9 protein-coding genes and 1 pseudogene (2 of these 10 running past the window's edge) are annotated in these 57,671 nt (G+C 52.9%); 9 read left to right on the top strand and 1 reads right to left on the bottom strand.

Features of this window, described 5'->3' with window-relative positions; translation table 11 throughout:
• Window positions 1-195: the 5' portion of an antiterminator LoaP gene (gene loaP, locus HPY31_RS23820; protein WP_172142727.1), read on the bottom strand. The gene continues 336 nt to the left of window position 1, outside the view; only the first 195 of its 531 coding nucleotides appear in the window; the start codon lies at window positions 193-195; the stop codon falls past the left edge of the window.
• A 236-nt stretch (window positions 196-431) separates the two neighbouring features.
• Here loaP and HPY31_RS23815 point away from each other — a divergent pair, with 236 nt between their 5' ends.
• From HPY31_RS23815 to HPY31_RS23775, 9 genes and pseudogenes are all read left to right on the top strand, one after another.
• Window positions 432-1,205: a 4'-phosphopantetheinyl transferase family protein gene (locus tag HPY31_RS23815; RefSeq protein ID WP_172142726.1), complete on the top strand. Its 774-nt coding sequence runs from the start codon at window positions 432-434 to the stop codon at window positions 1,203-1,205.
• Window positions 1,206-1,308: 103 nt separating this feature from the next.
• Window positions 1,309-2,001 carry an MBL fold metallo-hydrolase gene (locus HPY31_RS23810; protein ID WP_172142725.1) on the top strand — a complete coding sequence of 231 codons (693 nt, stop codon included), beginning with the start codon at window positions 1,309-1,311 and terminating at the stop codon, window positions 1,999-2,001.
• Between the two features lie 14 nt (window positions 2,002-2,015).
• Window positions 2,016-5,309 carry an ACP S-malonyltransferase gene (gene fabD / locus HPY31_RS23805; RefSeq protein ID WP_172142724.1) on the top strand — a complete coding sequence of 1,098 codons (3,294 nt, stop codon included), beginning with the start codon at window positions 2,016-2,018 and terminating at the stop codon, window positions 5,307-5,309.
• Window positions 5,310-5,326: 17 nt separating this feature from the next.
• Complete coding sequence (locus HPY31_RS23800; RefSeq protein ID WP_172142723.1) at window positions 5,327-9,886, top strand: type I polyketide synthase; 4,560 nt, start codon at window positions 5,327-5,329, stop codon at window positions 9,884-9,886.
• 49 nt (window positions 9,887-9,935) lie between these two features.
• Window positions 9,936-19,643: pseudogene (locus tag HPY31_RS23795) on the top strand (SDR family NAD(P)-dependent oxidoreductase); the annotation flags it as partial.
• 70 nt (window positions 19,644-19,713) lie between these two features.
• Window positions 19,714-27,621, top strand: coding sequence for an SDR family NAD(P)-dependent oxidoreductase (locus HPY31_RS23790; RefSeq protein ID WP_172142721.1), 7,908 nt, complete (start codon window positions 19,714-19,716; stop codon window positions 27,619-27,621).
• Between the two features lie 8 nt (window positions 27,622-27,629).
• Complete coding sequence (locus HPY31_RS23785) at window positions 27,630-43,367, top strand: SDR family NAD(P)-dependent oxidoreductase (protein WP_172142720.1); 15,738 nt, start codon at window positions 27,630-27,632, stop codon at window positions 43,365-43,367.
• 24 nt (window positions 43,368-43,391) lie between these two features.
• Entirely contained in the window at window positions 43,392-48,917 is a 5,526-nt protein-coding gene (locus tag HPY31_RS23780) for an SDR family NAD(P)-dependent oxidoreductase (RefSeq protein ID WP_172142719.1), read from the top strand.
• Between the two features lie 18 nt (window positions 48,918-48,935).
• A protein-coding gene (locus HPY31_RS23775) for an SDR family NAD(P)-dependent oxidoreductase (protein WP_172142718.1) crosses the window boundary here: on the top strand, window positions 48,936-57,671 show its 5' portion. Its footprint extends 4,674 nt past the window's final position; 8,736 of the gene's 13,410 nt are visible here — the first part of the coding sequence; the start codon lies at window positions 48,936-48,938; its stop codon lies off the right edge, out of view.

Genomic DNA, 57,671 nt, shown 5'->3' with positions numbered 1-57,671 from the left:
GTCCATATTCGTTTGGATGAGTAGATAACCCGGAAACATAATTTTTAAAGGGTGGGTAATAAGACCCTGTTTTCGTTCAGGAAGCCTTCTTTTCGGTACAACGGCCCTTAATTGGCGAGAAGAGAATTTATCTGAAAGAAATTTGGCGACTCGTTCTTCGTATCCGGTCTCTACATAAAGGGCATACCAATTCATCAATTCCCTCCTCAACAGTGCGACATAATTCTAGTAAAATTTACAGTATTCGACTTTTGTGGTACAATTAGATTATAATTCACTAAACTACCTTTGTACATAGTCCCAAACGGCACGAACTAATCGTTGTTGCGGCACGTTAGTTTGCTTTGGATTCAGAATATTTGGATGCGTTTTTTGCTGCTATATAGCCGCGAAATGCCTCGTCATGTCCATTTTTGGGTGGTGGTCATCTTTTGCAATGGCGTTCGTTCGAGAAAGGCATCGTGTTGAATAGGCCCGATCTAACCATGAACGCTGGGCTAAGCTTCGTTCATATTGGCGAGGATAAGGAACCTGGGATAGATCCGCTTATATTCGACCTCGACGAAATGGAAGAATGTCAAAAATTGGCATTTCATGTCGGGAAAAGGAATTATTTGTTAGGCAGAATAGCTGCCAAACGAGCGGCTTCGACAATGATGAGCCGGTCTGATTTAACAAAGATAAATATTAGCCGGGGAGTCTTCGGACAGCCAGTTCTTCATACCGGCAGCCCGGATAAATTAGCGGTCAGCATTTCTCACTGCCAATGCATGGGAGCTGCTATTGTTTTCCCAGAAGGGAGCCCAATGGGAATCGATGTGGAAGCCATCAATCCGTCAAGAAACGAAACGATGGCCAGTCAAATGACAGTGGCGGAGATGAAGAGCGGCGCAGCTGTTATTAGCAACAAAGAATTTTTATTAACGTTGTTGTGGTCCAGCAAAGAGGCGCTGTCAAAGGTGCTTCGTACGGGACTTACCATCCCGTTCGAATTGCTAGAGATCGAAACGATTCAGACTTACGACGGGTTTTATGTGAGTACGTTTACGCATTTTCCGCAGTACAGCACCAAAACATACCTGACTTGCGGCTACGTCTGGTCAATCGTAGCCCCTCGCAAAAGCGAGTGGCATTTAGATCCCTTGGAAATGCACAATCATTTTCTGGCATTCGATTGCGGCTGCCGTAAACAAAGTGCAACTTAAAAGAAAAACCGTGTTGATAGAAAAAATGATGCTTCGGAAGGATGAGCTCCACTTAGTGGGGCTTTTTGTTTTGGGTTTTGCTCCGAAGGGAGAGTTAGCTGCAATGAGCGAATCCTATCAGATCCATACCATTTCTACGAGCTATCTCAATGAATTGTCTAATTACAATTATGTAATCGTCGATAAAGCGACAAAGCTGGCTGCTCTTGTAGATCCTTCTTGGGAACTCGATCGAATTTTGACGGTGATCGAGGGGCTGGACGTTAAGCTACATGCCATTTTGTTAACGCATTCCCATTTTGATCACGTGAATCTTGTGGAATTGCTAAGTGTACGGTATGCGCCCAATGTGTACATATCAGCGAAGGAAGCGCGGTATTACGCCTTTTCTGCGCCCAATTTACATACGTTTAACGATCTAGATACCATTTCGCTGGGAAACACCACGATTACCTGTATGCTTACGCCGGGCCATACTGCCGGAAGCGCCTGTTATCTATTATCCGGTTGTTTGATAACAGGAGATACGTTATTTATCGAAGGCTGCGGCAGATGCGATACAACCGGCGGAAATCCGGATGATATGTTCGATAGCTTGCAAAAAATACGAGACACCGTGCCGATCTACGCTAGAGTCTATCCTGGACATTCATACGGGAAAGAGCCTGGATATCCGCTTTGGTATTTATTGGAGAACAACATCTATTTTCACCTTGTGAATCGCGCGCAATTCATTTCGTTCCGAATGCGTCATGCTCAAGGCTATCGCTCGGATGCGAGAGAGAGACGAAAGTAAAACGGAGGGGACAAATGGAGAAAAAAGTCGTGTTTATGTTCTCGGGTCAAGGCTCCCAACATTATCACATGGGTGAGACGCTCCTGACTGAGGGAGATGTATTCGAAAAATGGATGACCCGGCTGGATCAAATTGCAGAACCGTTAGTTGGCCGATCCATCATGCAGCTGCTCTATGACCCTGGACATTCGAAAGCAGAATCTTTCGATAGAACGCTTTTTACTCATCCGGCTCTTTTTATGGTGCAGTACGCCTTGGCACAAGAGATGATTCATCACGGGATCTTTCCTGATTATGTATTGGGCAGCAGTCTCGGGGAATTTGTTGCGGCCGCTGTCTCCAAAATTATAGATCCGGAGCAGGCCCTCATTGCTCTCATCAAACAGGCTCAAATCTTTGAGATGAGTTGTGAAAGCGGGGGGATGCTTGCTGTATTGGATGATCCCCGCACCTTTTGGGACAACCCGCTCTTATATAACAACACTGAGCTGGCAGGAGTTAACTACGATGGGCATTTCGTGATCGCTGGCCGTAATGTGGGCTTGGACGGCATTCATACGCATTTGAGGGATAAGGGCATTGCTTCCGTTCGGCTTCCTGTCTCCTACGCGTTTCATTCGAGGGAAATTGATCCAGCCGAAAACGCGTTTATGAGTCATCTTCGTACCTTATCGTTTCAGAAACCGGCCGTTCCTTTTTTGTCCGGCATGACTGGAGAATTGGTTGAAGCTTTGAGGCACGAATACTTCTGGGATGTGGTCAGGCAGCCGATGAGGTTTCGGGAAGCAGTAACTGCTATGGAGCGGGAACAGCCCGCCGTTTATTTGGATTTGAGCCCTTCAGGGGTGCTCGCAAATTTCACGAAACGTCTCTTTAAGGACGATTCAAGCTCTGAAAGCACCGGGCTTCTGACGGTATATGGTTTTGACTTTGAGAAAATGAATGAGCTCAAGCGAACGATCGCACGACCAAATGACTCGATTACGGGAGGGAAAGACGAAACCATGATCGCATATCTTTTTCCAGGACAAGGCTCGCAGCACGTTGGCATGGGGGAGGGACTTTTTGATGAATTTCCGGATATGACTGCAAAGGCGGATGCCATTCTTGGTTATTCGGTAAAGGAGCTATGCCTGAACGATCCGAAGCATCAGCTGAGCAACACCGCTTTTACCCAACCGCTTTTATATACCGTCAATGCTCTGATGTATATGAAGAAAAGAAAGGAAACAGGCAGACGTCCCGACTTTGTAGCCGGTCATAGCTTGGGCGAGTATAACGCCCTGTTTGCGGCAGAGGTTTTCGATTTCGAAACCGGACTGCGTCTCGTGAAGAAGCGGGGCGAGCTGATGGCCCTGGCTACAGGCGGAGGAATGGCGGCAGTAATCGGCATGCAAGCGCAAGCGGTTGAAGACATGATTCGCCGGAATGGACACTTGGAAATCGACGTTGCCAATTATAATTCGCCTGTGCAAACCGTCTTGTCGGGGCGTAAAGACCATATAATGGAGGCGCAGCGCATTTTTGAACAGGCAGGGGCAGGGATGTACATTCCGCTTAATGTCAGTGGCGCATTCCATTCCCGGTATATGAATGAAGCGAAGAAAGAATTCGAGCAATTTCTAAATAACTTTATCTTCAGGGAGCCTGTTATCCCTGTCATCGCAAACGTGTCTGCCCGTCCGTATCGGTTAAATGAAATCAAACGCAACTTGACTGAGCAAATCACAAGCTCCGTCAATTGGACGGACACCATTCGCTATTTAATGGGAAAAGAGGTAGAGCTGTTCGAGGAGGTTGGGCCGAAGGATGTGCTTACAAAACTGACGGAGAAGATTCGACAGTCGAGCTCTCCGTTATTCGTAGAGGAAGAAACGACGGAGGAGTCGAGCACAAACGAACAAATGGACGACCTGCCGATCGTTGACAGGGAATCGCTCTCCATGCCCAGCGTCCGGAAGACGATCACGGCAGCTTCGCTTGGCAGCCCGGCGTTCAAGGAAAGGTACGGTCTGAAATATGCCTATGTTTTGGGCGCGATGTACAAGGGGATTTCCTCGGCTGAAATGGTTGTAAAAGCCGGAAAGGCCGGCATGCTCTGTTTCTTTGGCTCCGGAGGACTAAAGATTACGCAAATCGAGGAAGCGATTCGGGACATTCAGCGTCAATTGCGCGGCAGCGAGCCCTATGGAATGAATTTTCTTCACCATCCGGATAACCAGGCTCTCGAGGAAGCGGTTGCCGATCTTTACTTGAAGTACGGCATAACCGTAATAGAGGCTTCCTCCTTCATTACGATGACTCCCGCGCTCATTAAATATCGGGCGAAGGGACTGACAAGAAGAGCGGACGGAACGGTGGAGGTTCGAAACAAAATTATCGCCAAGGTTTCTAGACCCGAGGTCGCATCCAACTTCCTAAGGCCGGCACCGGAGCGGATCATTGAGAAACTTGTTCAAGAAGGTAAAATCACGCAGGAAGAAGGCCGCTTGCTGCAAATGGTGCCAGTTGCCGACGATCTGTGCGTCGAAGCGGATTCGGGTGGACATACCGATCAAGGCAGCGCGTATGTGCTCATGCCGACATTGATCAGGCTGCGTGACGATATGGTACGCGAACATGGTTATACGAGCGAGATTTCCGTAGGTGCTGCTGGAGGGATCGGAACTCCTGAGGCTGCGGCTGCCGCGATATTGCTAGGTGCGGATTTCCTTGTGACCGGTTCGATTAACCAATGCACGGTGGAGGCTGCGACTAGTGATGCCGCTAAAGACCTTCTGCAGCAGGCGAATGTGCAGGATACCGATTATGCGCCGGCGGGCGATATGTTTGAAATCGGCGCCAAGATACAGGTTTTAAAGAAGGGCCTGTTTTTCCCTGCAAGAGCGAATAAATTGTATGATCTGTACCGGCATTTCAACGCCTTGGAAGAAATAGACGAGCCGACAAGGGAGCGTCTTCAGGATAAGTTTTTCCATCGCTCCTTTGAAGAAATCTATCAGGAAGTTATCGCATACAAATCTCCTGCCGAAATTGAGAAAGCGGAGCGTAATCCGAAGCATAAAATGGCCCTTATATTCAAGTGGTATTTCTCCTATTCGACGCGGTTGGCGATGACGGGCAGCAAGGAACATAAGGTAGATTACCAGATTCATTGCGGTCCTGCGCTCGGAGCATTCAACCAATGGGTGCTGGGCACGGAGCTGGAGCATTGGAGAAACCGTCATATCGATCAGATTGGAGAGATGCTGCTGAATGAAACGGCAGCCCTGTTGAACCACCGAATTTCCGAATTAGTTGGCAATTGACTGAGAAGGAGAACGTTATGGTTGATATAGCAATCATCGGAATGTCCTGCAGACTACCTGGGGCGCGGAATTATCATGAATACTGGTCCAATCTGATCGAGGGCCGTTCATCCATCCGGGAAATTCCCAAGGAGCGGTGGGACTGGCGAGATTATTGGGGAGATCCGAAAGTTGAATATACGAAGACCAACAGCAAATGGGGCGGCTTTATTGACGATGTAGACGCTTTTGATGCCGCGTTCTTCGGCATATCGGCCAGAGAGGCGGAGGTGATGGACCCGCAGCAGCGGATGATGCTTGAGCTTTCCTGGTCGTGTCTTGAAGATGCCGGGATCGTCCCGTCAGCGTTATCGGGCAGCAAGACAGGGGTCTATATCGGCGTGTTCAACTTGGATTACAAGGAACTGCAGGAGAGGCCCTCTAGCCTTATTGAAGCACATTATTCGACGGGAACCGCAGCAGCTGTTATCGCGAATCGAATCTCCCATTTTATGAATCTGAGAGGGCCCAGCGTTTCGGTGGATACCTCATGTTCAAGTTCGCTGCAAGCGATTCATTTAGCGGTCCAATCGCTGCAGACAGGTGAATGCAGCATGGCTTTGGCGGGTGGCGTCAGTCTGATCCTGACTCCGACCCGCCATATTTCATTTTCCAGAACAGGCATGCTGTCACCTACGGGCTCCTGTAAAACGTTTGATGATAATGCGGATGGCTATGTCCGCAGTGAAGGCGCCGGTCTTATTTTACTGAAGCCCTTGGCACTGGCGGAAAAAGACGGCGATTTAATCCATGGCGTCATTAAAGGAAGCGCTGTGAATCATGTCGGTAAGACACATACCTTAACTTATCCGAATCCACAGGCGCAGGCTGAAGTCATCGAGGAGGCGTTCCGCAAAGCGGGTCTAACACCGGATCAGGTGAATTATATGGAGGCACACGGCACAGGAACACCTAAAGGCGATCCGATTGAGTTTCAGGGCCTTACGCTTGCGTTTCAAAAACTTGAAGCAGAGATGGATAAGCCGCTTAGTCATCGTTATTGCGGCATCGGTTCAGCCAAAACAAATATCGGACATGCCGAATCCGCAGCAGGCATCGCGGGCGTCATTAAAGTGCTGCTTTCCATGAAGCACCGAACACTCCCCGGATTACAAAATTTCAAAACGTTGAACCATCGGGTTGAATTAACCGAGACTCCTTTCTATATGGTGGACCGGCCGCGGGAATGGGAGCCGCTTCTGGATCATAATCAACAGCCGCTTCCGAGAAGAGCCGGCGTAAGCTCGTTTGGCTTCGGAGGGACGAATGGGCATGTGCTGATTGAGGAAGCGCCGCAGAGGCCGTCTCACAAGATGGCGCAGCATGGATTGCCGTACCATCTATTTTGTTTTTCCGCAAAGTCTGAAAAATCGCTTCTTTTATCCCTAGAGACGTTCGTTGCATGGTTGGACAGCGAAGGAAGCGAGTGTGAAGCCGCGGACCTTAGTGCAGCCTTGCTACTGCACAAGCAGCATTTTGGCATTCGTACCGCTATCGCGGCTCAAAGTGTGGAGGAGCTTAAAGGTCGTTTAAAGGAGCTGTTGTCCGACCGGAAAGAGGCACAGCAATTTTTGAAGCAGGAAGCTTCCAAAATAGAAAAGACCAAAACTGCGCTTTTTCAAGAGCTGGCAGGCCTACTGATCCGGGAGCTCCGTGAATGTGTGAATGATACGCAAAAGTATCGGGAGAAAATATCGGCTTTGGCAGAGCTGTACGTAAAGGGCTATGACTTCGATGCATGGGTGCTCTTTGAAGGAATGGACCTGAACAGACTTCGACTGCCTACCTATGCTTTTACCAAAGAACGATACTGGATTACGGGCAATGCTCCGGAATCCGCCATTGTGCCGACGTCAGGCAGCGGAGGTGTAGGTGAGCTTCATCCTGTACTGCATCGGAACACATCGGACTTTGCCGGGGTTCGCTACAGCTCGGTTTTCACAGGAGAGGAATTTTTTCTCGCTCATCATGTCGTCGCCGGGAAGCGTGTATTGCCGGGTGTCGTTTACTTGGAAATGGTTCGCGAGGCGGCTGAACAGGCCGGCAGGAAATGGTTAGGCGAACGTAAGCGTATCGTGCTGAATCGGGTGGTGTGGTCGAAGCCTGTTATTGTGGCGGATAGCTCTGTTGAGGTTCATGTGTCGCTTTCGGTTCAAAATGACGATAGCTGCAGCTTTCAAGTGTACAGCGTATCCGGTGAATCAGAGCAAGAGCGTGTTCTTCATTGCGAAGGTCATGTCTCGTTTCGTTCGGCTGATTCGGCTTCCAGGAAGCTGCAAATTCAAGATTTCTTAAACTCCGGGCGAACCCCCGTCCCATCGCTCGTCTGTTATGAACGTATGCGGGGGATGGGTCTTCATTATGGTCCGGCTCATCAAGGAATTGAGCAACTAAATCAAATGGACGGCTTTATTGCCGCCAAGCTGTTGCTACCAGAACCTATTTCCGATACGCGAAATCACTTTATTCTTCATCCGAGCTTGATGGACGCCGCTCTGCAGACAGCGGTTTACGGTTATTCAAATGCCGGACAAACGGCGGTTGGTGAAAGCGGCAAGCCCTTGCTGCCTTTTACGCTGCGGGAGCTCGAAATTATACGTCCGTGCGCTTCTGCTGCTTGGGCGATTGTAAGCGAGGAAGAAGCGGAAGACAGCAAAATGACGAAACGTCTCCGTATTGATGTATGCGATGAGGACGGCAGTGTCTGTGTGAGTATCAAGGGCTTCGTCCTAAGGCCGCTGGAGGGCGGGTTCGCCGATGGCGTCTCAGATCCTGTAAAACCGGAAGCGTCAAAGGCGTATGCGGGATTAATGGTGCCACTATGGGACCCGATCACACCGGCAGCACGTAAAACGGATGCTCCGAACATACGAACCGTAATAGCCGGGGGTTCGGCAGCTAGCCGTGACAAGATATGGCGGGTGATTCCGAATGCGCAGGATGTACAGCTACAGGTGGAGGATGACCTGGAAGTATTGGCACGAAAGCTGGAGAAATGCGGCGAGATCGGCCATTTTGTTTGGGTTGCGCCTGACGATTCGATAGAGTCAGCGGAATCGGATGCGATGCTTGCGGCGCAGCATGAAGGTGTGCTTTTCCTATTTCGGATCATCAAAGTGCTTCTTATGCTTGGATATGGCGCAAAGCCGTTAAAGTGGAGCGTCATCACATTCCAAACGGTGCAGGTATTCCAGAAGGAAACGATTCGGCCGGCTCATGCAAGCCTGCATGGGCTTATCGGCTCGATGGCCAAAGAATATCCGAACTGGTCAGTTAGCTTTGCCGATTTGGAGCGGGAAGATGCTTGGCCGATTGAAGAGTTGATCGCATTGCCGCCTGATGAGCGGGGCGACGTATCGGCATACCGGTCCAAGGAGTGGTACCGGCAGAAAATGATCCCGGCGCAGATCCCCAAACCCGAAGGTACAGCCTATCGGAAGGGAGGGGTCTATGCGGTAATCGGCGGAACCGGCGGAATCGGAGAAGCATGGAGCGAATATATGATTCGCCGGTATCAGGCGAACATCGTCTGGATTGGCCGACGGGAGATTGATTCTGGTATTCAGGAGAAGATCGATCGGCTGTCAAAACTGGGGCCGTCTCCGTGCTATATCCAAGCAGACGCAAAGGACGGGAAGGAGCTGGAACTGGCGTACGAGAGTATAAAATCCAGCTACGGACAGATCCATGGCGTCATACACTCGGCAATTGTGCTTTTGGATCAAAGTTTGGCGAATATGTCGGAGGAACGGTTCGCAGCGGGATTGACGGCAAAGGTGGACGTGAGCGTAAGGATTGCACAGGTATTCGGAAGGGAACCATTGGATTTCGTCCTGTTCTTCTCTTCCATGAACTCTTTTGCAAAACCCGGAGGTCAGAGCAATTATGCGGCAGGGTGTACCTTCAAAGATGCATTCGCACAGCGTCTGGCGATGGAATGGCCATGCAAAGTGAAGGTCATAAACTGGGGCTACTGGGGAGGCACAGGAATCGTTTCCTCTGAGCATTACCGAAAGCGCATGGCACAAGCAGGGGTTGGCTCCATCGAGCCGGAAGAAGCGATGGACGCACTGGAGATGCTCCTTTCCGGGCCTTTTGACCAAATGATGCTAATTAAAACAACAAAGTCTTATCCGCTCATTGATATGAAAAATGATGAATGGATTTCAAACTATCCGGAACAGCTCTCGTCCAATATCCAACGGCTAATAACGGAGCGAAAGAGGCGCAGTGCTTCGGAGCAGGAGTATCCTGTAGCAGCTTCTTCGGTATCGGCCGATGAGACAGCCGATCCTGTGCTGACGTATTTATCTGGTTTAGCCGCAAAATGGCTTCAAGTGGATTTCGGTGAAATTGATGTGGATACTCGGCTGGAGGAATACGGGGTCGATGCGGTCGTTCTTAACGAAATGCTCTTGTCCGTAAATCAGCAGTATCATATCGATTTGCAGCCGGCCGAGCTGTCTGCTCAAGCATCGCTGCGTCAGATTAGTTCATGTGTGCGCGAGGCAACAAGAATCGGCGCTGACAAGAGCTAATACCCAATATACGAAGGCGATGCATAACAAAAGAAAGGATGGCCTGCTAATGTCGGGATTTAAGGTTGGAAGTCTGCAAATGAAGTGGAACGATCCGCTTCTTTGCCGGCTACTCTGGGGTCAACTGCAATCGATTGGCATGTTTAGGGAACGAAGTACGACAATGGATGCGCTAAAAGCAGCTGCCGGCTTGCGCGGGATATATGAGAGATGGCTGGAAGAAAGTGTCGCTGTACTTGCGCGGCACGGTTATCTCGAGGTTAGCGGCGGCAATATCGATGTTTACGATACATCGCTTGTCCAAATCGAGACCACCTGGGCAGAATGGGACCGACAAAAAACGGAGTGGCTCGCCGACCCGAATCTTAAAGCGCAGGTCGTCTTGGCAGAAGCCGCGCTTAAGGCGCTGCCGGAGATTATTACGGGCAAAATTCTTGCAACCGACGTTATATTCCCTCAAGCTTCCATGGCGCTGACTGAGGGGATTTACAAGAACAATCTGGCCGCGGATTACTTCAATGAAGTGATCGCAGACCTTGTGGTCGATTATGTACAAGAACGAAAGCGTCAGGACGCATCGGTGCGCATTCGGATTTTAGAAATCGGCGCCGGCACGGGCGGAACGAGCGCGATGGTCTTTCGCAAGCTGAAACCGTATCAGGCGAATATTGAGGAATACTGCTACACAGATCTGTCTCGTGCTTTTTTTATGCACGCCGAGAAAGAATACGGGCCTGACAATCCGTATTTAACCTGTCAAATATTCGATCTGGAGAAACCCCTTGCGGAGCAGCGCATAGAGCCAGGAGCCTATGAGCTGGTGATTGCGACGAATGTTCTCCATGCTACAAAGCAGATCAGGCAAACACTGCGCAATGCCAAAGCCGCGCTTAAAAAGAATGGGCTGCTTCTTCTCAATGAATTAAATGACAACTCCCTGTTCTCCCATCTTACCTTCGGATTTTTGGAAGGCTGGTGGAGGTATGAGGATGCAGAGCTCCGAATACCCGGATGTCCCGGATTGTATCCCGAGACATGGAAGCGGGTGCTGGAGGCGGAGGGTTTTCGGCACGTATTTTTCCCTGCTGAAGGCAGACATGAATGGGGGCAGCAAATTGTCATTGCAGAGAGCGATGGCATCGTTCGACAGCTTGAAAAACGTTCGGCCTCTACCGGTGCTGCAGAGCCTACGAGATCCCGGGCTTCGTCTTCAGAACGCTTGGATCGGATCGAAACGCAGCATGGTTACCCAGCGCCGCCTGCCGAAGTAGAGGCGGCGAGCGTTCAGGACATTGACCGACACGCGATATCGGAAATGATTCGAGTGGTTATTCGGGAGAAACTGGCCGAATCGTTGAAGGTGAGTGCCGATATTATCCAAGACGATGAATCGTTTGCCGATTACGGCGTCGACTCCATCCTTGGCATTCATCTGGTGCGTATATTGAATGAGGCGCTAAAGGTGGAGCTGGAAACAACGAGTCTATTCGACTACTCCTCCGTAAACGAATTGACTGCACATATCCAGTCGACTTATATGGACGTTTTTATACATAACAATGTGCTTGAACCAAAAGCAGAAGCAGAAGCAACTAATGTCGCAACTGGCAGCACCGTAATCGAAACTGCGGAGCAAGAAAAGGAGATTGCTTGTGATCCGATGACAGCGGAGGGCATTGCGATTATCGGGATGAGCGGACGGTTTGCCGGCTCGGAAACGACGGACGAGCTGTGGCAGCATATTGCAAGTGGCCATGATTTGGTAGGCCCGATCACCCGCTGGGATCTTTCTTCCCACCCGGCCTGGAGCGGCTCAGATGCTTGCCGCGAAGGCAGCTTTTTAGACCAGATCGACCGGTTTGATCCAATGTTCTTTAATATTTCGGGACTGGAAGCATCGTATATGGACCCTCAGCAAAGGCTGTTTCTCGAAGAAGCGTGGAAAACGCTTGAGGATGCGGGCTACGCGGGATCGGCGGCTTCAAGCCGGCAATGCGGGGTCTATGTCGGATGCTGTGGAAGCGATTACCATGAATTATTCGGTAATCAACCCCCGGCTCAATCGTTTTGGGGGAACGCCATATCCGTAATCCCATCCCGTATCGCGTACTTTCTTAATCTGCAGGGGCCAGCGGTTACGATTGACACGGCCTGTTCCAGCTCGCTGACGGCTATTCATTTGGCTTGCCAAGCGCTTTGGTCCAATGAGGTCGAAATGGCATTAGCAGGCGGTGTTTTCGTGCAAGCGACGACTCGATTTTATGAAAACGCCATTCGAGCCGGTATGCTCTCGCCGAGCGGCCGCTGCTATACGTTCGATGAACGGGCGGACGGCTTTGTACCCGGCGAAGGGGTTGGTGTCGTGATGCTGAAGCGGCTGAAGGACGCATTGGCAGACGGCGACCATATTTATGGTGTCATCCGGGGCTCCGGAATTAATCAGGATGGGACGACCAACGGCATTACAGCGCCAAGCGCCAAATCCCAGGAACGACTGGAGCGCCAAGTGTATGACCGCTTCCAGCTCGATCCGCAGGGGATCCAATTGATAGAGGCGCATGGAACGGGAACAAGACTGGGCGATCCGATCGAGTTTCAGGCCTTAACGCGTGCGTTCCGGCATTATACGGATAAGGAGCATTATTGCGCTCTAGGTTCGATCAAAACGAATATCGGCCATTCAGTCGGAGCTGCCGGAGTAGCCGGCGTTATGAAAATATTGCTTGCTTTGAAGCATAAGCAGCTGCCGCCGTCGCTGCACGCAGAGCGCATCAATTCGAATATCCGCCTGGAAGGCAGTCCGTTTTTCATCAACAAGTCCATTCGGGCTTGGGAGACGGAGCCCGGCACGCCGCGCCGCGCTGCTGTCAGCTCGTTTGGCTTCAGCGGAACGAACGCCCATGCCGTCATTGAGGAGGCGCCACCGCATATCGGACGGAGTAAGCGGCGGCTCTCTCTCTACTTGATTGTACTGTCGGCCCGGACAGGTGAGCAGCTACGCAGGCAAGCGGAACGGCTTGCTGCGTTTTGCAGGCGAGAGAACGGCAGTGTATTCATCGGGGATATGAGCTTAACGCTTCTTCTCGGACGGAGACATTTTGCCGACCGGCTCGCCTTCCTGGCCAGGGATACGGAGGAGCTTCTTCTCCGTCTTGAAACTTGGCTGATGAATGGAGAAGGTCCGGGTATCTATGCATCTGATGCCCTTACGAAAGAGCAACGGGAGAAGCCAGATCTGAAACAGTATGGCAATGAATGTATAGCCATTTGCGCAGCGGCCGACCAAGATGCCAAGTTTATCGAGAGTCTGACCGCCGTGGCAAACTTATACAGCCAAGGCTATTCCTTGAACTATGAACGATTGTTCGAGGGGTGCAGTTATAACAGAGTGTCTCTTCCGACCTACCCCTTTGCCGATGAGCGGTATTGGGTAAACGAGGGCGAGAGCAGTCCCCGTGCAGGAGCACAGGAAGCTTTGCAATCCTCGGAGGCTTTCCATCCGTTGCTGCATCGGAATGTCTCTACGTTCGCTGAACAACGGTTTACGTCGACCTTTACTGGCAAAGAGTTTTTCTTGGAAGACCATGTGGTGCACGGGCGGCGGGTGCTGCCGGGAGTTGCCTATTTAGAGATGGCAAGGGCAGCCGTTCAGTCGGCCGTAAGCGATGGGGAATACAGCGGGAAGAAGATCCGGCTCAAAAATGTGATATGGGCTAAGCCCATTACGGCAGGGGCTGCAGCCGTTTCGGCCGAAATTACGCTGACACCGTCAACCGACGGCGATATTGCTTTTCGGGTATACGGTCCGGCAGAAGCTGAAACCGTCTTATGCAGTGAGGGCTCCGTATGCCTGGAGGAGCCAGGTGAGCAGCCGCGCATTCTGATCGACCGGCTGCTGAAGGAATGCGCTACACGTTCAATCAGCCGGACGGAATGCTACGAGACATTTAATAGGATCGGTGTCAATTATGGTCCTTCTCATCAGGTCATGGACATTCTGCTCACCGGACAGGGCAAGGCGCTTGCGAAGCTGGTGCTTCCCGAATCCTTAGCTGCGTCTGTGCAGAGTTTTGCGCTGCATCCGAGCTTGCTGGACGGCGCGCTGCAGGCAGCTTCATGCCTGCTGCTCGGACTCGATACGGAAGTCGGCTACCAACCAGGTACCTCTCCGCCGCTTCCTTTTGCGCTACAGGAGATGGAACTGCTGAGTGAATGCTTGCCTGTTATGTGGGCTTTCGCCCGCTTCAGCAGCGGCAGCGGTCGACACAATCAGCTTCCAAGCCTTGACATCGATTTGCTGGACGAACAGGGGAATATTTGCGTACGAATGAAGGGGTATTGCGCCAGAGCGATGGAGGCGGGTGCTAGGCAAGAGGATGTCCTCTTTATGGTTCCGGAATGGAGGGACAAAGCTCCGCGGCCTGGAATTGCGAATTCGCCAGTAACCGAGCATACCGTGATCCTGTGCGAGCCCTCTCCCATGCTGCAAGCATCGGTGGAAAGCGCGTTTCCTGGTGTCCGTTGCTTGGTGCTAACGGCTGAAGAGGCCACCATGGAGCAGAGATTCAGCCACTTCGCGCAGAGGATCTTCGAAGAGACCCAGCGCTTACTGCGCCAAGTAACAGGGAGAGGCGTCATCCAGATCGTTTATACCCCCGGTAGCGGTCGCGAGCTGCTAGCGGGACTGCGCGGGCTGCTAAAAACGATGCGTCTGGAAAACCCGCATATGTCTGGGCAATTGATCGAAATTTCGCAAGACGAAATAGCGGACGCAATCGTGCAAAAGCTTCGGGATAATCTCGATCATCCGGAGGATACGCATATCGGCTATGAAGGCTCTCGTCGTATGGTGATGACACTCAAGAGAAGGGCTCCTGGAGAGGGAACAAACTCCCGGTTATGGAAGGACGATGGCGTTTATCTCATTACGGGCGGAGCAGGCGGACTGGGTATCATTTTTGCGAAGGAAATCGCCCGAGCCGTACGCAGAGCGACGATCATTCTGACCGGCCGAGCACAGTGCGATCCATATAAGCTGTACGAGATCAAAAATTCAGTTTCAGGAAACGCTGACATTGTATACAAGCAAGCCGATATGACACGGATGGAAGAGGTAAAGCGGCTGGTTCACGCTATTGAGACGGAATACGGCGGTTTGAACGGGGTCCTTCACAGCGCCGGCGTGCATGCGGATAATTATTTACTTCGCAAAAGCAAGGACGAATGGAATACCGTATTGGCTCCTAAGGTTTCGGGACTCGTCCACCTGGATGAAGGAACGAAGCACATCCCTTTGGATGTATTCGTCATGTTTTCATCTGTGGTTGCTTGGCTCGGTAATCCCGGGCAGGCGGACTATAGCACGGCGAACGCGTTTATGGACGCGTATGCCGCCTTCCGCAGCCGACTTGCCGCGGAGGGCCAAAGAAAAGGCCATACTTGTTCCATTAACTGGCCGTTATGGCAAGAAGGCGGCATGCGGGCAGGCGAGCATGCGGAGCGTGAGCTCGCCAAGGCGATCGGATTGATTCCGATGGCCACCGAAGCCGGAATCCGGGCCTTCGATCAGGCGATGTCAATCGGTTCGCCGAACGTGATTGTCGCGGCCGGAAGCGCTGATCGATTGGAGCAAGCTCTGACAGGGGATATCCAAGTATCGTCGGATGACGTGCAGCAGTACGAATCGGCAACGGACACCCTTTCGACCGAAGTGGAAGAACGTGTCCTCCTAAAAGTAAGGGAGATCGTTTCCTCCGTCATCCGGCTGCCTCTACATCGGGTGGAAGCGGATGCGCACATGATGACGTTCGGGCTGGATTCCATTATCGTCATGCAATTGACGGGACAGCTCGAGAGTCTATTCGGTTCCTTGCCGAAAACGCTGTTTTTTGAATATCAAAATCTGCGTGACTTGGCGAAGTTTTTCATACAGCGGCACGAATCACGGTGTGCGCAATTATTCGGCGATCGTCTTCAGCCGAAGGTGCTAGAGGAAGATGCGCGTATGCCGGAGCATTCTGCCACGCGGCAAACGGTACTTTTACCAGAGAAGGAAAGCGAGGATGCCGCCCCTAAGCAGCGTAGCCTTCCCGGCAGTGCTCCCCTTGATATCGCGATAATTGGTGTTGCTGGCAGATATCCGGGTGCGAGAAATATGGATGAGTTTTGGGAGCTGCTGCAAGAGGGCGTCGATTGCGTGACAGAAATTCCGAAGGAACGATGGGATCATACCCCTTATTTCCATCCTGCCAAAGGAACGTCCGGCAAAACAAATGGCAAGTGGGGCGGGTTTCTGGAGGGTGTCGATCAGTTTGACCCGTTGTTTTTTAATATTTCGCCGCGTGAAGCCGAGCTTATGGATCCTCAGGAGCGGCTTTTTTTGCAGTGTGTCTATGAAACAATCGAGGATGCTGGCTACACCCGGGACAGTCTTACCGGAAGAAAAGGGGACGGTGCCGGTTCCAGTGTAGGGGTATTCGCAGGTGTCATGTACGAGGAGTACCAGCTTTACGGAGTTCAGGAGACGATGAATGGTAATCCGGTCGCCCTGAGCGGAAGTCCGGCGTCGATTGCAAATCGGGTATCTTATGTTTGTAATTTTCACGGTCCGAGCGTTGCTGTTGATACGATGTGCTCGTCTTCACTGACGGCCATCCATTTTGCATGCCACAGCCTGCAAAGGGGAGAGTGCGATGCAGCCATCGCCGGTGGCGTAAACGTCTCGCTGCATCCGAACAAATATCTGTTGCTTGGCCAAGGCAATTTCCTGTCCACCAAAGGCCGGTGCGAAAGCTTTGGAGCCGGCGGAGACGGCTATGTCCCCGGGGAAGGCGTAGGAGCTGTCTTGTTGAAGCCGCTTGCGAAGGCCATCGCCGACGGTGACCAGATTTATGGCGTCATTAAGGGGACATCTATTAATCACGGCGGGAGAACGAACGGTTATTATGTTCCGAATCCGAATGCGCAGGCTTCCGCAATTGCGCGCGCGTTGAAGGAGTCGGGTATAGACGCGCGGTCAATCAGCTATATAGAGGCCCATGGTACGGGCACATCTCTTGGCGATCCGATTGAAATTGCCGGGCTTTCTAAAGCGTTTGAAGCTTATACCGAGGACAAGCAATATTGTGCGATCGGCTCTGTTAAATCGAATATCGGTCACTGTGAAAGTGCCGCAGGCATAGCGGGCCTGACCAAGGTGCTGCTGCAGCTCAAGCACCAGAAGCTGGTACCGTCGCTGCATGCCGACACGCCCAACCCATTTATCGATTTTGCTACTACGCCGTTTCAGGTTCAGCGTGAGCTAGGGGAGTGGGAGCGTCCGGTGATGGTGCTTGACGGGAAAATCGCGGAGCAGCCGAGAATGGCCGGCCTTTCCTCATTCGGAGCAGGCGGTGCGAACGCTCATCTCATCGTTGCCGAGTATATTCCGGATCGTAAGGGTGCCGTGCATGCGCCAAAAGCTCAGCGAGAATGCATGATCGTGCTCTCCGCCAGAAGTGAAGACCAATTAAAAGAACGGGCTCGTCGTCTGCTGCAGGCAGTTAATAAAGACCTCGAAAACGACGATTCTTTCCTGATTAACATGTCTTACACACTCCAGGTAGGCCGAGAGGCGATGGAAGAGCGTATGGCTATCGTCGTAAGAACAATCGAGGAGCTGCGGGCAAAGCTTATCCAATATGTGGATGGGCAGTTAGGAATTCCGGATTTGTACAGAGGATCGGTAAAACAGAACCGGGAAACTGTTGCGCTTATTGCGGCGGACGAAGATATGATGAAAGCGGTCGGGGCCTGGATGACCAAAGGTAAATACGCGAAGTTCCTGGATCTATGGGTAAAAGGGCTGGATATCGACTGGAGCAGTCTTTATGAAGAAGGCGATAAGCCGGAGAGGGTCAGTCTGCCTACCTATCCGTTCGCACAGGAGCGTTACTGGCTGCCGTCGGTATCGTCTACAGATGAACCAGGGGTGTTCCACTCTTTAGAACGACCTACTTCCGAGCCCGCTCTTGAGCCTGATGAGACGGCAAAGGTTATTTCCGCTGAGGAATTTAGATCTCCGCTTGCAAATAATGGATTGCTCGTGCCGGTGTGGGACCCTGCACCATCACCAGTAAGAAACGTGGCTGATCGGAAACCGTATGGCCGCACAGTTATTATTGGCGGTACGGCCGCAAGGGTAGCGGAGATCAGGCGGCATGTGGAGGATGCATCAGATGTGCAGGTTTATGCGGGACAGAACACGGCGGAATTGACACAGAAGCTGGAATTTTCCGGTCCAATCGGGCATTTGATCTGGATTGCTCCAGATGATTCGATAGAAATAGCACAATCGGAGGCCATGTTGGAAGCGCAGCGTGAAGGGGTACTGTTCCTGTTTCGGACCATAAAAGCCTTGTTGGCCCTTGGATATGGCATGAAGCCGTTACGGTGGAGCATCATCACGGTTCGAACCGTCCAGGTTTACCGCGGCGAAGCGATTAAGCCTGCCCATGCAAGCCTCCACGGGCTAATCGGCTCAATGGCCAAGGAATATCCGAACTGGTCCGTTTGTCTTGCGGACATGGAGACGGATAACGGCTGGCCGCTCGAGGAACTGTTCGCACTCCCGCCAGATGCGCGTGGCGATGGATGGGCGTATCGGTCAGGGGAATGGTACCGGCAGAGACTGATGCCGGTGCGCATGACCAAGACTACAGCTACCCTATACAAGAAGGGTGGCGTCTATGTAGTCATCGGCGGTACGGGCGGCATCGGAGAAGTGTGGAGCGAATATATGATTCAGCGTTATCAGGCGAACATCGTTTGGATCGGGCGACGAGTGAAGGATACCAGCATACAGGCCAAGATCGATCGGCTGGCGGAGCATGGACCAGCTCCACACTATATCCAAGCGGATGCGACTGACGGGAAGGCGATGGAGCGGGCATATGAGGAAATAAGAAACCGATACGGACGCATCCACGGACTGGTTCACTCGGCTATCGTACTGCTGGATCAAAGCCTGGCGAACATGGAAGAAGAGCGGTTCGTTGCGGGATTGCGCCCGAAAACAGATGTGAGCGTACGAATGGCACAAGTATTCGGTCATGAAAAGCTGGACTTTGTCCTGTTCTTTTCATCAATGAACGCGTTTCTAAAGCAGGAGGGGCAGAGCAACTATGCGGCAGGCTGCACGTTCAAGGATGCGTTCGCGCAGCGTCTGGCGAGGGAGTGGTCATGCGCCGTGAAGATCATAAACTGGGGCTATTGGGGCAGCGCGGGGGCAGTGTCGTCAGAACATTACCGCCGGAGAATGGCGCAAGCAGGCATTGTCTCTATTGAACCAGGCGAGGCGATGGACGCGCTGGAATCGCTGCTTGCCGGACCTTTCGATCAGCTTGCCCTGATGAAAACGGCGGAAGGTAATGAAATGTTTGGCCAGTCGATCGCCGATGAGCTGGAAGCTTATCTGGAAGAGGACAGCCTGTCTTTCGAGCATATCGTCAATCATCTTCGTTTGCCCGCTGTTCCGAAGGCTGAAGCTTCGGACTTGCTTAGAGAGGGAGAGTCTGCGGACCAGCTTGGAAATTCCCTGCTATGGGCGGCAGCGAGCATATTGAATGTGCAAGCGGAAGAAATCGAAGCGGACATCCCATTCTATGAGTATGGATTCGACCCTGTTAAGCTGGACGAATTTTCCAGGTGGATATCCGATCACTATCAGCTTGCTATGACAAGCGATACGCTCCTTCAACAGGCAACGCTTGGACAGTTGGAGGCCTTCCTTGCGGAGCAGATCGGGTAAACAAATAGATTCGGAAAAAATCGGAGATGGAGGCTTCTGTATGAGGGAAATGGAAGAACTGCTAAGCCGGCTGCTATGGCAGCAGCTTCGAACCATGGGGGAATTTGCGGAAGCCGGTTCTATTACGTCCGCATCAATGGCAGCAGCAGGAATAGACGGTAAATATGCGCGCTGGTTTGAGCACACCCTGGCCGTTCTGACAGAACACGGGTGGCTGAGGATGAAGGATACAGCTTATTTTGCTAACGATCGAAACACTGGGCTGGAAACCGCATGGAGCGAGTGGAATAACCGCAAACAGGCCTGGCTGGAAGATTCGAGCTTGCGCGCGCGGGTCACCTTGCTTGATGCGGTGCTTCATCGGCTACCGGACATCTTAACAGGCAAGGTGCCGGCTACAGATGTCCTTTTTCCTAACTCTTCCATGGAATTGGTTGAAGGTATTTATAAGGACAATGAGATTGCGGATTACTTTAATGAGGGAATGGCTAATGCGGTTGTTGCCTATATCGAAGCAAGCTTGAAACAAAATCCGCATGCGCGGTTTCGGTTGCTGGAAATCGGTGCGGGCACAGGCGGGACGAGCGCCATGGTGATCCGTAAGCTTACGCCCTATCAGGACCGGATAGCGGAATATAAGTATACGGACATTTCGCAGGGATTTCTTCGGCATGCCGAAGCCGTCTTTGGAACGAAGGCGCCATACTTGACCTGTCAGCTCTATCATGTCGAGAAGCCTTGCGCCGAGCAGCAAATTCAAACAGGCGTCTACGATCTTGTGCTTGCGTCAAATGTGCTTCACGCAACGGCTAATATTCGGTCAACTCTCAGAAACGCCAAGACGCTGCTGAAAAAAAACGGTCTGCTGCTCATCAATGAGATCAGCGGCAATTCGTTGTTTGCCCATCTGACATTCGGGCTGCTGCAAGGGTGGTGGCTATATGAGGATCATATGCTTCGGATCCCGGGCTGTCCTGGTCTCTACCCGGAAACCTGGAGAAGGGTTCTGAGTCAAGAGGGTTTTCAGCACGTGCTGTTCCCCGTTAAGGAAGCTCATGCGCTGGGGCAGCAGATCATTATTGCCCAAAGCGACGGTATCGTTCGCCAAGCGCGAATCAGCGAAGCTGATGCTGCATGGATGGAGGTAGCGACCGGTTCGGCTTCTATTACGGTGAAGAAGACGGAGAAAGACTCTGTCTCTGTCCATGAAGCAATGGATGAAGGACAAGTTAAACGCCGGATCCGGAGTATATTAATGGAAAACTTGTCCGTATCGCTAAAGCTCGACAAACAGCGCATCGATATGGATGAATCGTTCTCCGATTACGGTTTGGATTCCATTACCGGGGTTCAATTCGTTAAGCAGATCAACGACGTCTTGGGGACCGCCTTATCCACGACGATTTTGTTCGATTACAGCTCGATCCGAAAATTGATCGATTATTTGTGGAGTGCGTTCGGTCCGGTTATTACGGCTCAATGGGTAGAAACAGATGGCAACGTACCTTCCGTATCCTCTGATAAGGAAGCAGGCCAACGAAAGCCGCCCGTACAGCAAGAGAAGAAAACCGTTTCCTCCGATGGTACGGACCAGTTGGGAGAGGTCTTTTATAAAGAGCCGATCGCCATCATTGGCATGAGTGGTAAATTTGCCAAATCGGATACACTCGAGGAATTGTGGAACCACCTGGAAAATGGCGACGACCTCGTGGAGAAGGTAACACGTTGGGACTTGTCTTCTTATATGGAGAACGATTCTTTCTGCAATTTCGGCAGCTTCATCGAAGGCTTCGATCTTTTTGACCCGTTATTTTTTAACATCTCCCCAACGGAAGCTGCTTATATGGACCCGCAGCAAAGGCTTTTTCTGGAAGAGGCCTGGAAGGCGATGGAGCATGCCGGTTATGCCGGAAAGGGAATGGATGGACGAGCTTGCGGGATTTATGCCGGATTTAATATGAATTATTACGCCGAGCTGATTGAGGGCCGGCCTCCAGCACAAGCGATGTGGGGGAACGCAGGGTCTGTTATTCCCGCACGTCTATCGTACTATCTCAATCTGCAGGGACCTGCAGTAACGGTAGATACCGCGTGCTCCAGTTCGCTGGTGGCCATCCATTTGGCTTGTCAGAGCTTGTGGAGCCGGGAGACCGAGGCCGCCATTGCCGGAGGGGTGTTTCTTCAGCCAACGCCAGGCTTCTATATTAGCGCAACCCGGGCTGGAATGCTCTCCGCCGATGGACGATGCTATACATTCGACGACCGTGCCAACGGTTTCGTTCCGGGTGAGGGGGTAGGTGTCGTCGTGTTGAAACGGCTGCAGGATGCGCTGAAAGACGGCGATTCCATCTATGGCGTCATCCGCGGTAGCGGCACAAATCAAGACGGGACAACAAATGGGATAACGGCACCAAGCGCGAGGTCTCAGGAAATGCTGCTGCGCCAGGTGTATGATTCATTCGGTCTTAACCCGGCGGACATCCAATTGGTCGAGGCGCATGGGACCGGTACCCGGTTGGGCGATCCGATCGAGTACCAAGCGCTCAGCCGGGCATTCCGTCAGCATACGAGCAAAACCGGATATTGCGCATTGGGTTCGATCAAAACGAATATCGGACATACGACAGCGGCAGCAGGAATTGCAGGCTTGCTGAAAATTTTGCTGGCCATGAAGCATCGAAAGCTGCCTCCTTCGCTGCATTTTCAATCGATAAATGGAAACATAGAGGCATCTGATAGTCCATTTTACATCAATACGTCGCTGAAGAATTGGGAGGTTGAGGCAGGGGGGAAACGACGAGCTGCCATCAGCGCATTCGGATTTAGCGGAACGAACGCCCATATGGTAATCGAGGAAGCTCCGGATATGGCGCCGCCACCTACCCACAAGCCCGCCTATCTCATCGCACTGTCGGCGCGGACAGCCGGACAACTGCGCAGGCAAGCGGAACAAATGATGGCGTACGTCAAAGGCGAACCGAATGTCGATCTTGGACATGTAAGCTTTACGCTTCTTCTGGGCCGAAAGCACTTTCCGCACAGGCTCGCCTGCATCGTGCAGAACGCCGGACAATTGGCGGAGCGGTTGACCGCATGGCTAGAGAACGGGCAAGCCGTAGACCTGGTTCAATCCGATCCCGGAGCACAGCTGCCTCTAGAGGAGCTCCCGAGTGATCATTATGGCTATGCCTGTATGGATGCGTGTGCGCGGGAAACCGAGCGAATGAACTATTTGGAACGGATTGCGTCGATTTTGGAGCTGTATACGCAAGGCTATGAGATGTCATTCGACCGTTTATTTGCGGATGGCCGTTATATCAGGCTGGCGCTTCCTGTTTATCCGTTTGCGCGAGAACGTTATTGGGTGCCTGAATCCACCGCAAAGCCAGCTGTCCGGACAAAACCGCCGGAGGGCGCCGATCTGCATCCGCTGCTTCACCGTAAAATACCGGCGGTTGAAGGAACGGGCTTTCGCTCCACGTTCACTGGCCACGAGTTTTATCTGGCGGATCACGTCATTATGGGACGATCGTTATTACCGGGTGTAGCCTTTCTGGAGATGGCCAGAGCCGCTGTCGGGATGGCATTTGGATCAAGTGGCGGAGACTATGAAATCAGGCTGAAGGATCTGTTCTGGACCCGGCCCTATAGTGTGGACGGACCGCATACGGAGCTTGAAATTCATATGGAAACCGGAGATAACGGTACCATTGAGTATGGGATATACGCCACAGCAACTGACAAGGACGAAGCGGTACGCTGCCACCAAGGCAAAGCCGCGGTTGTACCGTTTTCTCGCGCGGAGAATGTAACCCTGGATGCAATCCGGCAGAAGTGCGGCTTGGCGATGCTGGATGCACAGCAGTGTTATACGGCTTTCAGGGAGATCGGCATGCATTACGGTCCGACCTTCCAATGCATCGAACGTCTATATATCGGCGAGGAACAATCGCTGGCCAAGCTTCGGCTGCCGGCTGCCGCCCAGGAAACGGCCAGTCATTACGGGCTTCATCCCGGCATGCTGGATGCAGCACTTCAAGCGGCGGGTGTCGTAGCTACGGCGGATCTCGCGGACAGAAGTAGCGTTCTTGACCGGATTAAATCGGTCATTCCTTTTGCCCTTAAGGAGCTTCGTGTTTATAAGAGCTGTACATCGGACATGTGGGCCCATATAAGACGGAGCGCGAATGCGTCGTTCGATGAACGGACTCGGCAGACCGACATTGATTTGTGCGATGAACAAGGGAACGTTTGTGCACGGCTTATTGGTCTAGCATTCCGAGAGCCCAAATTGGAAGACGTAGCAGCCGAACAAGGAAATGAAACACTCTTGTGGGAGCCAGTATGGGTAGAAAAGGAGGCCGTCCGTGAAGACGACTCCGAAACGACATCGCGGCATATCGTCTTCCTATGCGAACCGAATAAATCGATCGTCAACTTCGTACAATCGGAAGCTGACCGCATGACCCGATATGTGACGCTTAGCGCAGGCCGTGCAACGGAAATAGCGGAGCGTTACGAGACCTATGCCGTTCAATTGATGGAAGAACTCAAATCTATCCATTCGGAAGGCGTTTACGGGGAGACGCTGATCCAGATTGCTTCGTTCAGTTCGGAAAGCGATTGGCTGTTCCGGGGTCTGACCGGATTGCTTCGGACGGCATGTCTGGAGTATTCCGGTTTCATCGGGCAGTACATCGAGCTGGAACAAAATGTTCGAGCAGAGGACTTAATTTGGAAGCTTATCGAGAACAAGAGCTGCCCGGAAGACTTTATGATTCGTTATCGCAAGGGTGTTCGACAGGTTCAGCATTGGGTTGAACGAGAGGAGATCCCTTCGGCGGCTGACATTCCGTGGAAGCATGAAGGCGTTTATTTCATTACAGGCGGTGCCGGCGGTCTGGGCTATGCACTTGCCCAGGAGATCGCAGGGAAAGTCGCATCTCCGACGCTTGTGCTTGCCGGGAGAACGCCGGCCAGTGCAGCGATCCACGAGAAGCTTGCTGCGTTAGGAAGGTTAGGCGCACAAGCAGTATACATGCAGATGGACGTATCCGATAAGGAGCAGACCGTTGCCGTCATCCAAGCCGTCAGGTCCAAGTACGGTCGGCTGAATGGAATCATTCATGCCGCAGGCTTGCTGAGAGACAGTCTTCTAATTCATAAAACCAAGACTCAGGTTGCTGATGTCATGGGTGCAAAGGTAAAGGGAGTTGTCCATTTGGATGACGCAACCCGGGAGCTGGAAGTCGACTGGGTGCTTGTATTCTCCGCTGCAGCGGCTGTGCTCGGCAATTACGGACAAGCCGATTACGCTGCGGCGAACGGCTTTATGGATGCCTACGCAGCATATCGAAACGGACAATCATCCGCTGGCGGCCGTAAAGGCAGAATGCTCTCCATTAACTGGCCATTATGGCAGGATGGCGGGATGCGAGTTACCCGGGAAACCGAGCAGAGCCTAAGAGACAGGATCGGTATGGCTCCCATGAAGGCAATGGACGGTATGCAGGCTTTGTACCGGGCATTTGGCACCGACCAGGATCAACTGCTTTTCATGCATGGCGATCCGGAACGGTTAAGGGCCTACATCCGTTTGGTGAACCGTCCTGCCCGTCCAAAGAAACCGAAAGCTCATCATCATGGAGCGGTGCCCCAGGACGAATTAACGGTATGGGTTAAACAGCAGCTGGCCGGTATTATCGGAATATCTGCAGACGATATTCACTCCGATACGGCATTCGATAAATACGGCATGGATTCCATCATGCAGTTGGATCTGATCCGCGAGCTGGAGAAACTGACCGGAGAGTTGCCCAAAACGCTCCTTTTTGAACATAACACTGTTCGTGAGGCAGCTGCTTATTTGGCCGATCATTATGCGGAACAGATTCGAAAATCATGGCAGGTGAATGTTATGGAGCAGCCTCCAGCCCCGCATATTTCCGTAACGCCACCTTTAGGCCCGGTTTCTGTCCGTGAAGCGTTTGTCGAAACGCAACAGCAGGATGTGAATTCGAGTGCCTTGAAGCAGGATGGTATCGCCATAATCGGGGTAGCGGGTAGATACCCGAAAGCCAATCAATTGGAGGAGCTGTGGGAGCGGCTCAGGTCGGGAGAGAACTGCATCACGGAAGCGCCTGCTGACCGATGGTTCAAAACGTTGCTTCGGGGGTCGTCGGTCAAAGAAACCGAACAGAAGTCCCCGTATTACGGCGGGTTTTTGGATGCAGTCGATCGCTTCGACCATCGGTTGTTTGAAATGGATGCCGAAGAAGCCCGGGATCTTCCTCCGGAAGCACGGCTCTTCCTCGAGACGGTCTGGGAAACGTTCGAGAGCGCAGGTTATTCCAAATCGGCGATACAGCATTGGCAGAACCGGGAGCAGGCTGGTATCGGCGTGTTTGCTGGAACGATGTATAGCCAATATGGCTGGCAGATGCCGTCGTTGGAGCAGGCGGCGCTTCACTCGAATCGGACAGATTGGCAAATCGCAAACCGGACATCGCATTTCTTCAACCTGACAGGTCCTAGCTTAACAGTGAATACCGCCTGCAGTAGTTCGCTTACCGCGATACATCTCGCTTGCGAAAGCCTAAGGCAAAACGGGTGTTCCATGGCTGTTGCCGGCGGAGTTAACCTGACGCTTGACGTGTCCAAATACGAGGCGCTGGAGCAGGTCAATTTTCTCGCGACTGGCGGCAAGAGCAAATCGTTCGGCGACGGTGACGGTTATGTTCCCGGAGAAGGCGTCGGGGCAGTGCTGCTCAAGCCGCTTGCGCTGGCTGAACGTGACGGAGACCGGATCCTCGGAATCATCACGTACAGCGGCGTTAATCATGGCGGCGGACGGCAAAAATATAGCGTCCCCGATCCGAAGCAGCAGGCACAGCTTATGGAATCGGCAATCAAGCGTTCGGGGGTTGATCCCGAATCGATTACCTACGTAGAGTGCGCGGCTAACGGTTCGCCGCTGGGCGATTCCATCGAGGTCGCGGCGTTACGCAGCGCTTTCTCGCGATTTACCAGTAAGCAGCAATATTGTGCCATCGGCTCGGTCAAATCTAACATCGGGCATCTTGAAGCGGCTTCCGGCATCTCGCAGCTCAGTAAAGTGCTGTTGCAATTGAAATACTGCATGCTCGTTCCATCGATTCATGCTGACGTGCGCAATCCGAATCTTAAATTGGAAGGCACGCCGTTTTACTTGCAGGAGAAATTCGAGCCCTGGGAGCAGAAGGTTGACCCGTCAAATGGGAACCTGCTCCCACGCAGGAGTATGATCAATTCGTTCGGTGCTGGTGGTTCATATGCCGTGCTTATCGTTGAAGAGTATATCGGTCCGCACATCCGGACAGAAACTGGGGAGGATGCGGCTATTGACCCGCCGTCAGAGTATCTGGTCGTTTGGTCGGCCAAAACCGAATATAGCTTACGAAGCTATACGGATCGTATGCTACGACTGCTAAGAAAGGAACGCAATCTCTCGGCAGAAGCGCTTTCGGACTCGCTGATTCGGATTAACCACGATTTGGAATACCGTTTGGCTATCATTTATCGTTCAGTTGACGATCTTCGACTGAAGCTGGAAGCGCTGAGAGCAGGGGAAGAAGTGCGTGACCCGGATATATTCATCTCGCCAAATTGCAGGCCGGGTAAATCTGTACATGCGGTAAACACGAAACGGCAGGACCATGCTGGACAGCTGTACCGGATTGCTCTTCACTGGGTTCAAGGACGATCCGTGGATTTGGAAAGCCTAACGCATCACCCAGCAGCGGGAACAGTGAATCTTCCCCATTACGCATTCGATTATGGAACGGATGATGGCGAAGCCTCCGTCCATGGAAGCGAGGAAACCCAGCTGCGCGTTATATTGGAGAGAGTTTCGCGCGGCGAAATGTCCAAGAGCGAGGCTATGCAGTACTTTTTCGATATCGAGGTGTAAGGATGGACATGAAAAAGGAAGAATTGGAACGTCTTCTTGAACGGGTACAAAACGGCAATCTGGAGGTCGAGCAGGCGCTTCAGGAAGTCCGGGAAGCCCAGCGGCTTGCGAGCCAGATTCCGCAACGGCCTGCTTTCGAAGTGGCCAACCGCCGGTGGACGAGAACCTATCATTACGATGAGACGCTTCTACGTGACCACAAAGTCGGCGGCCAACCGGTTATCATAGGCGTCGCTCATGCTTCAATGGCCATGGAGGCTTATTTTGCCCTCTATGAGAGGGAACGCTGCGGCCGAATACGGAATCTTTCCTTCATCAGCCCTATAAAAGTCGATCCTGCGCAGCCGGTGATCGTCGAGATGAAGCTCGGGAAGGACAGCTATGAAGCCGCGGGCTTCGAGACCGTGTATGGGAACCTCTCCTCCGAGGACAGACAGCTCACCGCTAAAGGCGAGCTTGTTGTAGGGCAGGTAAGCAACCGGGTTTTGGATCTGGCCGAGCTACAGGCATCAGCCGAACTGTATGAGCAGTTGGATCGGATCTATGAGATCAATCGAACCGTTGAATTAGGGCCAAGCTTCAAAACCATTCAGCGTGTATACAAAGGACAGGACTATATTCTTGTCCGGGCTGAACTGACCGATGAATCGGCTTCCGAGGAATCTGAATCGAGTATTCATCCTCTGCATTTGAACAGTGCGTTTCTCTCGGTCGTCCCCCTTTTGAATAAGGCGACCGGTTGGGACGGTTATTTGCCGTTTGCAGTCAAGGATGTGCTCTTCCATAAAACCGAACGATTGCACCAATGCTGGATCCATATCCATCATTTAAAAGAATCAGACGAAATGATCGTCTTCGATGCAGAGCTGATTGAAAACTCCGGCATAGTGGCGGCGGAGCTGACGGAATGCTCGATCAAGCGCCTCCGTCTGTCAGCAATCCCACGTGAAGAGATTGCGACGCATGATTCCGCTGAAGGCGGAATCGAGGCTCTGGAAGAGTGCATCATCGGCTATTTAGTGCGTCAGGTGGAGACGGTCACCGATGGCCGGTTAAAGTCTTGCAGCATTACGGCGAATTTAATGGAGCTTGGTCTAAACTCCGCCCAGCTTATTGCACTTACCGGCGTTATTGGACAGGAAATCGGCTCCGAGCTCTATCCGACCTTGTTCTTCGAGTACCCAAGCATTGAGGAGCTTGCGTCCTATTTTGGCAAGGAGCATAGGGAGGCCTTTCAGAAGCTGCTGGGAACGACATCTGCACCGATTGCGGAAGCAAAGCCGAAGACTCATTCGTCGACCTCCGGCCAGATCGCAGGAAACGACGTCGACTATGAAGATATCGCAATCATTGGGATGGACGCATTATTTGCAGAATCGTCCGATATCGAAACGTTTTGGGAAAATATCGTATCCCGGAAGGATTTGATCAAAGAGATTCCGCCCGACCATTGGGATTTCCGGCCTTGGTTCGACGAAGACCGCCGGGCCAAGGATAAGACGTATTGCAAATGGGGCAGCTTTATCGATGACGTCGATAAGTTCGATGCGGAATTTTTTAACATATCGCCAAGAGAAGCCGAATGGATGGATCCACAAATCCGTCTGTTGCTGCAAAGCGTCTACGCAACCGCGGAGGATGCAGGCGTTGTGAAGCAATTAGCGGGAAGCAGCACGGGAGTATTTGTCGGGGTGTGTGTTCATGATTACGCGGACCGAATCGCGGAATTAAATCTCCCCGTCGATCCTCATATGGGGACAGGCAATGCGCAGACCGTCGTCGCTAATCGGGTATCGTTCATCTTTGATTTGAAAGGCCCGAGCATGGCAATAGATACAGCTTGCTCCTCGTCTTTATTCGCTTTACATACGGCTTGCCGTTCCTTGCAAAATGGGGAGTGTAAGATGGCCTTTGTCGGCGGCGTCAATCTGCTGTTGTCGTCCTGGCACTACCGGTATTTCAGTAGTATCGGCGCCTTATCTCCCACTGGCCGCTGCCATACGTTCGACGCAGCCGCCGACGGGTATGTACCAGGAGAGGCGATCGCCAGCATGCTGCTTAAACCGCTGTCGCAAGCGAAGAAAGACGGCAACCGTATCTACGGCGTCATAAAAGGTTCAGCTGCGCTGCATGGAGGACATACGCCGTCCCTCACGGCACCAAGTATCGAGGGCGAGGAACATGTCATTGCGAAAGCTTGGGAGGATGCGGGGATTGAGCCGGAATCGATCGGTTATATCGAAGCGCATGGCACCGGTACGGCACTCGGGGACCCGATCGAAATAAGCAGCTTGAAGAAAGCGTTTGAGCGTTTCACCGACAAGAAGCAGTTCTGCGCGGTCGGTTCCGTGAAGTCGAATATCGGCCACACGGAAGGTGCTGCGGGAATCGCTGGCGTCATCAAAGTCATCCAACAGATGAGGCATCGGCAAATACCGGCAATGCCAAAGCTTAATCAAATAAACTCTTACATTCAACTAGAAGACTCGGCGCTTTATATAAACCGGGAGAATCAATACTGGGACACAAGGGACGGACTTCCGAGACGGGCGGGTGTCAGCTCCTTCGGCTTTTCGGGCTCCTATGCCCATGTCGTCATCGAAGAATATGTGGAAGAAGCATCAGCCGCTCTGGAAATAGGAACTCCTTATGTGCTGATATGGTCGGCCAAAAATGAAGAACGGCTGCGTGAGCAGGTTCGCCAGTTCGTCGAGTGGATGAGCAAATCGAAAAATAGCGAAGCGGAATTGGCGCAGATTGCTTATACGCTGCAGACCGGCAGGGAAGAGCATGAAGAACGGTTGGCCGTTGCCGTTGAATCGGTGGAGGAGCTTCACTATAAGCTCTCCGCATATTTGGATGGCCGCGAAGGAATTCCACTGCTGTACAAGGGAAGTGTTGGGTCCGGTAGCAGGGGAAGCAAGCTCGAAATACTCGAGCACGAGGAAGTATCGAAGGTACTTGAACGGTGGGTTCAGGGCGGTGTCTATGATTGGAATCGCAGATACGATGCGCTAAAGCCTCGTCCGATCACGCTCCCGACGTATCCGTTCGCCAAGGAGAGATACTGGATCCCAGATATGAGAAGCACCGAAACGGCAGCAGGTGCTGATCCGCTTCATCCACTGCTGCACCGCAATACGTCGGATTTCACCGTACAGCGCTTCAGCTCGCGGTTTGAAGGAACTGAATTTTATTTGGAAGACCACCGGGTTGAAGGTAGGCGTATTCTTCCGGGAGTCGCTTATTTGGAGATGGCCCGAGCAGCGGTTGTCCTATCCATCGGTAAGTCGCTGCCGGAGGTATCCGTCCGATTGCAACAGGTAGTATGGGCGCAGCCGATCCATGTAGGCGATGAACCTGTACATGCGCACATCACCTTGAAGCCAAGCGACAACGGGACAATTGATTATCGGATTTATACCGGGGCACCGGAGGAACAAGCTGGGGAGAACGTGCACAGTCAAGGAACCGTGCTGGTTGTAGAAGCAGCTGAGCCGCCCGTTTTAGATTACCATGAGATTCGGAAGCAATGCTCGCGACGCCAGTTATCGAGTGGGCAATGCTACGAAGCGTTCGAGGGAATGGGCATTCATTACGGTCCCTCGCATCGCTCGGTATCCGTGATTTATATCGGCGACGGGCAGCTGCTTGCGCAGTTGTCGATGCCTTCATTGATTGTGGAAACAAGGGATGACTTTTTGCTGCACCCTAGCATGATGGATGGAGCCTTGCAAGCTTGCATCGGTTTGGCTGCAGTAGAATACGGGCAAGCACCGCTTGCGATGCCGTTTGCGTTGACGTCACTTGAGGTGTTCCGAGGATGCACGCCATCGATGTGGGCTTATATCCGGAGCGTCACGGAGGAAGGCAATGGTAAGGTCCGGGATCTCACATTCGATATCGACTTATGTGATGACCAAGGCCGCATCTGTATTCGGATAACAGGTCTTGTAACTCGGGCGTTGATCGCAAAACGAGAACTTGCGCTTCAAGCATGTTCCGCTGAAAGCCGTACGACCGTTCAGCTGCGGCCAGTTTTGATAAGAGCTGCGGCCTCCATTTTAGGCGTGAAAGAAGACGAGATTGATCCGGACGCCGAGATGGAGGAATACGGTATGGACCCGATCAAGCTGAATGAATGGGCTCATCAGCTGTTCGAAGCTTGTCAGCTTGAATTACGGCCATACGAATTGCCCGCGTTTAAGACGATGACAATCAATACAATAGCGGAGTATCTTAGCGGATCCGGAGGAGTATCGCGAATTTTGGGTGGCGATGAAGAGACGGCGCAGGATAAAGCCAACGTGTCGGAAGCAATCGATCGAATAAACGATATGAACCACACGCTGTGTCGGATGCTTTGGGCTTATTTTTGCGAAGCAGGATGGGTGGCCTCTTTATCAGCCTTCGGAGGTTACATACCCCCGGACACGGAATTGCTGAGCTCCTATCGGAGATGGTTTCAAGAAAGCGTCGCAATGCTGGTCCGCAGCGGCTATTTAATGCCGGAGGCAGGCGGCGTTTACGCCCCGGCTCAAGAGCCAGTAACTCTCGGGCAAGCCTGGGCGGAATGGGAAGCGAACAAGAACAAATGGCTGGATCATGACGATGTCTTTGCACAAGCTTCCCTTGTGCAGGCGACGATGCGCGCGCTTTCCGAGATTCTCTCCGATGGCGTTAGGCCGACGGATGTCATGTTCCCGGGTTCGTCCGCGGCGCTGGTGGAGGGCATTTATAAAAATAACCGCGTAGCCGACTTTTATAACGACCTGCTCGCGGATACGGCGGCGAATTACGTGCGTGAACGGATTGCGCTTGATCCGAATGCGAAAATACGGATTTTGGAAATTGGCGCCGGAAGCGGCGGAACGAGCGAGGCGGTGCTTCGGAGGTTGAAGCCTTATGAAGCGCATATCATCGATTTTAGCTACACGGATGTATCCAAATCATTCTTGCTCCATGCGGAACAGAAGTATGGCAAAGAATATCCGTACCTTTCCTTCCATTTATTCGATGTCGAACAAGCGTTGGAAGGGCAGGGAATTGCGAAGGGCAGCTTCGATATCGTGATTGCGGCCAATGTGCTTCATGCGACCCGCAATATAAAAAAGACGCTGTATCATGTCAAATCCGCACTGCGCGCAAACGGACTGCTTCTGTTAAACGAGCTTACCGGCAACACGGTGTTCAATCATGTGACATTCGGTCTGCTGGAGGGCTGGTGGCGTTATGAAGATCCGGAGCTTCGAATTCCGGGATGTCCGGGCCTGCATGTGCCGGTTTGGCAGTCCCTGCTTGCCCAGACAGGCTTTCACGGGATCATGATTCCTTCTGATGGTCGACTTTCATGGGACCAGCATATTATCGCCGCGTTGAGCGACGGCATATTAGATCAACCAGAGCGGCTTGCGACCGGAGAACGGCACGAGCGGCTTCATGACCTAACCAATACGGACCGAAGCGGTGAACATATGGAAGAACAGTGGATTGAAGATTATGTCAAGAAGACGATACGGGAATATGTCGCGCAAGCCTTGAAAATGGACGAGAAGCGTATTCAGGATGAGAAAAGCTTCTCCGAATACGGCGTAGATTCCATCGTGGCAGTCAGTCTCGTGAACAGCCTGAATCATCACTTCGGCCTTATTCTCAAGACAACGGTGCTGTTTGATTACAATAACGTGAAGCGGTTATGTGCGTTTTTGATCAAGGAGCATACGGATCAAATAACCGTTCTTCTCAAGCGGAGCGAACCAGCTGCCGACAGAGAGGAAGAGAGCGCACGAGCCCTGCAGGCATCGGCAAAGCAGCCCGTTCAAAGCAGCCTTAGCATGCCTGCGTTGAGCAATCGCTTTCTATCGCAACCGGCAGGATCGCCGGCGCCTGCAGTCAGTGAGCGTCAGAGTGCTCCCCTTTCTGCGGAAGAGCCGACGTATCACCATGTCGTGATCGAGCGCCCCGGGGGAATTGATTCGCTGCGGATTGCACAATCCGGCGTTCCGGAGATGAGATCCGATGAGGTTCGCATCGCCGTCCGTGCCTTTGCACTGAATTTCGGCGATCTTCTCTGCTTGAAGGGTCTATACCCAACCATGCCAGCATACCCGTTCACACCGGGCTTTGAAGCAAGTGGGGTTGTTATAGCCTCCGGTGCCGACGTTTCGACCGTTCGCACGGGCGATGAAGTAATTGTGGCGCTCGGTGCTTCTTTCGGCGGACATTCCACCATGATCACCTGCCGGGAAGACCAGCTGTTCAAGAAGCCGGATTACCTCACGTTTGAGCAGGCTTGCACCATTCCGGCTGCCGCCATGACGATGATCAATGCTTTCCGTAAAGCGGATCTCAAGAAAGGCGAGAAAATTCTCATCCATACCGCGGCAAGCGGAACAGGACTTATCGCGGTACAGCTTGCGCGTCATTATGGTGCGGAAATATATGTTACAGCTGGATCCAACCGTAAGCTTGAATTTTTGGAAACGTTCGGTGTGAACTATAGGATCAATTACAGGGAGACCGATTTCGAGAAAGAGATCGACAGGCTGACCGGCGGTAATGGAATTGATGTCATTATCAATACGCTTCCCGGGGACGCCATCCAGAAAGGAATCAACTGTCTGGCGCGAGGTGGCCGTTATATCGAGCTCGCGATGACGGCACTCAAAACCGCGAAGACGATCGATTTATCAGCGCTAGATGAGAATCAGACCTTTTATAGCATCAATTCAAGAAAGCTTGCTAACGAGAACCCAGCCGAGCTGCGCGGTTATGTCGAAGAGATGCTTGCGCTTGTCAAAGCAGGAACGATAAGCCCTGTCATTGATGGGATTATCCCGTTTGAGCGGGTGGCGGATGCTTACCGGTCTATTGAGGATCGGACGGCCATCGGAAAGCTCGTCGTTACGGTTACAGAGCCTTATCGATATCAAGAAACGGCGACTTTAGTCAAGCAATTGGACAATGCGGAACTGCCAAGAGCGCCGCACAGCGGGGAAAAAGGCCGGGATCCGGAGCCCATTGCCGTGATCGGGATGAGCGGCAGGTTTGCCAAGTCGGAAACGCTGGAGGAATTTTGGGCCAATCTGGCAAACGGGATCGATTTGATCGAGGAGGCAAGCCGCTGGGATCTTAGCCCATACAAGGCAGGGAAAAGTAGTTTCTGTTCAAAAGGTAGCTATGTCGATGCGATCGACCGTTTCGACCCAGTTTTCTTTAACATTTCGGGTTACGAAGCGAATTATATGGATCCTCAACAGCGTTTATTTCTAGAGGAAGCGTGGAAAGCGCTTGAAGATGCCGGTTATGCAGGAGCGGGAATGGATGGGCGAAAATGCGGCGTGTTTGTCGGCAGCAGCGGAAGCGACTATGCCCGACTGATGGGTAAGGAGGCGCCGGCACCTGCGTTTTGGGGCAATGCCAGTTCGGTCATTCCTGCACGAATCGCCTATTATCTTAACTTGCACGGACCGGCTGTAACCATCGACACCGCGTGCTCCAGCTCGCTTGTTGCTGTCCACATGGCCTGCCAGAGCTTAAGGTCCGGGGAAACGGAATTGGCACTGGCCGGCGGTGTTTTTATTCAGTCGACACCAAGCTTTTATGAGAGCGCTAATCAAGCGGGTATGCTGTCCGCGACGGGACGGTGCCACACTTTCGATGAACGGGCAGATGGCTTTGTACCCGGTGAAGGTGTGGGAACTGTCGTTCTGAAGCGGCTCCGTGACGCCCAGGCCGACGGTGATAACATCTACGGCGTCATCATAGGCTCAGGCATAAACCAGGATGGTACAACGAACGGGCTTACGGCTCCAAGTGCGTTATCCCAGGAGCGTCTCGAACGGGATGTTTACGATTCATTCGACATTGATCCAGAAAGTATACAGCTGGTCGAAGCACACGGAACCGGCACGAGATTGGGCGATCCGATCGAATATCAAGCACTGACGCATGCGTTTCGCCATTATACGGAGCGGCGAGAGTACTGCGCCATCGGCTCCGTCAAGACCAATATGGGCCATGCCGCAGCCGCTGCGGGTATTGCCGGCTTGCTCAAGGTACTGCTGGCGCTCAAATATAAGCAGCTGCCACCGTCCTTGCATTTTAGAAACGGCAACCCCGGCATTGACTTTAAAGAAAGTCCGTTTTATGTCAATACCGAGCTGAGGAGCTGGGAGGCAGAGGCAGAAAGCAGGCGCCGCGCAGCCGTCAGCTCGTTCGGGTTCAGCGGGACGAACGCGCATCTTGTTGTTGAAGAAGCCCCTGCAATCGAGCGTAAGTCCGTCAAACGACAGGGCTACCTGATCGTCTTGTCGGCTTGTACGCAGGATCAGCTTCGCCGACAAGCGGAACAGCTTCTGGATTACAGTTTAACCAATACTGGTGCAGATTGCGGCAGCATAAGCTTTACGCTGCTTACAGGGCGGAAACACTTCCATCACAGACTGGCGCTTGTCGTCCGTGATACCCGTGAATTAGCGTCCTTGCTGTCTTCGTGGATCGGCAGTGAGGCCACGCCGCGGATATTCCAGTCCGAGCTAGACGCCAATGGAGTGCGGCAGCAGCTTGCTTTGAAACGGTATGGAAACCAATGCATTCGCGAGCTGCAGCATGCGGACGGCGCAGCAGACTATATGGAACGTTTGTCATCGATAGCCGAACTTTACGTACAAGGTTATGAGCTTGATTATCACGAGCTATTCGCGAAGGGAAGGAATTTCAAAATTCCGCTGCCTACCTATCCTTTTGCCGATGAACGGTATTGGGTGCCGGAAGTCAAACCGCATGCGGATGCGCAGACGGAAAGTGATGCGACAAAGCAAGCCGTACTCCACCCATTGGTACAAAGAAATACATCAGATTTCCAGGGCATGAAATACAGCTCGACCTTTACAGGTGAGGAATTCTTCATCAGGGATCACGTCGTGAACGGCGAACCGGTTATGCCCGGTGTCGCCTATTTGGAGATGGCTCAAGCCGCGATTCGGATGATGGCGGGTGGCGAGCGGGAGAGCAGTTTCGGGATCCGTCTGAAACGAGTCGTTTGGGCACGGCCTATGATTGTGGCTGCCAAGCCTCTGGACGTTCGGATTGGGGTGAAGCAGGAACAAAACGGAGACGTCAGCTACCGGGTTACGAGCCAAATCGAGGAAGAGAGCGTTCTCCATTGTCAAGGGGCAGGAGAATTTTTCGAGATGCGGGAACGACCTGTGGTGTCGCTGGAATCGTTGAAAACTACGCTGACGCAGAAGCGGTCCGTTCAGAGCTGCTACGAGGCATTTGAACGAATGGGTATTCAATACGGTTCCGGCCAAAGTGGATTGGACGAGGTTTACACAGGGCCGGAGGGCGTACTCGCCAAGCTCTTGCTCCCCGCGAGCGTCCAAAGCACGAAGGATCGCTACACGATGCACCCAAGCATGATGGACTCCGCCCTGCAAGCGGCAGTTGTCTTTATGGACAGGACGGAAGAGAATAAGATGAAGCTCCCGTTTGCAATCGATGAGCTTGAGCTGTTTGACCGCTGCGCAACGGTTATGTGGGCTTGGCTGCGGCCAACAAGCGGCGAGGCTGCAGACGGTCACATTCATAAGCTTGATATCGATCTGTGTGATGAACAAGGGACCGTATGCGTGGCAATAAAGGGATTTTCGTCCCGATTGACGGATCGGAGCACGACGGATAACGCGATTTCGTCGAACACGGCTTATGCTTCCGGGAAGTCTGACCAGAACTTGTCGGATTTGCTGACTTACGTCTGGGACGAGGTGGAAGTAGAAACAAGCGGCGTCCAGCCGCCGAACCGGACCGTAATCATTGCGGAGGACGAAAGCGCGGCCGTTCGTGAAAATCAGCATGAGTGGCCGGCAGCGCCGAGCATCATCTTGAAGGCTTCAGATACGATCGAGGAGATGGCCCACAAGTTAAGGGCGTGCGGCGAATTCGAGCATCTGTTGTGGATTGCGGCACGGGAACCGGTCGGAGTTGCCGCTTCGGATGCTCCCATCGAAGAACAGGAAAAGGGCGTCCTTCATGTGTTTCGACTCGTCAAGGCCTTATTGGCGATGGGTTATGGGAGCAAGCGTATCGCCTTGAGCTTCATCACCCAGCAAGCCGTTTCGGTCCAACGCGATGACGCCGTGCGTTCTTCCGCTGCCAGCGTACACGGATTGGCCGGCGCGATCGCCAAGGAATATCCGCTATGGGCGATACGGGTTGTCGATTTGGAAGCAGGCGGCAGCCTTTCGTTTGATCAATGGTTCCGTCTGCCTGCAGACCCGGAAGGTCACGTATGGGCTTGTCGGGATAACCGATGGTATCGTCAACGAATGCTTCCGGTGGCCGCATCTATACCGAAGCAACGCCTTTACCGTCAAGGCGGCGTTTATGTCGTCATCGGCGGTGCTGGCGGGATCGGCGAGGCGTGGACTGAATATATGATCCGCCAATATAGAGGACGAGTTGTTTGGATTGGCCGCAAACCGCTGGATGAAACCATTCAGCATAAGATTGATCGATTGGGTGCGGCTTATGGGATAGAGCCGTGGTATATTTCGGCCGATGCCAAAGACAAACAGTCTTTACAGCGGTCTGTCGACGAAGTGAAGTCACGTTATGGCGCAATCCATGGCGTCATCCATTCCGCTATCGTCCTGCTGGATCAAAGCTTAGCAAACATGGATGAAGCACGCTTCCGCGCGGCGCTGTCAGCGAAAGTGGATATCAGCGCTCGGATGGCACAAGTATTTGCGACTGAGCAGCTTGATTTTATGCTGTTCTTTTCTTCCATTAATTCGTATACCAAGCCAGCCGGTCAAAGTAATTATGCTTCCGGCTGTACCTTCAAGGATGCTTTTGCCCACCGGCTTGGCAAGGAGCTACCCTTCCCGGTCAAGGTAATGAATTGGGGCTATTGGGGAAGCGTAGGCGTCGTTGCCTCGGAGGAGTATCGGAAGAAAATGGCCTCGCTTGGCGTCGCTTCTATTGAACCAGACGAGGCAATGGCAGCGTTGGAATTGCTGCTTGGAGGATCATTGGACCAACTGGTGATGCTGAAGATGACAAAGCCGGTGCCGCTTGCAGGATTGCTGCATGATGAGCGTCTAGTTATGCAGGCTGACCGCAGCTCACTGCTTCCGGGAATTCGAAACCGTATGCAGGATGCAGATGATTCGCGGCTTGAGCGTATACAATCCGATATGGGGCACCCCATGGCGTTGCTGGACGCTGCCATTTGCAAATTGATGTGGGCGATCTACAGAGAACGCGGCTGGCTTAGCAGTGTGGAAGACGGTACGTCCGGGATGCTGCCGGCCTACTACAGATGGCATCAAGAAACCATAGCCGCCTTCGAACGGGCCGGTTATGTTCGGCTCGAGAACGGCACGGTGCGCATATTAGACACACGCCCTCTGGACCTGGATGGCGAGTGGCATCAATGGTACCAGACGAGAAGCGAATGGAAGAGCAACGACAATATGAATACACAAGCCGAGTTGGCAGAAAAAACGTTGCACGCCCTCCAGCGCATTTTGGTCGGGGAATTACCGGCAACGGATGTTATTTTCCCGAACGGTTCCTTCGGATTGGTAGAGTCTGTTTACAAAAACAATCTGATGGCTGATTTTTTCAATGAAGCACTTGCGGATACGGCGGCGGCTTATGTGCAGGAACGCTTGGCGCTGGACAAGTCGTCTAAGATAAGGATCCTGGAGATCGGAGCAGGTACGGGAGGGACGAGTGCGGTTGTACTCAAACGGCTAGAACCGTATCAATCCCACATGGCCGACTACCTTTACACGGATTTATCCAAGGCGTTTCTGATTCACGGAAAGCAGACGTATGGGGCGCAGGCTCCTTACTTATCCTGCAAAATGGTCGATATTGAACGTCCGCTAGCCGAGCAAGGGATTGAAGAAGGAAGCTTCGATCTTGTCATAGCAACGAATGTGCTCCATGCCACTGCACGGATAAGCCGTACGTTGCGTCATGCAAAGGCAGCACTTCGCCCGGGCGGGTTATTGCTGATTAACGAGATCCATGCAAACCGCCTGTTCATGCACGTGACTTTCGGGTTATTGGAAGGCTGGTGGCTGCATGAGGATGCCGAAGTACGCATTCCCGGCAGTCCGGTGCTAACTACGGAAATGTGGCAGCGGCTTTTGGCGGAGGAAGGTTTCCGAAGCATCTTCTATCCGGCAAGGAAAGGTCATTTTCTCGGGGCCGCTGTCATTGCAGCGGAGAGCGACGGCGTGTACCGGCAGTACCTAAGCGGTTGCGCGAGCGTCCCTTCGGATTTCCAGGAGCAGGAGCCACTCCCGATGAGCCCGTCCACAAGCGGAACAAACGGCACAGACGGTGCCGGTGACGTTTCGGATCGGGCACTCGGTTCGTTTATCCAAACCGTTATTCGAACAGCGGTGGCGGATGCACTGCAAATCGATGCAGGCCGAATCCAGGACGATCGGAGCTTCTCAGATTACGGCGTCGATTCCATCATTGCGGTCAACCTCATTAACATCATGAATGAGCACTGCGGGACGCAGCTGCAGACGACGATCATTTTTGACTATAACAGCGTCGAGCGGCTATCCGATTGGCTGCTTCGCGAGCATCGGCAGGAACTGCTGAGCAAGTACCGGCAGTCGGATAAAAACGCTGTCCAATCCCCGCCGCAGGTTATGGCTGAAAAACGGGCCCCGGCGTCTGGGGAGTCGGAGGACGGGTATCGAGTCGCAGAAGATGTAGTTACCTTCGAACTTGCGGATAAGAGTCAGAAGCCGCGGGTACGCCATCATATAGTCGTTGAACGCCCCGGCGGTATCGACGAGCTTCAATTGAAACAATCGGCAGTGCCGTCGCTGACGGAGCATGATGTGCTGGTTGAGGTACGCGCCTTTTCATTGAACTTCGGCGATCTGCTTTGCGCCAAAGGTCTGTATCCAGTGATGCCGCCTTTTCCTTTTACGCCTGGCTTTGAGGCAAGTGGTGTTGTCATCGATACAGGGAGAGCGGTGACCTCCGTCCGGCGTGGTGATCAAGTGGTTGTGATCGGAGGGGAGAATATAGGCGGGCAATCGACCTACATCGTATGCCCGGAGCAGTCGCTTCTTCCAAAGCCTGACTTTCTGTCCTTCGAAGAAGCTTGTTCGCTGCCGGCAGTCGGTCTTACGATGATGGACGCCTTTCGCAAAACGGCAGTCAAACCCGGCGACAAGGTGCTTGTTCAGACGGCGGCGGGAGGAATCGGCTTGATGGCCGTACAGCTAGCCCGCCATTACGGCGCGGAAATTTACGCTACCGCAGGATCCAAGGAAAAATTGGACTATCTTGCAGGTATTGGTGTTTCAAAGCTCATTAATTACAGGGAAGACGATTTCGAGCAGGAGCTCAAGAGGCTTACGGACGGACAAGGAGTACAAATCGTTGTGAACACACTGTCCGGGGACGCGATGTCGAAAGGATTCCGGTGTTTGGCGCCGGGAGGCCGGTATATTGAGCTCGCCTTAACCGCGTTGAAGTCCGCGCGGAGCATCGACTTGTCGCTGTTGAACGAGAACAGAGCGTTCCATTCCGTTGACTTAAGAGCGTTGTCAGCCGAACAACCGGCTGCGATACAGGCTTATTGGGACGAGTTGACAGCTCTGATTAGGCAAGGAGTCATACGGCCGACAATCGGCGGCGTTTATGGTCTCTCTGATTTTAAAGAAGCCTATCGTCAGTTGGAGAACCGGAAAAATATCGGCAAGATTGTGGTGCGTATACCCGGCGGCGATTACCTGTCCGAACCCGAAGTCAGTTCTTCTGCTATAGAGAATGCAAGCATGCCACAGGTTCCAACGCGTTTAGAACCGGTGGCCATTGTCGGGATAAGCGGCCGTTTTGCTCGTTCGGATTCGGTGAAGGAGCTATGGTCACATCTTGAGGCAGGGACCGATCTGGTAGAAGAAGTGACGCGCTGGGAACTCCGTAGGAGCAGCTCGGATCCGGAAGGGGTCAAAAGCTGCCGCCATGGAAGCTTTCTAAGCTCAATTGATTGCTTCGATCCGCTTTTCTTTAACATCACTGGCGTGGAAGCCGATTACATGGATCCTCAGCAGCGCATCTTTCTCGAGGAATCGTGGAAAGCGCTGGAGGATGCTGGATATGCGGGACCGGGAGAGCATACGCGACGATGCGGTGTCTATGTCGGTAGCTGCGGCAGCGATTACGCGAGATTGTTTGGAGACGAAGCGCCGGCTCAAGCGTTCTGGGGCAATGCAGGATCCGTCATACCTGCACGCATCGCTTATTACCTGAACCTGCAGGGGCCTGCGGTAACGGTGGATACAGCCTGCTCCAGTTCGCTGGTTGCGATTCATCTGGCCTGTCAAAGCCTGTGGACAAGGGAAACGGACATGGCACTCGCGGGCGGCGTATTCATCCAATCAACGCCTGAATTTTATACGGTCTCCAATCGTGCCGGTATGCTTTCTCCTACCGGCCGATGCCATGCTTTTGACGAAAGGGCTGACGGCTTCGTGCCGGGAGAAGGCGCCGGTGCGGTTGTCCTCAAACGTTTGAAGGACGCGCTTGCCGATGGCGATCATATTTATGGCGTGATCCGCGGCAGCGGCATCAATCAGGACGGCACGACAAACGGCATTACGGCACCAAGTGCGAATTCACAGGAGCGCCTGCTGCGGCATGTGTATGATACCTTCAGCATCAATCCGCGCCATATTCAGTTGGTGGAGGCGCATGGAACGGGAACGAAGCTGGGAGATCCGATCGAGTTTCAGGCCTTGACCCGGGCGTTCCGACATTACACGGACGATAACCGCTATTGCGCGGTCGGTTCGATTAAATCGAATCTTGGCCATCCGGCTGCTGCCGCAGGCATTGCGGGCTTTTTGAAAGTTATTCTGTCATTGCGTCACAAAAAGCTGCCGCCTTCCCTCCATTTTGAAAAGGGCAACACAAGCATTGCTTTCGAAAATAGTCCCTTTTACATCAATACGGAGCTTAGGAATTGGACACTTGGCGAAGGAACGAAACGAATGGCGGCCATCAGCTCATTCGGATTTAGTGGAACGAATGCGCATCTTGTTCTTGAGGAAGCTCCTCAGCAGGTTCGCAGACGGGAGGCGAGATCCGCATACTTGTTCGTGCTGTCGGGACGGACCGCGGTACAGCTGCGCCAACAGGTTGAAAAACTTGCTGCGCACTGCAGAAACTCCCCCCAGTTGGACTGCGCCGCTGTCAGCTTTACGCTGCTGACAGGACGTAAGCAATTGAAGCACCGACTTGCATGCGTCGCCGCCTCCAGGCATGAGCTACTCGAACGGCTTGGCGAATGGTTGGATAATGGCCATGCGCAAGACGTTGTCCAAGCAGAGCTGCAGCCTGTCGGGGTGCGGGATGAAGAAGAGCGGCGAATCGACGAAGTTAATCAAAGCATTCAGGCATACCGAGATAATATCGACGGCCTGGCACGAGAGCATCTGCTGGCTTGTGCCGAGCTGTTTGTTCACGGTTATCCGCTGGACTTACGCAAGCTGTTCCTGGAAGGGGAGCAGCAGCGGATTCCATTGCCGACATACCCCTTTGCCAAAGAAAGCCATTGGGTAAAGAAAGCGGAGCAACGGGAAGAGGCAAAGACGGATGAAGACGGCTTCAGTGATCTTCTAGATCAGTTTCTCGACGAAACCATAACGTTGGAGACCGCCGTCCAGAAAGCGGAAGGAATCCTATCATCTTTGTCTTAGCAGGCTTCTAACCGGGAGGTCAATATGAGAGATTTCTTGCAAGATGTGTTGAGTGGAGTCAAAGAGGGCCGCCTGTCCAAGCCGGAGGCCCTTCGAATGTTGAACAAGTATAAGCAGAGCGCCCCATCTGAAGCAAATGATGATTACGGCGTGCTGCTTTTTCGGCCGTCCGAAGAGGAAATTGCAAAGTTTCCATCGGACTCCCCTGGGCTCAATCAGGACCGATTGATCATATTTGGCGAGTCGATCGAGGTCCGCGCAGATAAATTAAAATGCATGACAGGCAAAGCCGAATGGCTTGTTCTTGAATTCTCAGAGCAGCCGATCGAGCAGAGGTATGAGGCTTATACACTCCAAATCGTCGACCGCCTCCAGCGCCTTCTGCATAATCACACCGGCCGGGAAACGCTTGTGCAGCTTTTCATCGCAGATAAAGAGGAGTCGCCATGGCTTGTCGGATTATACAGCTTACTGTTAACCGCACGTGCAGAAAATCCGAAGCTCACGGTAGAATGTCTCGAATGGTCGAAAAATGGTAAGGGAGATATTGCCGGTGCGCTCGAGGCAGGTGCTTGGGGGGGCGGCAGCACAAGTGTTGTCCAATCCCGGCACGGTCGCTGCTACCGTTCCGCATGGAAGAAGGAGACGATCCTGCAGGAGCAGGTGCGAATGCCATGGAAAGACCGCGGCATCTATTTAATAACAGGCGGAGCGGGCGCACTCGGCCTGTTATTTGCTGAGGAAATCGCAAGGCAGGTGAGCCTGCCTGTTCTTATACTAATCGGAAGATCGGCAACGCTGAATGACGAAGCATCCGGCCGAATCGAACGGATAGCGGCTCTTGGCGCTAAGGTTGAATATAGGCAGGTTGATCTAAGCGAAGAACGTCAAGTTGCTGCATTGATCGATGCAATTCAACATCAATATGGCGGCTTGAATGGGATTTTACATGCGGCAGGTATCATCCGTGATGAATATTTGTACCGCAAAACGCGTGATCAGGTTATCGAGGTGCTACGTCCGAAGGTGAAGGGACTCGTCCATTTGGACAGGTCTAGCAAGGATATCAAGCTGGACGTGTTTGCCATCTTCTCGTCCGTAGCGGGTGTATATGGCAATGTCGGCCAAGCAGACTATGCGGCGGCGAATGGCTTTATGGATGCTTATACCGTATGGAGACAACAGACGGATCGCAACAGGTCAGGAATGATCGCAATCAACTGGCCGCTCTGGAGATCGAACGGGATGCAGCTCGAATCTGGAGCCGAGGAAGCATTGGAACGTGAGACCGGGATGGCGGCGATGCCGGGAACGATCGGCATCCGTGCATTTTACGCTTCGCTTGCAAGCGGAGGGAGCCGGGTCATGGTACTCTACGGTGCTGGTGATAAGCTAACCCGTTTTGTAGAAAATGACCGAAGCCGCTCTTCGGCCGAGATTGTCGAAGGCGTCAGGCTGGATCCAAACTTGGACAAGCGGACCCTGAAACGACTGATTCAGTTGTTCTCGGGCTATACGAGGCTCAATCCAGACAGCATTGATCCGGATGAACCGTTGGAAACGTATGGCATCGATTCGATTATGATTACCGAGTTGAACCGCAATCTCGCGAATGACTTCGGGGAGCTTTCCAAAACGCTCTTTTACGAATTCAGGACACTAAGAGGCGTAGCCGATTATTTGAGCGCAACGTATCCGCATCAATGTCTCAATTGGATTGGACTGGCCGAGAAAGATACACAGGAGAAAAATAACGCGGCGGCAGCCTCGTCTTCGGGTGTGACGGCCCGTTTGTCACCGATCGGTGAAAGTGATCAAGCGGTCAGCAGATCGGACGGCATTGCCAGCAAGAGCGGTCAGCCGACAGAGAAGGAGCCGATCGCGATTATCGGAATGAGCGGCAGATATCCGCAGGCCGAAGATTTGGACGCGTTCTGGCGAAATCTTGCCGCAGGCATGGACTGCATAACCGAAATTCCCGGGGGGCGTTGGCCGGTCGAAGGTTTCTATGAGCCCAATTCGGAGATTGCGGTCGCTGAGGGGAAAAGCTATAGCAAGTGGGGCGGATTTTTGGAGCATGCAACATGCTTTGATCCGCTCTTCTTTAAAATATCGCCGTTGGAGGCGTCCTGCATGGACCCTCAGGAACGGATCTTTCTCGAAAGCTGCTGGCATGCGCTTGAGGATGCGGGCTGCACGAGAGAGCATCTGGCTTCGCAGTACGGCGGCCGAGTTGGCGTTTTCGCCGGAATAACGAAAACAGGTTTTAATCTATACGGGCCTGTGTTCAAAAAACAGGGAGAGCGTATGCTTCCCTTTACGTCTTTTAGCTCCGTGGCCAATCGAGTTTCGTACTTGTTTGACTTCAATGGTCCGAGCATGCCAATCGATACGATGTGTTCCTCTTCGTTAACCGCTATTCATGAAGCTTGCGAACATATTTTGCGCGGGGAATGCGAATTGGCAATCGCCGGAGGTGTCAACTTATATCTTCATCCGTCTAATTATATCGAGCTTAGCGCCCATGGGATGCTGTCTACCGACGGCAAATGCAGAAGCTTCGGCAGCGGCGGCAGCGGCTTCGTTCCGGGAGAAGGGGTAGGTGTTTTGCTGCTGAAACGGCTGTCGCAAGCCATTGCGGACGGTGACCGAATTCATGCCGTAATCAGAGCCACCAGCGTGAATCATGGCGGCAAAACTAATGGCTACACCGTTCCAAATCCGAATGCCCAGGGACAGCTGATCCGGCAAGCGCTCGACAAAGCCGGCATTCACAGCAGAACGGTAAGCTATATCGAAGCGCACGGTACGGGCACCAAGCTGGGCGATCCGATCGAAATTACCGGGCTGACGCAAGCGTTCCGCCAAGATACGCAGGATAACCAATACTGCGCGATCGGTTCGGTTAAATCGAATATTGGTCATCTTGAGGCGGCGGCGGGTGTGGCCGGCGTAACGAAAATCGTGCTGCAAATGAAGCATCGGAAGCTCGTACCGAGCTTGCATGCCAGTACGCTAAACCCGAATATTCCGATGAAAAACACGCCTTTTATAGTCCAGCAGGAGTTGGCGGATTGGGATAGACCCGTCGTTCGCCTGAACGGCAGAGAGGAAGAGTATCCGAGAATTGCGGGCATTTCTTCTTTTGGCGCAGGCGGCGCCAATGCGCATATTGTTCTCGAGGAGTATATTCCGCCTGTGAGTGAAGCCCAAAAAGAAACATCCGCTAGTGAAGAGGTGCTTATTCTGCTGTCGGCCGCGAACGAGCAGCGGCTGCGTATTCAGGCGGAGAGACTGCTTTCGGCTTTGGACAGCGGATCATTGGCGGATGCGGAATTGGCGGAGATCGCTTATACACTTCAGATCGGCCGCGAGGCGATGGATGAAAGGCTTGCTTTTACAGCGGCATCGATGGAAGAGTTATCCCTTCGCTTACGAAGTTTTTTGAATAAGACGTCGGATGACGGATCGATATACCGCGGCCATGCGAAATCAGATAAGGATCAGTTGGCCTCGATCGGAGCGGATGACGATCTTGCAAGCCGTGTAAACCGGTGGATCGAGCTCCGGAATGTCGACAGGCTTGGGGCATTATGGGTGAAGGGTCTGAAGGTAGACTGGAACCGGATGTATGAGAACAAGCCAACTAGGCGAGTGAGTTTGCCGGGTTATCCTTTTGAACGCAAAACGTACTGGCTACCGGGCAGCGACAAGCGGAACGAAGCTGAAGCTAGTCCAGACTTGGCAGCTGAGAAGCAGCGTTTTATCCGCGATCCGGACAACCGTCCGGAAGCGTTTGAACATGTTTTGCTTACACCTGTTTGGGAGCCTGTGCCTGTTGAATCCGGGTCTGCGTACCCCGGAGCGAACAGCCGAAGCGTTGTGATCATCGGAGGAACGGCTGAAAGCCGGGATGCTCTCTTGGTTCATTATCCAAACGCCTTTACAGTCAACGTAGGCGAAGAAGATGATATCGAGCAAATCGCTATGGTGCTGGCACGATTCGGCGCCATCGATCATTTATTTTGGCTTGCGCCGCCTTCCGAATTTTTGCTTCATGACGATTCACTCCTTGCTAAGCAGGAGGTTGGTGTCCTTTTGCTATTCCGCTTGATCAAGGCGCTGCTACACGCCGGATATGGCGGGAAAAGGCTGAGTGTCGATGTCCTCACCTTCCAAACCCAGCGGGCATACACGGGAGACAGGATTAATCCTGTTCATGCGAGTGTGCATGGACTGATAGGTGCGCTTGCAAAAGAATATCCCAATTGGCAGGTTCGTTTACTAGATTTGGAGCCCGGTTGGGAGACTTCCATTGAAACGCTGTTGACGCTTCCTCCCGATACGGAAGGAAACACGTGGTGCTTAAGGGGAAGCGAATGGCTATGTCAAAGGCTGGCTCCCGTAAATATCGCCTCTGGCATACAGCACAACGGTTACCGGAAAGGCGGCGTCTATGTCGTTATTGGCGGGGCCGGAGGTATTGGTGAAGTCTGGACGGCGTACATGATCCGCCGCTATCAGGCCCAGATCGTCTGGCTTGGACGCCGCAGACAGGATGAGTCGATCAGCGCATCAATCGAACGGGTGTCCACTACGGAGCTAAAGCCATTCTATATAGAGGCGGACGCAACGGATGCCCAAGCACTGGATCATGCTTATCAGGTCATCAAAGCACGTTTCGGCGCCATTCATGGTGTCGTTCATGCTGCAATCGTCCTGCGTGACCAAAGCCTCGCTAATATGCAGGAGGACGACTTCCGGGCAGGGCTTGGAGCCAAGATTGACGTCAGTGTACGGCTCGCGCAAATATTCCGAAGAGAGCCGCTTGATTTTGTTTTGTTTTTCTCAGGCATGATGTCCTTCGCTAGAAGGGCCGGTCAAAGCAATTATGCAGCAGGCTGCACGTTTAAGGATGCCTTCGCGATCCGTTTGGCCTGTGACTGGCCGTGTGCGGTGAAGATAATGAATTGGGGCTACTGGGGAAGTGCGGGCATTGTCGCTTCGGACGAATACCAGGCAAGGATGGCGCATGACGGCATCGGTTCGATAACGCCTGCCGATGCGATGGAGGCGTTGGAGACGCTGCTTGCAAGTCCGATCGAGCAGATGGCATTTATTAAAGCTTCGAAGAGTGTCCTGGAAGCAGGCTTTGCTTCGGAGAGGCGAATAGACGTCATGTTCGACACCCCGGGCTTCAGTGGCGATTACAGGTCAATGGTGGAGCTGCCTGCACTTCCTGATCTCATTGCTGGTATGAACATAGAACGAGGCCAACCGGTTGGGCCGTCCGGTCAAGCCGAACTGATTTTGCATGAATTGATCGGGGAAGCGTCCCGTTTGCTGGAAGTCCATCCCGACGAAATCGACCCGAACGCTGAGTTTGCGGAATACGGATTGGATACGGTCCAGCTGGCCGAGCTTTTAAGCAAGCTTAACAGACGCTTCATGGTGGAAGCGGAAATGCAGGCTTTTACAGATTGGACGACGTTGAACCAGATGGCACAAGCTGTGTCCCGTTTTGTCGGACGATCGGAAATCACGTCATAAGAAAGGGGCCTGTTCGTCTTGGATCAATTAAACGCGTTAACCTATAAATTGCTGTGGGGGCAGCTGTGGGAACTCGGACAGTTTACACAGCATCCGTTTGACCTGGACGCTCTGAAGGCCAAGGTGCATTCGCGCTACGGAAGCTGGCTTGAAGAGAGTCTGACACAGCTAACCGAACAGGGGTATATCAGGCTGCCACAAGGACAGGGCCTTGCGAAAGCATCTCCTCCTGTTCATCTGAACGAGGTGTGGGAAGAGTGGGCGGTCGCCAAGAAGGAATGGCTGGGCAATCCTAATTTACATGCCCAAGTCAACCTGTTGGAAACGGCGCTTCGGGCGCTTCCAGCGATATTGACCGGCCGGACCGCCGCCACTGACGTTCTGTTTCCAAACGGCTCGATGAAGCTTGTCGAAGGCATCTATAAACATAATCCGGTATCGGATTATTTTAACGAGGTGTTGGCCAATACAGCGGCCGCATATGTAAAAAGTCTGGATCAAGGGCAACGGATGCGCATTCTTGAGCTGGGAGCGGGAACGGGCGGTACGAGCGAGATGGTCTTCCGCAAGCTGGAGCCTTATCGGGAACAGATAGCGGAGTACGTTTACAGCGACTTATCGAAAGCATTTCTTATTCATGCACAAGAACAATACGGACCGTCAGTTCCCTATTTAAGCTGCCGGATCGTCAACGTTGAAGAGCCCTTGGCGGAACAGGGGATTTCGCCCGGCACATTCGATATGGTCATCGCGTCAAATGTGTTGCACGCAACAAAAAATATTCGGCTTACGCTACGCAACGTTAAATCTGCACTGAAAAAAAATGGTTTATTGCTGCTAAATGAGATGAGCCACAACACACTCTTCGCTCACCTGACATTCGGTCTTCTGGATGGCTGGTGGCTCTATGAGGACGACTGGCTGCGCATTCCGGGTTCGCCCGCCTTAACTTCAGAGACTTGGACGAAAGTTTTGAAGCAGGAGGGGTACCAGTCGGTTTATTTCCCGGCGCAGGCAGCTCGGAGCTTGGGACAGCAGATTATCTCTTGCCAGAGCGATGGCGTTGTCCGAAAATCCGGTACATCATCAGCAAAACGAACCGGGTCGACTATGGATACCGCTGCGGCGATGATTGCCTCCACAACGGCAGATGATACCGGAAAAGTGGAACCGAAAGTGGATTGGACTCCTCAGGACAATGACAGATACATGCAAGCTGTCAAGCTCATGCTTAGAAATCACATCTCGACAGCACTTAAGGTTGACCGCGATCAGATCGCTCCGAACCATGCTTTTGCCGATTACGGGCTGGACTCCATTACGGGTGTTCACTTAATCCAATTGGTTAATGGGGAGCTTGGACTGGAGCTGCCGACGACCGTTCTGTTTACATACAGCTCGATTAATCAGTTTACAGGCTATTTGCTGGCTGAGCACGGCGAAGCCGTTTCCCGGGTCTTCGGAGCTGCGGACCGCATAACACCGCAGGCGGATGCTAGGTCGAACTCTGAGGGCGAAAGCTTACAGGAGGCAGACTGCGGAACGAACGAAATGGAAACGCCTCCTGCGTTTCAGAAAGCGGATGCACCAGTCCGGGGCCCGGCTCATAAGGAGCCGATTGCCATCATCGGCATGAGCGGAAGGTTTGCCAAATCCCGTAGCATGGAAGAATTATGGGAGCATTTGGCCAGTGGAACGGATTTGGTCGGGGAAATCACGCGATGGAAGCAGTCGGACTCCAATATCGTTCGCTTTGGTAGCTTACTTGACGATTATGACCAGTTCGACCCGTACTTTTTTCATATTTCTGGAACGGAAGCGGTTTACATGGACCCTCAGCAGCGGTTGTTTCTGGAGGAGTCCTGGAAAGCGCTGGAGGACGCCGGCTATGCCGGATCGGCAATGGAAGGCCGCCGGTGCGGCGTTTATGTGGGGTACAATATCGGCGATTATATGCAGCTGATCGGCGACAATCCCCCGGCGCAGGCGATGTGGGGAAATGCCGGTTCTATCGTAGCTGCTCGAATTTCGTATTATTTGAACCTGAAAGGACCGGCGATAGCAGTTGATACCGCCTGCTCCAGCTCACTCGTATCCGTTCATCTTGCATGTCAGGGACTATGGGCGCGGGAGACAGATATGAGCTTGGCCGGGGGTGTGTTCATTCAGTCTACCCCGGCTTTCCACGACAGTGCACAGCGAGCAGGCATGCTGTCTGCTTCCGGGCGCTGTTATACGTTTGATGAACGGGCAGATGGTTTTGTTCCAGGCGAGGGTGTCGGTGCGGTTGTTCTCAAACGATTAAGCGATGCAGTTGCGGACGGCGACCATATCTACGGTGTCATTGCCGGATCGGGCATGAACCAGGACGGCACGACCAACGGGATTACGGCACCGAGCGGCGCTGCACAGGAAGAGCTCGAGCGCGAAGTGTATGAACAATTCTGCATCGATCCCGGGCGCATTCAACTGGTAGAAGCACACGGCACCGGTACCAAGCTTGGCGACCCCATCGAGCATGAGGCGTTGACGCGCGCATTTAGACATTACACAGCCAAAACGGAATACTGTGCGATTGGATCTATCAAGACAACGATCGGCCATACGATCGCTGCTGCGGGCATTGCGGGGTTGATCAAGCTGATGTTGTCATTGAAACATAAAAAGCTTCCGCCATCCCTTCATTATCAGAAGGGCAATGCGAATATCCGAATGGAAGGAAGCCCCTTCTACGTTAACACCCAGCTCAAGGAATGGCCTGCTGAGCCGGGTGAAAGCCGATTCGCGGCGATCAGTTCATTCGGCTTCAGCGGAACGAATGTGCACATGGTCCTTCAGGAAGCGCCGTCGATCGATCGTCAGCCAAGGCCAACGCGCAGTCATTTGCTGGTGCTGTCGGCGCAGTCCGACGCGCAGCTGCGTCAGCAGGCGGAGCAGCTTATCGCTTACTGCGGCAAGCATCCCGAAGCGGATATTGGGGATATGAGTTATACGCTGCTGATCGGACGTAAGCATTTGCCGCATCGGCTGGCCTGTATCATTCAGGATGTTACTGCTCTTGTCGCAGTGCTGAACCGCTGGCTCCTTGAGGGGAGCGCGCCGGGCATCTTTGCGTCGGTCGTGCACGAATGGGAACGGCAGGAGAATGCGATCAGGAAGAACGAGGGTCTGGCGTACATCATGGAATGGCGTAATTCAGAGCGCGATAAGCGAGAGGTGTTAGAAAGGATTGCCGGCTTGTATCAGCAAGGCTATGAGCTGGAGTATGACAAGCTGTTTACTGCCAGTCAATACAGACGGATTTCATTGCCGGTGTATCCGTTTGCACGGGAGAGATTTTGGGTGCCGATTAGTGGAGTAAGTAAGTCGGTGAAGCGGTATGAACAGCAGCAATCGGAAGTTCTTCATCCGCTGGTGCACCGCAATACGTCGACGCTTACGGAGCAGCGGTACAGCTCCGTTTTCACGGGCGATGAGCCCTTCTTCACGGACCATGTGCTAAACGGCCAGAAGATTTTTCCCGGCTCCGCTTACTTGGAAATGGCTCATGCAGCTGTACGGCTTGCTACTGAATCGGCTGCTGACGACAGACGAATCCTGCAGCTGAAGCATGTTGGATGGGTACAACCCTTCATTGCACGGGATGAACCTGTTGTTCTTCACATTGCGCTCGCTTCCGGAGAGAATGAGGAAATTACGTTTGAGGTATACAGCTTGTCGGGGGATAAAGACAGGGAAGAAGCAGTTGTTCATTTTCAAGGTTCGGGAAGGTGGATGGCCGCCACGCTAGAGGAGCGACTGAATGTAAGGGAGGCGCAAGCGGCATGCCGCCATACGGTTTCGTCGGAAGCATGCTACGAGGCGTTTGCACAAATAGGCTTTCAATACGGCATCACCCACAAGGGCATCGAGCAGCTTCATATTGGAGAACAGACTGCGCTGGCAAAGCTGTCGATGCTTGCTGATCAAGGGAGCGAGGAGCTTTTTACGATGCATCCCGGTCTGCTGGATGCCGCACTTCAATCGATGGCTGGTCTTGTAGTCGGAGAAAATGACGTAAGCCCATTGGATGGCAGTCTTCGTTTAAGCCCGCTTCTGCCCTTCGCTATTGAAACGCTCGATATCGTACATGCCATGGATGCCGAGATGTGGGCGTATTTGCGATTCAGTCACGATTCGGGGCTGCGTGGCGGCATTAAGAAGATTGATATCGATTTGGTTGACGCTCAGGGCCGTTTATGCGTAAGGATCAAAGGGTATGCTGCCCGCCCGGTACAAGCAAACGCACACTCCGATGAGGGAGTGTTGTTGTTCGAGCCGATATGGGAAACGGCGGAGGACTCTATAGGTTCAAACGAAGCTGTGCACCGATATGAGCGCCGAATTGTCGTCGCTACTGAAGAATGTGCCTTCGCTATGAAGGAAATCGAAGGACAGGGGGATGACGTCCGGTGCATCGCCCTGCAGACCGAACATCGGGATAAGATCGACCTGCGTTACCAGGCTTATGCAGAACAGCTGCTCGGTATCGTACAGGAAGTGCTGCAGGATAACCGCTCCACTATGATACAGCTGCTTATCGGCTATACCGATCAACAGCAATTGGCTGCGGGGTTGTCGGGGATGCTCAAAACAGCGGCCATGGAAGAGCCGAGAATAGCTGGCCAGCTGATCGAGCTTGAAACTCAGTCGAGTGAGCAGCACCTCGCCCAATTACTAGCGGCGTACGCAAAGCACCCAGAATGGCAGCACATCCGATTGAATAGGGAGCAGCAGAGCACTTTGCGCTGGCGTGAGATGCGTACGGTTCCCGAGCCGTCTGCAGTCGTTCCTTGGAAGGATGGCGGCGTTTACCTCATAACCGGGGGAACAGGCGGGCTTGGCGTGCTGTTTGCGGAAGAAATTGCGCGAAGGACCCGCGGCGCTGCCGTGATCCTTGCGGGACGATCAGCGCTGGACCAAAGCAAGCGTGAACGGATAGAGCAATTAATCAATCGAGGGCTGACGGTGGAATACAGGCAAACGGATGTCGGTAGCCTGGAGGCAGTGGAAACGCTGATCCAAGAGATTTGCCGCAAATACGGTACATTGAACGGGATCCTGCACGGCGCCGGTGTTATTCAAGATGCGTATATGAAGAAGAAGTCCGCTGTTGAACTTCAGCAGGTCCTTCGGCCAAAAGTATCCGGAACGGTCCATCTGGATGATGCGACTCGTCATATTCCGTTGGATTTCTTCCTGCTTTTCTCGGCTTTAGCAGGTGTAATAGGTAATCCCGCTCAGGCTGATTATGCGGCCGCCAACGCGTTTCTGAATCGTTTTGCTGCCTACCGAAACGAGTTAGCGGAAGCTGGACAACGGTATGGCCGCACATTGTCGATTTGTTGGCCGCTGTGGCAAGAAGGCGGCATGCAGGTTCATGCCGAGACGGCGAAGCTGTTGAAGCAAAAGAGCGGCATGCGGGCAATGGCAAGCAGCACGGGCATTCAAGCGTTTTACATGGCTTTGGCTGCCGGAAAATCGCAAATCACCGTGATCGACGGTGAGAAAGAAACGTTACGTTCCTTTATGCGGATGGCACAGAACGAAGGGAAGGCGCAGGCTTTCGAAAGCGGCATAAAAGAGCCGTCCGCTTGGGATCAAAGTGATGCGCTTCAGGAGAAAGCAGTCGCGTACTTGACGAATTTGATATCCTCCGTGGCGGGCACGCCCGCCAGCCGGATGGACCCGGAAGCTCCGATGGAAACGTACGGCCTCGATTCCGTCATGGTGATGCAAATCACTAGCCGACTGGAAGCAGTCTTCGGTTCTCTGTCGAAAACATTGTTTTTCGAATACCCGAACATCGGTCGACTGGCGGCTTTTTTCATCGAACATCATCGGTTCCGTTTGGCCGAGTTAGTTGGCGCTAAAATGACGGCGGAAGATTCCATGAGTCCTATTCCCGTATTACCGAAGCCAAAGGAAGCACGCCGCAAAGCTGCACGTCCGATATCCAAGCGGCCGACAGAAGCACGGGACGGAAGTCGTGTACACGATATTGCGATCATCGGCATAGCCGGCCGTTATCCGGGCGCTAAAAATGTTGAACAATTTTGGGAGAAGCTTCGTGACGGTCAGGACTGCATCAGCGAAATTCCGCCCGACCGCTGGGATCACAGCGTCTACTATGACCCGGATAAGAGTAAGCCGGGGAAAGTGTATACGAAGTGGGGCGGATTTGTGGAGGGCGTCGACCGCTTCGATCCGTTGTTCTTTCATATATCGCCACGTGAAGCCGAGATCATGGACCCGCAGGAAAGATTGTTTCTGCAATGCGTCTATGAAGCGATCGAAGACGCCGGATATACACGGGAAACGCTCGTTGCCGAGGGGCAAGGGAAGACGAAGCGGGTTGGTGTATTCGTTGGCGTCATGAACGAGGAATATCAGCTATATGGCGCGGAGTTGACTGCTCGAGGGAAGCCAATTGCACTATCCGGTAATCCCTCGTCTGTTGCAAACCGGGTCTCTTACTTCTGCGATTTCAAAGGACCAAGCATGGCGGTGGACACGATGTGTTCCTCGTCGCTGACAGCCATTCATCTGGCTTGCCAAAGCTTGCGGCAAGGGGAAAGTCGTGTTGCCGTGGCTGGCGGAGTCAACGTATCCGTCCACCCGAATAAATACATTTTCCTTTCCCAAGGTAAATTCGCTTCCAGCAAAGGCCGCTGTGAAAGCTTCGGGAAAGACGGCGACGGTTACGTACCCGGCGAAGGGGTAGGTGCGGTTGTGTTGAAACCGCTCGAGGATGCAATTGCAGACGGCGATCTCATTTATGGCATTATCAAGGGAACGGCCATCAACCACGGCGGCAAAACAAACGGCTATTCGGTACCCAGTCCGGCTGCGCAGGCCGATGTCATTGGCGAGGCAATCAAGGATGCCGGTATTGATCCGCGAACCATTAGCTATATCGAAGCACACGGCACGGGCACTTCGCTAGGCGATCCGATTGAAATCGCGGGTTTGAGCCAATCCTTCCGCGCCCATACGGCCGACGTTCGCTTTTGTGCGATCGGCTCGGCCAAATCGAACATCGGCCATTGCGAAAGCGCAGCAGGCATTGCTGGTTTGACGAAGGTATTGCTTCAGATGAAATACGGTCAACTGGCGCCGTCACTGCATGCGGAGGAGCTCAATCCGAACATCGATTTCGAACAATCACCTTTTGTGGTACAGCGGACGTTGGAGGCCTGGAACCGACCTGCTCTGACCATAGACGGGACCATAAGGGAACTTCCGAGAATTGCCGGACTCTCTTCCTTTGGGGCGGGAGGCTCCAACGGGCATCTCGTTATCGAAGAATATATTTCAGAAGAACATGTGACAGGCGAAAAGCAGACATACCATAGGCACGATCCGGCTATCATTGTACTTTCAGCGCGCGACGAAGAGCGTCTACAGCTCGTTGCGCAGCGTCTCTTGTCCTTCATACGCGATCAAGGCAGTGAACACATAAACCTGGAGAATCTTGCCTACACCCTCCAAGTGGGCCGGGAAGCGATGGAGGAACGGCTGGCGATGCTGGTCGGTTCGGTCGAGGAGCTGGAGAATAAGCTGCTTGCTTATGTAGCGGATCGCGAAGAACGGGACAACGTTTTCCGCGGTCACATCCAGACCAATGAACTGATGCAAATGTGGCGGACAGACGAGGATTTATCGGAGACGTTCAAGGCATGGATGAGAAAAGGGAAATTTGGGAAGATCCTCGGTCTGTGGGTGAAAGGGCTGAACATCGATTGGCGTCTGCTTTACGAAGATACAGTTCCACGCCGGATGAGTCTGCCAACGTATCCGTTTGCGGAGGAGAGGTACTGGATACCGGAAACCGACAGCCTATTTGCTCGGGAAGGAGAGGGCGGGAAGCCTCTTCATCCGTTGCTACACCGGAATACATCGGAAGTGTCGCAGCTGCGTTTCAGTTCGCTGTTTACCGGTAAGGAGCATTTCCTGAGCGATCATGTTGTGGATGGGAATAAGGTTATGCCGGGCGCCGCTTACCTCGAAATGATTCGCGCAGCCGCTGAGGCTGCAGCCGGCAAGCTGTTAAGTCCGGGAGGCACTCGTCTTCATCAGATCGTATGGAGAAAACCGTTTGTCATGAACAATGCATCCTCCGAGGTGCATATTCGGCTCCGTAAGGAAGGCGAAGAATTGGCATGCGAGGTCTTTACCAATCAGGACGAAGACGAGAATGAGACCTTGTATTGTACGGCAACGGTATCGCTTCAGGAGCCCGAAGAGAGCCCGATTATGGATATTGAAGTCATAACGGCACAATGCAGCGGGCCGAAGCTGTCAGCCGAGCAGTGCTATCAGGCATTCGAATCAGCCGGACTTTTGTATGGACCCGGCAACAGAGGGATCAGAAGTATCTATACCGGCAACGCTCAAGCATTGGCGAACGTGTTTGTTCCGGCGGAAGCAGCTGGCATGCCGCATGATTATGTGCTTCATCCGAGTTTGATTGATTCCGTCTTCCAGGCAACGATCGGCTTGTTTCCCCGTCAAGTTCTGGAAGCAACGGAGGGGCAGCCGCAATCCGTGAGCCCAATCGTTCCTTTTGCGCTGGAGGAATTGGACATCCTTGGCCCATGTTCAGGAGAGATGTGGGCATGGATCCGGTTCAGCAGCGATCTTCTACCGGAGAGCCCGATTCGCAAGCTGGATATCGAGCTTATCGACAGCACCGGAATCGTTCGTGTACGGATG

It is taken from the genome of Brevibacillus sp. HB1.3 (assembly GCF_013186635.1).
Classification (GTDB): Bacteria; Bacillota; Bacilli; order Brevibacillales; family Brevibacillaceae; genus Brevibacillus; species Brevibacillus brevis_D.
Note: the sequence above shows the minus strand (reverse complement) of the source record. Positions and strands in the feature narration are given on the sequence as shown.

What these genes read in the sequence shown, in the direction of transcription:
- fabD (WP_172142724.1), top strand. Translation starts at nt 2,016, where the DNA reads ATGGAGAAAAAAGTCGTGTTTATGTTCTCGGGTCAAGGCTCCCAACAT.
- HPY31_RS23790 (WP_172142721.1), top strand. Translation starts at nt 19,714, where the DNA reads ATGAGGGAAATGGAAGAACTGCTAAGCCGGCTGCTATGGCAGCAGCTT.
- HPY31_RS23785 (WP_172142720.1), top strand. Translation starts at nt 27,630, where the DNA reads ATGAAAAAGGAAGAATTGGAACGTCTTCTTGAACGGGTACAAAACGGC.
- HPY31_RS23780 (WP_172142719.1), top strand. Translation starts at nt 43,392, where the DNA reads ATGAGAGATTTCTTGCAAGATGTGTTGAGTGGAGTCAAAGAGGGCCGC.
- HPY31_RS23800 (WP_172142723.1), top strand. Translation starts at nt 5,327, where the DNA reads ATGGTTGATATAGCAATCATCGGAATGTCCTGCAGACTACCTGGGGCG.
- HPY31_RS23810 (WP_172142725.1), top strand. Translation starts at nt 1,309, where the DNA reads ATGAGCGAATCCTATCAGATCCATACCATTTCTACGAGCTATCTCAAT.